The organism is Methanomassiliicoccales archaeon (assembly GCA_026394375.1).
Lineage (GTDB): Archaea > Thermoplasmatota > Thermoplasmata > Methanomassiliicoccales > UBA472 > JAJRAL01.
On record JAPKYJ010000027.1, the window covers coordinates 56,265 to 113,935 of the forward strand.

43 protein-coding genes and 1 tRNA gene (2 of these 44 cut by a window edge) are annotated in these 57,671 nt (G+C 60.0%); 17 read left to right on the forward strand and 27 right to left on the reverse strand.

Translation table 11 applies throughout. From position 1 onward, the window contains the following. The 4 genes in view from NT137_08285 to NT137_08300 are tightly spaced (at most 10 nt apart) and all read left to right on the forward strand, a layout consistent with a single transcriptional unit that may run on beyond the window. Positions 1–1,382: the 3' portion of a type II/IV secretion system ATPase subunit gene (locus tag NT137_08285; protein MCX6653328.1), read on the forward strand. Its footprint begins 382 nt before the window's first position; the window shows 1,382 of its 1,764 coding nt (coding positions 383–1,764); its start codon lies beyond the left edge, outside the window; the stop codon is at positions 1,380–1,382. Further along, positions 1,372–2,412, forward strand: coding sequence for a type II secretion system F family protein (locus NT137_08290; GenBank protein ID MCX6653329.1), 1,041 nt, complete (start codon positions 1,372–1,374; stop codon positions 2,410–2,412). The genes NT137_08285 and NT137_08290 overlap by 11 nt, the downstream gene beginning before the upstream one ends. Positions 2,413–2,422: 10 nt before the next feature. Next, on the forward strand, positions 2,423–3,328 hold the full coding sequence (locus NT137_08295; protein ID MCX6653330.1) for a type II secretion system F family protein: 906 nt from the start codon (positions 2,423–2,425) through the stop codon (positions 3,326–3,328). A 4-nt stretch (positions 3,329–3,332) separates the two neighbouring features. Beyond that, complete coding sequence (locus NT137_08300; GenBank protein MCX6653331.1) at positions 3,333–5,009, forward strand: type II/IV secretion system ATPase subunit; 1,677 nt, start codon at positions 3,333–3,335, stop codon at positions 5,007–5,009. Positions 5,010–5,169: 160 nt separating this feature from the next. Here NT137_08300 and NT137_08305 read toward each other — a convergent pair whose 3' ends face one another. The 6 genes from NT137_08305 to gyrB all read right to left on the reverse strand — a co-directional run bounded on the left by NT137_08305 (position 5,170) and on the right by gyrB (position 22,619). Further along, positions 5,170–13,710, reverse strand: coding sequence for a hypothetical protein (locus tag NT137_08305; protein ID MCX6653332.1), 8,541 nt, complete (start codon positions 13,708–13,710; stop codon positions 5,170–5,172). Positions 13,711–13,909: 199 nt separating this feature from the next. Then, positions 13,910–14,995, reverse strand: a complete 1,086-nt coding sequence (locus NT137_08310) for a hypothetical protein (protein MCX6653333.1) — start codon at positions 14,993–14,995, stop codon at positions 13,910–13,912. A gap of 96 nt (positions 14,996–15,091) precedes the next feature. Beyond that, positions 15,092–15,793 carry a hypothetical protein gene (locus tag NT137_08315; protein ID MCX6653334.1) on the reverse strand — a complete coding sequence of 234 codons (702 nt, stop codon included), beginning with the start codon at positions 15,791–15,793 and terminating at the stop codon, positions 15,092–15,094. A gap of 93 nt (positions 15,794–15,886) precedes the next feature. Beyond that, on the reverse strand, positions 15,887–16,639 hold the full coding sequence (locus NT137_08320; protein MCX6653335.1) for a class I SAM-dependent methyltransferase: 753 nt from the start codon (positions 16,637–16,639) through the stop codon (positions 15,887–15,889). Between the two features lie 115 nt (positions 16,640–16,754). Next, positions 16,755–19,409 carry a DNA gyrase subunit A gene (gene gyrA / locus NT137_08325; GenBank protein MCX6653336.1) on the reverse strand — a complete coding sequence of 885 codons (2,655 nt, stop codon included), beginning with the start codon at positions 19,407–19,409 and terminating at the stop codon, positions 16,755–16,757. Between the two features lie 9 nt (positions 19,410–19,418). Then, positions 19,419–22,619 carry a DNA topoisomerase (ATP-hydrolyzing) subunit B gene (gene gyrB / locus NT137_08330; GenBank protein ID MCX6653337.1) on the reverse strand — a complete coding sequence of 1,067 codons (3,201 nt, stop codon included), beginning with the start codon at positions 22,617–22,619 and terminating at the stop codon, positions 19,419–19,421. 276 nt (positions 22,620–22,895) lie between these two features. Between gyrB and thiC the strand changes: the two genes are divergently transcribed. Further along, positions 22,896–24,173, forward strand: a complete 1,278-nt coding sequence (gene thiC / locus NT137_08335) for a phosphomethylpyrimidine synthase ThiC (protein MCX6653338.1) — start codon at positions 22,896–22,898, stop codon at positions 24,171–24,173. Positions 24,174–24,189: 16 nt separating this feature from the next. On the opposite strand, the gene NT137_08340 is transcribed toward thiC, so the two are convergent. Continuing rightward, positions 24,190–24,295 (reverse strand) — tRNA-Thr (locus tag NT137_08340). A gap of 134 nt (positions 24,296–24,429) precedes the next feature. On the opposite strand from NT137_08340, the gene NT137_08345 reads away from it, so the two are divergent. Next, positions 24,430–26,571: a DnaA/Hda family protein gene (locus tag NT137_08345; GenBank protein MCX6653339.1), complete on the forward strand. Its 2,142-nt coding sequence runs from the start codon at positions 24,430–24,432 to the stop codon at positions 26,569–26,571. An 18-nt stretch (positions 26,572–26,589) separates the two neighbouring features. On the opposite strand, the gene NT137_08350 is transcribed toward NT137_08345, so the two are convergent. Beyond that, complete coding sequence (locus NT137_08350) at positions 26,590–27,660, reverse strand: zinc ribbon domain-containing protein (GenBank protein MCX6653340.1); 1,071 nt, start codon at positions 27,658–27,660, stop codon at positions 26,590–26,592. A 56-nt stretch (positions 27,661–27,716) separates the two neighbouring features. Further along, entirely contained in the window at positions 27,717–28,547 is an 831-nt protein-coding gene (locus tag NT137_08355; protein ID MCX6653341.1) for a TIM barrel protein, read from the reverse strand. A gap of 96 nt (positions 28,548–28,643) precedes the next feature. On the opposite strand from NT137_08355, the gene NT137_08360 reads away from it, so the two are divergent. The 3 genes from NT137_08360 to NT137_08370 are packed head-to-tail and all read left to right on the forward strand — an operon-like array spanning position 28,644 to position 30,708. Then, positions 28,644–29,132, forward strand: a complete 489-nt coding sequence (locus NT137_08360; GenBank protein MCX6653342.1) for an adenosine-specific kinase — start codon at positions 28,644–28,646, stop codon at positions 29,130–29,132. Continuing rightward, positions 29,077–29,901, forward strand: coding sequence for a class I SAM-dependent methyltransferase (locus NT137_08365; protein MCX6653343.1), 825 nt, complete (start codon positions 29,077–29,079; stop codon positions 29,899–29,901). The genes NT137_08360 and NT137_08365 overlap by 56 nt, the downstream gene beginning before the upstream one ends. Beyond that, positions 29,902–30,708, forward strand: coding sequence for a hypothetical protein (locus NT137_08370; GenBank protein ID MCX6653344.1), 807 nt, complete (start codon positions 29,902–29,904; stop codon positions 30,706–30,708). Between the two features lie 7 nt (positions 30,709–30,715). Here the strand turns inward: NT137_08370 and NT137_08375 are convergent, their stop codons facing one another. Then, positions 30,716–31,093 (reverse strand): helix-turn-helix domain-containing protein, encoded by a 378-nt coding sequence (locus NT137_08375; protein MCX6653345.1) that lies wholly within the window; start codon positions 31,091–31,093, stop codon positions 30,716–30,718. Between the two features lie 147 nt (positions 31,094–31,240). On the opposite strand from NT137_08375, the gene NT137_08380 reads away from it, so the two are divergent. Then, positions 31,241–32,014, forward strand: coding sequence for a sulfide-dependent adenosine diphosphate thiazole synthase (locus tag NT137_08380; GenBank protein ID MCX6653346.1), 774 nt, complete (start codon positions 31,241–31,243; stop codon positions 32,012–32,014). On the opposite strand, the gene NT137_08385 is transcribed toward NT137_08380, so the two are convergent. Beyond that, positions 32,015–37,384 carry an ATP-dependent helicase gene (locus NT137_08385; GenBank protein ID MCX6653347.1) on the reverse strand — a complete coding sequence of 1,790 codons (5,370 nt, stop codon included), beginning with the start codon at positions 37,382–37,384 and terminating at the stop codon, positions 32,015–32,017. 251 nt (positions 37,385–37,635) lie between these two features. On the opposite strand from NT137_08385, the gene NT137_08390 reads away from it, so the two are divergent. Continuing rightward, entirely contained in the window at positions 37,636–38,703 is a 1,068-nt protein-coding gene (locus tag NT137_08390) for a carboxypeptidase-like regulatory domain-containing protein (protein ID MCX6653348.1), read from the forward strand. Here the strand turns inward: NT137_08390 and NT137_08395 are convergent. Together NT137_08395 and NT137_08400 are read right to left on the reverse strand one after the other, a co-directional pair. Beyond that, positions 38,692–39,270: a FumA C-terminus/TtdB family hydratase beta subunit gene (locus tag NT137_08395; GenBank protein MCX6653349.1), complete on the reverse strand. Its 579-nt coding sequence runs from the start codon at positions 39,268–39,270 to the stop codon at positions 38,692–38,694. The two genes, NT137_08390 and NT137_08395, sit on opposite strands and share 12 nt — an antisense overlap. A gap of 14 nt (positions 39,271–39,284) precedes the next feature. Beyond that, positions 39,285–40,154 (reverse strand): fumarate hydratase, encoded by an 870-nt coding sequence (locus tag NT137_08400; protein MCX6653350.1) that lies wholly within the window; start codon positions 40,152–40,154, stop codon positions 39,285–39,287. Between the two features lie 102 nt (positions 40,155–40,256). Between NT137_08400 and NT137_08405 the strand changes: the two genes are divergently transcribed. Beyond that, positions 40,257–41,006 (forward strand): molybdopterin-binding protein, encoded by a 750-nt coding sequence (locus NT137_08405; GenBank protein ID MCX6653351.1) that lies wholly within the window; start codon positions 40,257–40,259, stop codon positions 41,004–41,006. Here the strand turns inward: NT137_08405 and NT137_08410 are convergent, their stop codons facing one another. The 6 genes from NT137_08410 to NT137_08435 all read right to left on the reverse strand — a co-directional run bounded on the left by NT137_08410 (position 41,007) and on the right by NT137_08435 (position 46,941). After that, complete coding sequence (locus tag NT137_08410) at positions 41,007–42,032, reverse strand: NMD3-related protein (GenBank protein ID MCX6653352.1); 1,026 nt, start codon at positions 42,030–42,032, stop codon at positions 41,007–41,009. It lies immediately after the preceding gene. A gap of 1 nt (position 42,033) precedes the next feature. Then, positions 42,034–42,327 carry a DUF424 family protein gene (locus NT137_08415; GenBank protein MCX6653353.1) on the reverse strand — a complete coding sequence of 98 codons (294 nt, stop codon included), beginning with the start codon at positions 42,325–42,327 and terminating at the stop codon, positions 42,034–42,036. Further along, positions 42,324–45,437, reverse strand: a complete 3,114-nt coding sequence (locus NT137_08420; GenBank protein MCX6653354.1) for an ATP-binding protein — start codon at positions 45,435–45,437, stop codon at positions 42,324–42,326. The genes NT137_08415 and NT137_08420 overlap by 4 nt, the downstream gene beginning before the upstream one ends. Positions 45,438–45,578: 141 nt before the next feature. After that, complete coding sequence (locus NT137_08425; protein MCX6653355.1) at positions 45,579–46,115, reverse strand: DUF367 family protein; 537 nt, start codon at positions 46,113–46,115, stop codon at positions 45,579–45,581. After that, positions 46,112–46,666: an arsenate reductase ArsC gene (locus NT137_08430; protein MCX6653356.1), complete on the reverse strand. Its 555-nt coding sequence runs from the start codon at positions 46,664–46,666 to the stop codon at positions 46,112–46,114. Before NT137_08430 ends, NT137_08425 begins: the two co-directional genes overlap by 4 nt. After that, entirely contained in the window at positions 46,609–46,941 is a 333-nt protein-coding gene (locus tag NT137_08435) for a hypothetical protein (GenBank protein MCX6653357.1), read from the reverse strand. Before NT137_08435 ends, NT137_08430 begins: the two co-directional genes overlap by 58 nt. Positions 46,942–47,143: 202 nt before the next feature. Here NT137_08435 and NT137_08440 point away from each other — a divergent pair, with 202 nt between their 5' ends. Next, the gene (locus tag NT137_08440) at positions 47,144–47,641 is read left to right on the forward strand and encodes an RDD family protein (GenBank protein MCX6653358.1); all 498 of its coding nucleotides are present in this window, start codon (positions 47,144–47,146) and stop codon (positions 47,639–47,641) included. Between the two features lie 20 nt (positions 47,642–47,661). Here the strand turns inward: NT137_08440 and NT137_08445 are convergent, their stop codons facing one another. The 4 genes from NT137_08445 to NT137_08460 form a co-directional block, all read right to left on the reverse strand. Next, complete coding sequence (locus tag NT137_08445; protein ID MCX6653359.1) at positions 47,662–47,901, reverse strand: hypothetical protein; 240 nt, start codon at positions 47,899–47,901, stop codon at positions 47,662–47,664. Positions 47,902–48,041: 140 nt separating this feature from the next. Continuing rightward, positions 48,042–48,473 carry a type IV pilin N-terminal domain-containing protein gene (locus tag NT137_08450; GenBank protein ID MCX6653360.1) on the reverse strand — a complete coding sequence of 144 codons (432 nt, stop codon included), beginning with the start codon at positions 48,471–48,473 and terminating at the stop codon, positions 48,042–48,044. Positions 48,474–48,639: 166 nt separating this feature from the next. Beyond that, positions 48,640–49,206 (reverse strand): hypothetical protein, encoded by a 567-nt coding sequence (locus tag NT137_08455; GenBank protein MCX6653361.1) that lies wholly within the window; start codon positions 49,204–49,206, stop codon positions 48,640–48,642. After that, the gene (locus NT137_08460) at positions 49,206–49,925 is read right to left on the reverse strand and encodes a hypothetical protein (protein MCX6653362.1); all 720 of its coding nucleotides are present in this window, start codon (positions 49,923–49,925) and stop codon (positions 49,206–49,208) included. The genes NT137_08455 and NT137_08460 overlap by 1 nt, the downstream gene beginning before the upstream one ends. 87 nt (positions 49,926–50,012) lie before the next feature. On the opposite strand from NT137_08460, the gene NT137_08465 reads away from it, so the two are divergent. Together NT137_08465 and NT137_08470 are read left to right on the forward strand one after the other, a co-directional pair. After that, positions 50,013–51,305 (forward strand): orotidine 5'-phosphate decarboxylase, encoded by a 1,293-nt coding sequence (locus tag NT137_08465; protein ID MCX6653363.1) that lies wholly within the window; start codon positions 50,013–50,015, stop codon positions 51,303–51,305. Beyond that, on the forward strand, positions 51,287–51,982 hold the full coding sequence (locus NT137_08470) for a PHP domain-containing protein (GenBank protein MCX6653364.1): 696 nt from the start codon (positions 51,287–51,289) through the stop codon (positions 51,980–51,982). The genes NT137_08465 and NT137_08470 overlap by 19 nt, the downstream gene beginning before the upstream one ends. A gap of 44 nt (positions 51,983–52,026) precedes the next feature. On the opposite strand, the gene NT137_08475 is transcribed toward NT137_08470, so the two are convergent. The 3 genes from NT137_08475 to NT137_08485 form a co-directional block, all read right to left on the reverse strand. Then, positions 52,027–52,905, reverse strand: coding sequence for a zinc metalloprotease HtpX (locus tag NT137_08475; protein MCX6653365.1), 879 nt, complete (start codon positions 52,903–52,905; stop codon positions 52,027–52,029). A 110-nt stretch (positions 52,906–53,015) separates the two neighbouring features. After that, positions 53,016–53,627, reverse strand: coding sequence for a hypothetical protein (locus NT137_08480; protein MCX6653366.1), 612 nt, complete (start codon positions 53,625–53,627; stop codon positions 53,016–53,018). A gap of 66 nt (positions 53,628–53,693) precedes the next feature. Continuing rightward, positions 53,694–54,620, reverse strand: a complete 927-nt coding sequence (locus NT137_08485) for an IS5 family transposase (protein MCX6653367.1) — start codon at positions 54,618–54,620, stop codon at positions 53,694–53,696. 155 nt (positions 54,621–54,775) lie between these two features. On the opposite strand from NT137_08485, the gene NT137_08490 reads away from it, so the two are divergent. After that, positions 54,776–56,023, forward strand: a complete 1,248-nt coding sequence (locus NT137_08490; GenBank protein MCX6653368.1) for a DNA primase small subunit PriS — start codon at positions 54,776–54,778, stop codon at positions 56,021–56,023. A 53-nt stretch (positions 56,024–56,076) separates the two neighbouring features. Then, positions 56,077–56,922, forward strand: coding sequence for a hypothetical protein (locus NT137_08495; GenBank protein ID MCX6653369.1), 846 nt, complete (start codon positions 56,077–56,079; stop codon positions 56,920–56,922). Here the strand turns inward: NT137_08495 and NT137_08500 are convergent. Then, positions 56,913–57,671: the 3' portion of a radical SAM protein gene (locus NT137_08500; GenBank protein ID MCX6653370.1), read on the reverse strand. The gene runs 93 nt beyond the window's last position; only the last 759 of its 852 coding nucleotides appear in the window; its start codon lies beyond the right edge, outside the window — the gene reads right to left on this strand; the stop codon is at positions 56,913–56,915. The genes NT137_08495 and NT137_08500 overlap by 10 nt on opposite strands.

Consider the following 57,671-nt stretch of genomic DNA (forward strand, 5'->3'; position numbering starts at 1 on the left):
TGCTGGAGCTCGTCCGCGACACCATGCAACGCACCCTTGGCTATGAGTGGGAGAAGCTCACCGAGCTCGACAAGGAGGAATACTTGCGGGAAAGCGTGGAGTCCTTCATTCGCACCCGGGGCATTCGGGTAGACCCTGTGGCCAAGAAGAAGATCGGATACTACATCATCCGCGATTATATGGGCTATGGCCCCATCGATCCGCTCATCAGAGATGAGGGCATAGAGGACGTTTCCTGCGACGGGGTCAACGTCTTTCTCTTCACATTCCATCGCAAGTACGAGAGCATCAGGACGCAACTGAAGTTCGACTCGGAGGATAAACTGAACTCGTTCGTCGTCGCTTTGGCTCAGAGATGCGGCAAGCAGATCTCCGTATCCAATCCTATCCTGGACGGCACGACCCCGGAAGGCCACCGCGTGCAGGCGACCTATTCTCGCGAGGTGACCACCAGAGGAGGCACCTTCACCATCCGCCGGTTCAAGGAGAAGCCTTTCACGCCCGTGGACCTTATCAAGTACGGCACCGCCAGCCCGGAGATGATCGCCTACTTCTGGCTTGGTGTGGAGCATGGGGAATCGATGATCATCTGCGGGGGCACCGCTTCGGGCAAGACGGCCACCCTCAACTCCATCGCTCTCTTCATCCCTCCCGGGGCGAAGATCGTCACCATGGAGGACACGCGCGAGATCAACCTGCCGCACGAGAACTGGATCCCTGGCACGACCCGCTCGGGGGTGGGGGAGAAGGAGGCCTCGGGCAAGTCACCGGGTGAGATCGACATGTACGATCTTGTTCGCGCGGCGTTGCGACAGAGGCCCAACTACATCATCGTGGGCGAGGTGCGTGGCAAGGAGACATACATCATGTTCCAGGCCATGGCCACCGGCCACACCACCTATTCCACCATGCACGCCGATTCGGTCAAGAGCATGGTCAACCGCCTGGAGAACCCACCTATCAACTGCCCCAGGATATTGCTCACTGCGCTGAGGAACGTGATCATCCAGACCCACGCACGCGTGGGCACGGAGCTGGTCCGACGGATCAAGCAGGTCATCGAGATCGTCGGCTTCGAGCCGGAGACCAACGAGCTCATCACCAATACCGTGTATGAGTGGGACCAGGCCACTGACCGGTTCATGTACAAGGGCCATTCCTTCCTTTTCGATAAGATCATGGAGATGAAATCCATGACCCATGAGCAGATGCTGACGGAGTTCAATCGCCGAGTGGACATCGTGCGCTACATGGTGTACCGCGACATCACCGACCACCGTAAGATCTGGTCCCTGATCAACTCCTACTACAAGGAGGGGGATAAGACGATCGTACGCGTGCGCAAGGAGCTACAGGAAGGGGGTCTGGAAGTTGGCGCCTGAGGTTTCCGACATATTTGCCAGGATGGAATCGTCCAAGAAGGGCTACCTGAAGACGAAGACCTCTGAGGATGTGGCCGAACATTGGGGACCGCATATGGTTCGACTACCGCAGGGTGCAGTCCCGGAATATGTCAAGCTCACCAAGTATCAGGAGTTCTCCTGGCGCACCGTGGGCAAGATGGTCAAGGTGCGCGCGAAGCCCAACCCCAAGCTCGAGCTGAGCCTGCTGCAAGCGCATATGCGAATGCGACAGGAGGAGTTCGTGGCCTATGTCTGGATGAGCGTCATCCTGGTATTGGTTGTGGCTGCGGTCATCGCGCTGACCCTGGGTGGGGTGTTCATCGCCTTCTTGAACATCCAGGCCGCCTATGTGTTGATGTTCTCTCTCCTCATCGTGATCATACCCCCGGTCATGGCCTACGTCTTGCTCATGTCCACTCCCGGAAGCAAGGCCAAGCGCAGATCCCGGGACATAGACAAGCGCATCGGACCGGCCATGAGCTTCATCTCAGCCATGGCCAGCGCGGACGTGAACGTGGATGTCATATTCAAAGAACTTTCCCGGCAGTCGATTTACGGGGAGATCAAGACCGAGGCGGAATGGATCACTCGAGATACGGAACTATTGGGCATAGATATCCTCACTGCCATCAACAAGGCGGCTCAGAGGACGCCCTCATCGAAGTTCCAGGAGTTCCTGCAAGGTGTCGTGACCACCTCCACCTCTGGTGGGCAGCTCAAGCCCTACTTCCTGCAGAAGGCGGAGCAGTTCGAGAAGGAATCGAAGCTGGACATGCGACAGCAGTTGGAGAGCTTGGGGCTCATGGCGGAGACCTTCGTCACCGTCGTGGTGGCCTTCCCCCTGTTCCTGGTGGTCATCATGGCCATCATGGCCATCGTGCCAGGCGGCGGAGGGAGTTCGAGTACTACGGTGATGCTGCTCTGGGCGGTGGTGGGACTGATGATACCATTCTCGCAGTTCGGGTTCATTTTCTTCATCTGGAACTCGACCAAGGAGTCGTCCATATAGGGTGGTTACCATGGCAGAGAAAGACCTATTGGACCTGAGTGAGCTGGAACGGAGCAAGAAGGACCTGAGCCGCACATTGCTCCTTGGCGGCCTGGTGATTGCGATAATCTTCTTCTTCATAGGGGCCTTGGAAGCCATCGGCGGCATCAACACCGGCCTGCTATCGATCGACTACATGGCCATCGGCTTGATGGCCCTCTGCGGACCATATGGATTCTACACCACCTATCGCTACAATAAGGTGAAGGCGATCGAGTCTCGCCTGCCGGATTTCCTGAGGGATGTGGCCGAGGCTGGCCGCTTCGGCATGACCCTGGCGGAGGCCATCAAGGTCGCCAGCCGAGGCCGCTATGGTGGATTGACGACCGAGATCAGGCGCATGGCGGCTCAGATCGACTGGGGAGTGCCCGCCGCCGAGGCGATAAGGTTGTTCTCTGAGCGCGTCGACACCCCTCTGGTTCGAAGGATGATGGCCATCATCATCAAGGCCAACGACGCGGGGGGAAACGTGGCGGACGTCCTTACCATGGTCGCCCACGATTCCCGTGAGGCGATGCTCGCCCAGGAGGAGCGCAGGATCGCCATGGCCACCTACACGGTCGTCATCTATGTCTCGTTCATGGTGTTCATCGCCACCATATTCATCCTCAACACCACCTTTCTGCCCAAGATGCTGGAAGCGGGCAGTCAAGTGTCGAAGGGGGCGGAGGCAGCGGGCATCACCAACATGCCGGCCACCATCAAGACCGACATCATCCCTACCGTCCAGTTCATATTCGTGGTCGCGGTGATAATCCATGCCTTCGGTGACGGCATCCTGGCAGGGGTTTTGCAGGATGGCAGGATACAGAACGGCATGAGACATAGTTTCATCATGCTGCTGGTGGGCTTGATTGGCACACGGTTGATAGGGTGATTGAATGGCAGTGAGCGAGAAGGAACGGGCCATGGCCGCGGACGCGGGTTTGGAGGAACGCAGGTCAGAGCTCAAGGCCGGCTATATGAAACTCCTCCTGCGGATGAAGAAGAAGCCCATGAAAGTGCGCGTCGCCAGCAAGGTGACGACCGAAACGGACGTGATCACCGATATCCCCCCGATCTCCGACCCCAACATCGACGAGGTGGAGATCAACGCCGTCCTCGACCCCTACAGCTTCGTCAGGATCAAATACGACAACATGGCCTCGGAGTACCTCTACGAGGTCATAGAACCCACGCTCTCTGAGGACGAACGCTCCTTGCTAGATGTGCTGAAGAGCGCCCTAATAATGACCCTGAACCTGACCCCGCTGAGCACGCCCAAGGAGAAAGAGGTCATCGTCAAGGAAGGCACGGAGGAGCTTATGCGCAAATTCGGCATAAGCCTCAACCCGATATCAAAGGAGCGCATCTTCTACTACCTGCGCCGAGATTTCATCGGGTATGGGGTCATCGACCCGATGATGGTCGATCCCAACGTGGAGGATTGCTCCTGTGATGGGGTGGACATTCCGTTCTTCATCTTCCATCGGAAATATGGCTCGATCCGCAGCAACATCAGGTTCGAGAAGGAGAACGAGCTTGATTCTTTCGTGATCTGGCTGGCGCAGAAGTGCGGCAAGCACATCTCCGTGGCCGATCCGCTGCTCGATGCCACCATACCTGACGGTTCGAGGCTGAACGCCACTCTAGGCAAGCACGTGACCAAGCGGGGTTCCTCTTTCACCATCAGGCGCTTCAAGGAGAACCCGTTCACTCCCATCGACCTGCTCAAGTTCAAGACCATGAGCACCGACATGATGGCCTACTTGTGGACCGCTACCGAGTACGGCAGCTCGATGCTGGTCTGCGGCGGCACCGCATCGGGCAAGACCACCACTTTGAACGCGGTATTGCTCTTCATCCCTCCGCAGATGAAGATCGTGAGCATCGAGGACACCCGTGAGCTGAACCTGCCGCACGAGAACTGGATCCCGGCGCTGACCAGGGAGGGCTTCGGCGGCAAGAAATCGTCTTCGACCGGAGGCATCGACATGTTCGACCTCCTCACCTCCGCCTTGAGGCAAAGGCCGCAGTACCTGATGGTCGGCGAGGTCCGAGGCAAGGAGGCCTATGTGGTGTTCCAGGCCATGGCCACGGGCAAGACCGCCTATTCCACTTTCCACGCAGAGGATGTGCAGGCGATGGTGCACCGCATGGAGAACGATCCTATAAATCTGCCCCGTGCTCTCTTGACCGCCCTGGACATCGTGCTGTTGCAGGCGCAGGTGAAGGTGGGCACCAAGATGACCCGGCGGGTGAAATCGCTCACGGAGATCGTGGGCATGGACCCGGAGACCGGCGAGCTGATCACCAACTCCGTCTATACTTGGAACCCGGCGGACGACACCTTCAACTTCTCCGGCCACTCCTACGTTTACGAGAAAGTGCGCACCATCCGCAACTGGTCGCCCAGGGAGATGGAGCGCGAGGTGAAACGCCGGGTGGACATCTTGGAATACATGAAGAAGTCCGGGTTCGACAACTATCGGCAGGTGGCCAAGATCATCTCCGCCTACTACAAGGACCCGGAGAAATTGGGCAAGGAGATACGAGAGAAACTGCAGCAGATGGGCTGAAAGCCCCCCTTTTCATTTCTTTTACTTCAGGCGACTTCACAGGCTCGGTCAGAGTAACAATAGACTTAGATCGCTCCTTCGACGGAGCGTCGACGGACGCTCAAGGTCAAAAAGAAATAGAGAATAAAGATGAAAGGAAAAGGGTTTGGGATCTCTGCGCTCAGCCCGACGGGGGCGCCTGGTCGCTCGGTCCTTCGGTCGAGGGTTGCTCGGGCAGCTCTTCCTCGGATTTGGGCTCCTCCGGCTTCGCCTCCTTCTTGGGGATGAGCTTCTTCTCCGCCGGCCGCCTGACGATGCGGCGCATCGGCTTCTGCTCCCCTTCCGTCGGCGACTCCACGCCCTCGACCTTCTGATCGAAGACCGTCCCGCACTTGTGGCACACCGTCGAGCCCTTGGGGTTCAAGGTGCCGCAGACCGGGCAGGGGAAGGCGGTGGCACCGGTGGCGGTCTTGCGCTTCTCCTCTTCCTGGGAGAGCCACTTCTCGAAGCTCACGTAGGTGGGCTGCTTCTTCCACCACTCCATGAACCGGGACTCGTTGTACTTCTTGCCCAGGGCCGCCTTGCCTTGCTCGCGGAACGTGTCCACGTGGGCTCCATACTGCTGGCGCATGCCGCGGATGAACTCGTCCTCTTCCTCCGCCAATGGTTCGGTGACGAACCGGGCCCCGCACTCCGGACACTCGGCTGCGGTGACGGGGATCCAGGCTCCGCACTGGCTGCACTTCGCCGTTCCGGTCTCGAACTCGGTGCCGCACTTGGGGCACTTCTTCGAGCTCTCAGGTATCAGCGCGCCGCACTCACCGCACTCCACCATCTTGCCCAGTCCGTACCGGTACAGATAGATGGAGAAGGCGATGATGATCGCCAGGACGAACAGGATGATGAGGATCCAGACCCAGAATGGCATGCTGGTCTCGCCCGCCTGCGCTGTGACTTTGATGTCCTGATGGTTCTCGTACGGCTGGCCGCCCAGAGTCACCTGGATGTAGACGCGGTAATCGCCTTGCAGGTTCGCTAGCACGTGCACCGTCACCGAGTAGTAGCCGTTCGCTGCGGTGGTCTGGGTCACACCGATGACCAGGGTCTGACCGGCCATGTCCCTCAGTATGGCGGTGACCTGAGCGCCTTGCAACGGCTGCGGGTCGGCGGTTGACTTCTTGACGTACCCATAGATCGATATGTCCACGTCCGGTTTGTACTCAGAGCCAGAAGGCAGATTTATCTCGATGACCGGGGTGGCTTGCTTGACCTGGAACAACCTATCTACCTGGTTGTTCAGCTCCGATACTTCCAGTATCTGGTTCAACGGGTCGATGGCCGCCCTGAGGGTGTAGTTGCCCTTGGTAACGGTGACGCGCCAGGTCAACTGGAGTACCTTCGATTCGTTAGGCAGGAACGTGCTCGTCACATTGCCGAGGCTCCACAGTACGCCATCGGTACCGTTGATCCTGAACTGCACGCGCACGTTAGGAGCGCCCGAATAGCCGTCATTCTTGACGGTCACCCAGAGCACCAGCGTCTGGCCTTCGGTGGTGTTGTTCACGCTTTGACCGCCGGAGGTGACGTCGATGCCGCCCACGAATTGCAGGTCCGGCCGCATGTCGATGACCCGGACCGAGGCGCTGAACGTTCCGCTGGCATGCCCGATCTTCCGCACCTGGTTCAGCGGGTCCACCTGCACGGTTATGGTGCGGTCCTGGACCTTGCCGGCGGTGTTGGGGGTGACCTGCCACTGGCCGCGCTTGATGATCGTCTGTTGCGGATCTATCTGGCCTATGATCTCTTGGTCGATGAGCGTACCCGTGCCCGCCGCTCCGAGCCAGTAGTAGACCAGCACCTGGGTGGCCGTCGTTTCGCCAACGTTGGTCACGGTGGCGTCTATGTAGAGCAGATCGCCAACATGAGGTGTGTTGGGAGTGAACTGCAGGCCCGTGGCGGAGAAGTCAGCGTAGTTGCGCACCGTCACTGGGTAGGAAACATTGTTGTTCGAATGGATGTGCTCAGGGATTGGCGGGATGCCCACGTTCAGCTTGATTAGCATGGTGTGCGCACCCGGCACGGTCGGCGTCCAGCTCACCGCTGCGCTCGCAGTGCCTCCAGCGGCCACCTTGGTTATCATGAAGTAGCGAATCGCTGGCTGCGGTCCGATCGGCACGATGTCGGTCAGGCTCCAGTTCAGGCTGTTTGCGTCCTTATCCCCGATGTTGTGCACCACGATGCTGATGGATGAGCTGGTGTTCGTAGTAGGAGATAGCGGCACGACCGTCACATCGATCATAGATATGGACAGCTCGGCGATGCCCCATACGTTCACAGTGGTCCAGTTCTCATTGTTGTGCTTGTTCATCTCCGGGATGGCGCCCTCCGGGTCCAGTATCACGGATAGATTGTGCTTGCCCGGATTGACAGCGGTCCAAACGGTCTGCAACTGCACCGTCTGGTGCGGCACGATCTTGGGGATTATGATGTCTATGATCGTGGCCATGTTGTCACTGAAGTTGTCCCTGAAGCGCACCAGGACGTTGTTGGCCGGGACCACTCCTATGTTGGAGACATAGGTGGTCAGCGTGACCAGATCTCCCCGATTGGGATTGGTGCCGTTGGGGCTTGTCACGTAGAAAGGCGGGTCCAGGTCCGGCAGCGCTCCTGCGACGAGGAGCTGCACGAACTTGTCGTTCTGCAACAGTGGCTCGCTATAGGGCGCCAATGATGCGGGCGTGTACCTTACGCTGTCGAACCTCTGTCCTTCGAACCAGAAGGTGGCGTTGAGCTTGTAGTTGCCGTAGAATGTCGTCGTCACTGGTGGATAGATGATGTCACTGAGCGCCTCGAACAGAGCATAGCCCTGGGAGTTGCTCATCTTCGTCTGGTACAGCGTCTCATTGATGTTCCAGCGCAACTGCACCGTGGCATTGGGCAATGGGGCCCGGGTACCATCGAGCACGGTCACGTTGATCCAGCGGTAGTGGTAGGCCACCGCGCCGTCAACCAGCCGCACGCCAGGCATGACCACGCTGGTCAGCTTGGCCACGGCGTTGCCGCCGAAGTGGCTCCAGACCGTCTGGAAGGTGGTGTTGCGGGCGGTGAGCTGCGCGTTCGAACCGGTAGGTGCGACCATGTCGGAAGCGACCACCGAAGACTCGAAGCTCAGCTCGGCCAGGCCCGCAAGGCGGATGCTAATCTGCGCGTATACGGTCGTCTTGTCCATGCTCACCATGCCGTTGCCGAACACGTACATCCAGATCGCCCGGCTCGAACTCAGGATGGCCGAGCTCACATACACCGTGGCATTGTCGTAGACGAAGATGGCATAGGCATTGTCCGTTCCCTGGTTGATGCTCAATCCACCGTTGGTGATGTATAGGATGCCGTTGTCCCGCACCACCACCTTGCCATAGGTGAAGGTGGTGCCGTTGAGGACCACGACCATGCTGTTCTCCACCACAAGATCGGCGGAAGCGGTCTGCACATCCACCGTCACGGTGACGGATGCGATGTTGTTGGAAAGTCCGACCTCGGGCACGTCGCCCGTGGGATTCACCCACACGGTCAGAATGAAGCTGCCCGGCAGCGCCGGCGTCCACTGGAAGCGAGCCACGGCGGTGCCGCCCACCGGCACGTCGATGATGGCCGTGGCCACGCGATCAGCGCCCACGTAGAGCCAGACCTCGATGTCCTGGGCGTCCACCACTCCGACGTTGTGCACGGTGGCGTTGACGTAGACGATCCTTCCAGTGTATTTCGCGACCGGCTGCACCGTAATGTCACCTGCAGCGATGGCCAGATCAGGCAGGGCGCCTTCCACGGCCATATCCACGCTGACATCAGCCACGACTAGAGGCTCAACGTAGGGCTGCAGGGTCACGCCCTGCTCTTCTGCGAAGTAGTCATCGCCCCCGTAGGTGTAGCTGGCGTTGAGGATGTAGTTGCCCACGAAGTTGCTCGTGGAAGCGGTTATTATGTCGCAAAGGGCATGGAACTCCACCTCACCCAGCGAATCCGAGATCTCGGTGGCGAACACCGTTCCGTTCTGGTAGAAGCGCAGGGTCACATCCGCTCCCGGCAATGCATGTCCGGTGCCATCATTGACCGTTACGGTAACAGTGCGGTAGTGATAGACGATGGCGTTTTCCAGCGGTTGGATGGATGGTATGCTTATCGATACCAGATTTGCCACCGCATGCCCGCCGAAGTCTATCAGGGCCGCAGACATTACCGAGTTCGCGACGTACAAAGTGGCATACGAGCTGGAAGGCGCCACGATCTCCGAACCTATGACGCAGTCGTTGGCGGTCAGGCTCGAGGAACCATCCATGCTCAGCATCACTGATGTGCCGATGACGCTCGGGTCCGCGGTGATGGCCGCGTTCCCTGACATGTACACCCAGAACTCATGATTGGATAGCAGACTTGAATCCACCATGGTCAGCTGGGCGTTGTCCGTCATCAGCATCATGAACTCGTTGTCGTCGTTTTCCTCGATCTGCAAGATGGCGTTGTCAAGGATCAGCTGCCCGTTGTCTTGGATGAGGATGTTGCCTCTCTGGATGTAAGTGGTATCGGAGATGGTCACAACCATCGAGCCTTGTATCACAAGGTCGTAGGATGTGGTGCTCAGCTCCACCGTCACATCGATATGAGCCAGGTTGTTCGCGGCGTTGATCTCTGGCATCGCCGGATCGGGGTTGGCCCAAGCGTATAGCGCGAAGTCGCCCACCTCGGACGGCACCCAATAGAACGTCAGTAGGGCGCTCCCTCCAGCGGCAACGGTCACGGTCTGCGTGCCGATGAGCGTGCCTCCGGACAGGGGGTTGTCGAGATACAGTCTCACTTCCACGTCCGTCGCCGGGACGATGCCCGCGGTGTTGCTCACGGTCACATTGACCATGATCACGTGGCCGGTGTAGATGGCGGTCGGGTAGGTGGACATTCCAGTTGCGCTGACCGAGGGATCTGGGAGCGCCTGAGAGATCATCATGGTGGCGCTCACGTCCTGGACGGTCAAGGGTTCGGAGTATGGCTGCAGCGCCACTGGATACTCAGCAGCGTAGTAAGTGCTCGTGCCAAATGTGAAGGAAGCGTTCAGGATGTAGTTGCCCACGCAGTTATGGGCGCTGGCGGTGATGATAATGCTCAGCGGGTAGAAGAGTATCTTCCCGTCCGCCCCGCTTGTGCCTGAACTGAACAGTGTGCCGTTGAGATACCAGCGGATGCTGACCGCCGCTCCGGCCAATGGATTGCCGGTCCCGTCCACGACCGTCACGGTCACGGTGCGGTAGATGTAGGCGACCGCCCCCTCCTTGGGGTCGATGCTCGGGATCGAAACGCTGGTCAGCCTTGCTACCGCGTTCCCGCCAAAGCCTGACCAGGAGCGCAGGAACTGCGTGTTGCTGGCGACGATGACAGCGTTCGAGGTGGAAGGCGTGATGATGTCCGCCCCTATGGTCGAGCCGGCCGCGCTCAATGTGCTGGCGCCATCGAGCTTAATGTTGAGGGTGGCCCCGATGTTCGAGCCGGTCAGCTGAATTCCGGCAGTGTCTGAAGCGTAGATCCACAGGTCGAAGTTCGAGTTCAGGGTGCCCGTGTTCAGAATCAGCCTGCCGTTGTCCATTACGTATATCTGATACTGATTGGCGCGGGTCTGCTGCACCGTGAGAGTGGCGTGGTCGATGATCAATGTGCCAGAATCTCGGATGATGATCTTGCCGCAGTGATAGAAGGTGGCGCCGCTGAATGTGAATACATCAGTGTTCTCCACTACCAGGTCGAACGGCGTGATGGTCAGGTTGACGGTTATGGCCTTCGAGGCCTGGTTGTTGGCATAGGTGTATTCCTGAGGGCTGTGCAGCGGATTGACCACCACATAGATGCTATAGGTTCCGATCTGGGTCGATATCCAGGAGAAGGTGGTCAGGTTGGTGGTCCCCGCCGCCACGGTGACGGTCGAGGTGCCCAAGAGCTGCCCGCCGCTCGCGGGGTCTCCGATGTAGAAGGCGACCTGCACGTTCCTCGCATCCGCCCGGCCCAGAACATTGGAAACGTTCACGTAGGCCGTCACCAGTTGATCGGTCCAGGCCGGCTGGGGTGAGAAGGTGATGGAGGCCGCGGTGATGGCCAGTTCGGGCAGGTTCGGTAGCACGACCACCTGGATGGACATCTCGTTGTTGTTCTTGTGCGACTCTATGATTCTGCCCAGCGGGTCTACCTTCACGGTTATGGTGTGAGTGCCAGCGTTGCTCGCGATCCATGACACTGAGACCGTGTCATTGCTAGAGGGTCCAAGAGAACCGATGGTGGCATTGCCGATCGAGGTGGAGCCATCGAAGAAGGAGACGAGGACGTCCCGTGCTCCAGTCAAACCGAGGTTCTTGATCAGGGCGTAGATCGTCACGTTGTCATTGATGTAGATGGGGGTCGGGTCGGTGACGATGCTGCTGACCGTCAGATCTGGCTTATCCAGGTACAGGTCGGTGAGCACGACGTTCACGTCGCGCTGCTGGTCCGATAGGTCGAGGGCCGGATAGGGATTGAAGGACACCCCGGCCTCAGCGTAGAACCACGAGCCAGTGGCGTTCTGGTAGGATATGTTGAGCAAGTAGTCGCCCACGACCTGAGAGTTCGGCATGTTGGTCTGGTTGATGAATTCGCTCAGCAGCGGGATCCTGACATTGCCGTCCGGGCCGGTCAGGGTGTAGTCGATCGAAGTTCTCTGCAGATAGTCCAGAACATCCTGTGGCGGAACGCTCTGCACTCCGCTTGGAGTGTAGTACTCGGCCGCGGCCCCTCCGAGCTGGAGGTAGGCGTTGACGTCGGCCCCATTCACTGGCAGGTTCTGCGCGTCGTTGACCATCACGTTCGCCCAACGATAGATGTAGATCGTGGGGCGGAGGGTGACGGTGATCCAGATCCTATCCACATAGATAGAGACCGCTCTAGAGTTGGTGAAACTCACATTCAGATCAGCCAAGTCCTCTAGCGAATGAACACCAGCAGCATACAAGTCATAGGTGGCATTCACTCTGGTTGATGCGGGGGCAGGCCTAATCGAAGTGTTTTGGGGTGTTCCGCCTTCCTTGTTCCACATGAAATAGTTGCCCGCGGTGTAGGCCGGATCGGTGTTATATGAGACACTGAGGATGGCGGATGATATCTGCCCACTCAAATCGCTGACATTGAACTTGTCCACCGCTAGGATTCTTCCTGCACCTATTATTGTGTAATAGACGGCGTCATAGATGGTGAGATTTCTGATCAGCCCATTTGTGTTGTCACTCGCTGACTTGGACAGTGGGGTAAATTCGACCGACGTGTCCAGCGCTGAATATGCCCACTTCCTGTCCGCTGGGAGCGGGGGCGTGTCAACCATGTCCACGAAGACGCCATAGAGATAGCACTCAGAAGCGTCTAGTGCGCTCAGCATGTTGTGAGTGTAACCAGTGGTGTCGACGTTGACCCTGTCAGAGAAGTCCACACCCAGGTAGGTGTCGATGGCGGTGAACTCAGTCCCGGCTGCCATCGTTATGTTGTAGTACGTCGGCTCCGCGAATCGCACCGTGAACCACAAGTGGTCGACGGTGATGCTCTGGGGATCGGTGTTCGTGAGATTCACGTTCAAATGGCTAAGGTCCTCAGAGGACATCGAAGGCAGACTGGCCGTCTTCTCGACGTAGTTGTTGATAGTATCGTCGTACGGCGCGGCGGTGTCCGTTATGGTGATCGTTGAGGCTTGAAGGGGTGCGTTCTCGAAGCCATATCGCACCACGTCCCCCGCAGCGTAGTGGGGGTCGGTTCTATACTTAACGTGGAGCGTCACCTGCACCTGGGGCGAATCGGGGAAGACCAGACCGTAGAGATTGGTCTTGTCCACATCGAGCACTTGACCCGTTGACAGGCTGGCAGACCGCTGGTCGTCCATGCGGATATCTCCGATGCTGCCTGTGGCATTGTTGCCTGCGCCGAAGACGCTGGGAGCCCGGGATAAGGTGTAGAAGGCATCGGTGCGTGCGCTTGTATCTGTGGCGAAAGCATACTGATGATCGTATAACATGGTGATATTGGCGGACGACTCAAGAGCGAACAGATCGGTCACGGTCGAGTTCACGAAGAGCACGCTGCTCGAAGCGAAGAACATCACCGGCGAGTCGTCGAAATAGTCCGAGGGGAAGTAGTTGCTGTTGCAGTAGGTGGAGATGTCACCAGCAGAGTGTCCTTTGACCGTGGAATCCGTAAGAACGAAAGTGGAGTTGTCGACCACGAGATGCCCGGGGAACTCCAGTACGGAGTTCTTCGTGGCCTGGAAAATAGCACCGTTCTGCATGAGCATGCCCAAGCTAGGGAAGTCATAGATCTGATTCAACAGGGTCGTCAGCACCGAGTTCTCCATGATCAGCTGTCCACCGTCTTGGATAACGAGAGTGTAGATGTGGTTGGGCGTTGCCGGGTCGTTGTCGATCCCGAGATCTTGCGTGAAGCTGATGCCACCGTCGATGACGTGCACCACGCCCCCCGCCTTGATGGTCAGATTGCCATCCATGTAGTGAGTCGTTCCGTATATCGTCCAATCCGACTCCTCGTAGTCACTGCCGATGTAGACGTCGCCGTTAGGCAAGTAGGAAGGCAGCAAGGCCCTCCCCACGTTCGGAACGCCGACTATGATCAGACCGGCGAACAGCGAGAATACAAGGCACCATACGATAGCCATGCTAGCGAATTTACTCTTCGGGGCACCACAATTCATGATTCCACCTGACCGTTAGGGTCCCACCTGCGCAAATAAGCTATATCTGGATATAAATAGATATCTTTACAGGTGATGTTTTAGAAACGCCTGCTGGCTAGAGTCGGAAATCGATGAAAAATGGAGAGCGGCGAACGAATCTTCGCCCTGCCGACCTCCTTGTTCACTTGCGCCTGATGATCTTGCGGATGGAAACGGAGCGCCTGACCTCTTCCTTTCTCTCCCCTTCTGCGGGCTTCTGCTCCTCATGCTTGGGCTGCTCTTCCGGCCGGGGCTCGACCTTCTTCTCCTCTGCCTCGGGCGCCTTCACCTCTGGCTTCGGTTGCGGCGGCCTGGGGTTCTTTAGATCGGCGCCGCAGGCGTAGCAGGTGTCCGCGCTGGCGCTCACTATCGTGCGGCATTCGGGACAGAATGCTTCCGCGTAGCCGGACTCCTCGTTCTCCACCGTCTTCGGCTCTGGCGGAGGTTCGGGTTTGATCTCCTCCTGGAGCTCTGGCTCTTTGGGCCTCGGCTCCGGCCTGGTCTCCTCCTTGAGAGGCTCTGGGCTCGGCATTGGGACGGGCCTGGACAGGGTCGTCGGCGCAGGGATCGATTCCCTTCTTCCGAGGGAGCTCTCGCGCTCGCTCAAGACCGACTCGCGGTCGTTGAGGGTCCGCTCCCATTCCACGAAGCGCCGCTGCTCGTCCATCACCAGGCGCTTGCTCTCCGCCAGGAGCGCCTCCTGCTCTGACAGCACCTTGGCCTTGGCCAGGAGCTCCTCCCGGCGGGCGGACATCTCCTCCAGCACTTTCTTCAGCTCTCTCTCCTCCACCAGCACCTGCTCCTCCACGGCGCTGAGGCGCTGGGTGGCGCCCTTCATCGCTTCCTCGTACTTCGTCGAGCGCTCGGCGAGGCTCAGGACCTCCTTCTCCTTCTCCGTCTGCTCGCGGTCCCGTTTCTCCAGGATCGCCCGACCGGAGTTCAGTTCCGTCTCCAGCTGACGCAGGTTGATCTCCAGCTCGGCCTGTTCCTTGGCTTTCTTGGAGACCGATTCCTCGCGCGGCTCGAGCTCGTCCTGCCTGCGGTCCAGCTCCACCTGCTTGGCGTTGAGCTTCTCCTCTCTCTGGTCGATGAAGTCCGAGCGCTGCTTGAGCTGCGCCGCCACTTCGTCCAGCTCGTCGCGGCGCTTCTTCAGGTCCGCCTCTTGCGACTTGATCTTGTCCTTGAACTCCTCGATGACCTGCCAGATCGGAATGTTGTCTCCTGCCAAATGTATGCCTCCAAGGTGTAACAGCTAGCTTGCTTCCCGAGCGTTGCCTTCTGTAATCAACGATTGACTCTTTAATCCTTTTTCCGGCTGGCAAACCTAGGCCAGGGAAGGTCCGAGTACCGTGAGGCCGCCCGGGCCCACTTCGAAGGTGTGCCGCTCCATGGAGTGCTCGCAGGCGCGCATCTTCTCCACCCGCAGGTAGCGTGCCAGCTTCCCCCGGCTGCGGTCCAGCCCTAGCTCCACTATGCCATCCACCAGGAAGCCTTCGTTGCCCAGCATGTCCGAAGGAGAGTTGGGCGCGCGCTCCATCACGATGAAGGACATGAGGTTCAGGTCCCTCAGGGTCTTGAAGAAGTAGAAAATCTTCTTGCGCATGCCGCTCGAGTCCTCCATGAGCGAGTACAGCGCGCCCAACGAATCGAGGGTGAAGACCGTGAAGCGCTCCCCATGCTTCTTGCGGTAGTAGGTGAGCATCTGCTCGACGAACTGGACGTAGTCGGTGGGCTTGTCTCCCTCCACGATCTCGTCCAGCTCCCTCAGGTCCGTGATGTCGGATATCTCTAGGTTGTCGGAGACCTGGAGGCCCAAGGACCGCATGTTGCGCAGATGCGATTCTCCCGTCTCTTCCAGAGTGATGTAGAGCCCGAACTCCTTGACCCTCTCCAGGTAGGTGGACATGAGCGAATAGCAGAAGCTGGTCTTCATGGAGCCCGGGGAGCCGGTGATGAGCACGACCTTAGGCGGCTCGATGTCCGTACGAAAGACCTTGTCCAGTCCGGGGATGGAGTTCTTGAACATGTGACCGCACCGCGCTCTGCCGATTGAATGCGGCCCGCGATAGTAATACTTTTTGCCATGACCGCTCGCCCGGCGGACCACGGGACTACCCGCTCAGGCCGCCTTTGCAGGCCTCTGCGCCGAGGCGATGAGGAAGATGGAGGGCGATCCTCCATCATTATCGCCGATCTCCCAAGACTTCAACCTGATGTAATCGCGCAGGAGGCGGTATGGGATCACGTCGTTCATCGGCTGGTAGCCCTCGGTCATAATGATCTCCGCGAACAGATCGGCGGCATGCTCGCTGGTGAAGATGGAACGGACTCTCACGTCCCCGAACCCGGCCCCTTGCAGAGACGCCTTGAGATCATCGCGGTGGAAGTAATGAGCGACGTGATTGTGCTTCCGGTGCTTTTCGATCGTCCCTTGGTCTTTGATCGACGAGAGGCTGTCCACGGAGATGATCAGCCTTCCGCCCGGTCTCAGGCAGCGGTAGATGCGGCGCAGCGCCAGCTCCCAGTCGGGAATGTGTTCGAGCACGCAGTAGCTGAGCACCTTGTCGAATTGGGACTCGGGCAGCTCCAGCCTGGTGATGTCGCCGGCGACCAGCTCGATGTTATTCTTTCGAGATGCGAACCGCGCCAGGCATCGGGCGTATTCCAGCGATCCCTCCGAGAGGTCCACGCCCTGGATCTCGCCGCACCTCTGGCTCATCAGCACGGTCTGCAGCCCGGAACCACAACCGACGTCCAGGACCTTGTCGCGGACCTGGAGGTCGGCCAGGTTCATGAGCGCTTCGTATTCCACGATCTTGAACGGCTCTCTGATGAAGAAGCGGTTCGGATACAGCCGGATGGCCGCGAGCATCCTGAGCACCAGCATCCTTCTTTCATCGATCAGGTCGAACCACGCTCCCCAGAACGCTCGATCCGCATGCTCGCTCCTTTCCCCGGTGCTTCAGCGAGGGCGTCCAGACGACCCCTCACTCCTCGTTCCCTTCGTCCCCGTTGGCGTTCTCGTCTTTGTCCGTGATCGGAAGGAGGACCTCGTCCTCCTTTCCCTCGGTGGAAGCCACGATGCTCTTGTCCATCTCTCCCACCAATCTCTCCACGGCGATGACCTTCTCCCCTTCCTCCAGGCGCTTCGCCCTCACGCCCTGGGTCAAGCGTCCGGTCACCCGGAACTCGCTAACCGAGGTGCGCATGACGTCACCGGAGTCCGAAGCTATGAGGATGCCATCCTCATCGGACACCTCCAGCACCGACACCACTTTGCCGGTCTTGGGGCTGATGCGCATGGCCTTGATGCCCCTGCCGCCCCGGTGGGTCTTGCGATAGACGTCTCGCACCTCCTCGTCCTCTGGCTCGACGCCCTCCGGCTCCGCCTCCTTTTCGTCCGTCACCGTCTCCTCTTCCGCGGGAGCTTCCCACTTGCCCACTACCGAGACCTTTCCGTAGCCTCTTTCCGTTATGGTAAGAAGCTTGGAGTCCTTGGTGACCAGGGTCATGCTGACGACCTCGTCCCCCTCGAACAGGCGGATGCCGATGACGCCCGTCGCCGGCCTACCCATCGAACGCACGTCGTTCTCGTCGAAGCGGATGGCCCTGCCGTTACGAGTGCCAAGGATCACTTCCTTGGAGCCGTCCGAGATCCTGGTGTCGATGAGCTCGTCGCCTTCCCTCAGGCCCAGAGCGATGATGCCGTTGATGCGCACGTTCTTGTATGCGACCAAGGCGGTCTTCTTGATGATGCCCTTGCGCGTGGCGAAGACCAGGTAGTGCGTGGAATCGAACTCCTTCACCGGCAGCTTGTTGATGACCTTCTCCCCCTCCTCCAGGCGGGGAAGGAGGTTGACGATCGGCTTGCCTTTGGAATGCCTCCCGCCCACGGGTATCCTCCAGGTCTTGAGCAGGAACATCTTGCCCTGGCTGGTGAAGAACATGATGTTGTCGTGGGTGCTGGAGACGAAAAGATCGGTCACATGGTCCTCCTCCTTGGTCTCCATGCCTATGAGCCCCATGCCCCCGCGCCTCTGCTGCTTGTAGGTGTCCAGGGGCAAGCGTTTGATGTACCCGTCCTGGGTGACCATGATGACCATGTCCTCCACGGGGATCAGGTCCTCGATGTCCAGGTCCACGGCGTTCTGCACGATCTCCGTCTTGCGCTCGTCGCCGTAATCGCTCTTGAGCTGCAGCAGTTCGCCCTTGATGATGGAGAGGATGCGCTCTTCGCTAGCCAGTATCGCTTCCAGCTCGGAGATGAGCTTCTCGATGTCCGCGAACTCCTGTCGCAATGATTCGAGCTCCAGCCCGGTGAGCTTCTGCAGCCTCATGTCCAGGATGGCCTTGGCCTGCTCCTCGTCCAGCTCGAAGCGGGCCATGAGCCCGATCTTCGCCTCCTCGGGGCTCTGGGCAGCGCGGATGATCTGGATCGTCTCGTCCAGAGCGTCCACCGCCTTCATCAGCCCGATGAGGATGTGCTCCCGCCTGCGGGCCTCGCTCAGCTCGAACTGAGTGCGGCGGGTGACGATCTCCTTGCGGTAGGAGAGGTAGTGCTGCAGCGTCTCCTTGAGTGTGAGCACCTTCGGCTCGTTGTTCACCAGGGCCAGGTTGATGACTCCGAACGTCACCTCCATCTGAGTGTGCTGGAAGAGCTGATTGAGAACGATCTCGTCCATCACGTCCCGGCGCAGTTCGAGCACGATGCGCATGCCGTCGCGGTCGCTCTCGTCCCTCAGGTCCGTGATACCGTCGATCTTCTTGTCCTTGACCAGCTCGGCGATGTTCTCGATGAGGTTGGCCTTGTTGACCTGGAAGGGGATCTCGGTGACGATGATGCGCTTCTTGCCCTCGACCTCCTCGATGCTAGAGCGGGAGCGAACCTTCAGGCGGCCCCTGCCCGTGGAATAGGCCTCGATGATGCCAGAGATGCCGTAGATGATGCCGCCGGTGGGGAAGTCTGGACCTTTGATATAGTTCATCAGGTCCATGGTCTCCAGTTCGGGCTTGTCGATGAGCGCCGTCAGGGCGTCCACCACCTCGTTCAGGTTGTGCGGAGGGATGTTGGTGGCCATGCCCACGGCTATGCCCGAGGAGCCGTTCACAAGCAGGTTCGGGAGTTTGGACGGAAGCACGACGGGCTCTTTCAGGCTGCCATCAAAGTTGTTCGCCCAGTCGACCGTCTCCTTGTCTAGGTCGGCCAGCACCTCGCCAGCGATCTTCTCCAGTCTGCACTCGGTGTAACGCATGGCCGCTGGTTCGTCTCCATCAACCGAGCCGAAGTTGCCCTGGCCGTCGACAAGGGGGTAGCGCAGTGAGAATTCCTGGGCCATGCGGACGAGCGAATCGTAGACAGCTAAGTCGCCGTGCGGATGATATTTCCCCATGCAATCTCCCACCACTCTGGCGGACTTCATGTGCTTCTTGCCAGCGGTTAGGCCCATGTCGTGCATCGCGTACAGGATGCGCCTATGCACCGGCTTCAGACCATCTCGGACGTCGGGCAGAGCGCGGGAGACGATCACGCTCATGGCGTAGTCGATGTAGCATTTCTCCATCTCCCGCTCGATGGGCCGGTCGACGACCTTGTGCCATTGCTTCTCCTTTTCCTTGCCGTTCTGCTGTGAATCGCCTTCCATGTTCCCACCTCACACGTCCAGGTTCTCCACTTCCTTCGCATGGGTGATGATGAACTCCCTCCTCGGGCCCACGTCATCACCCATCAGTATCGCGAACAGCTCGTCCGCTCGCACCGCGTCCTCGATCGAGACCTGCTTCATGATACGCCTGGCAGGGTCCATGGTCGTCTCCCAGAGCTGCTTGGGGTTCATCTCGCCCAGACCCTTGTAGCGATTCACCGATGCCCCTTTTCCCAGCTCGGCGATCGCCTCGTCTCGCTCCTTCTCGGTGTAGACGTAGATCTCCCTGCTCCCCTTCGCCACGCGGTAGAGCGGTGGTTGCGCTATGTACACGTATCCGCTGTCGATCAGAGGCTTCATATGGCGGAAGAAAAGCGTGAGGAGCAGGGTGCGGATGTGTGCCCCGTCGACGTCGGCATCGGTCATCAGCACGACACGGTGATAGCGCGCGTTCGCGATGTTGAAATCCTCATCGATGCCGGTGCCCATCGCCGTGATAAGATTCCTGATCTCCTGGTTCTTCAGTATCTTGTCCATGCGCGCTCTTTCCACATTGAGGATCTTGCCTCGTAGGGGAAGGATCGCCTGGAACTCCCGATTGCGACCCATTTTGGCGCTATTGTGCACGAACACGCCAGCAGCCAACGCGAAGTTGTGACTGCCAGGCACTTCGATATCATACACGTCCGCTTTTTCTTTGAGCGGCTCAACGGAAACCACTGCGTGGTTGTGTCTGATGGCGGCTTCGGTGGCGCGCCTCATGTCGTTGTCGAAGTATCTCTCACAGAACGTGTCGAATCTGAGTACCGATTTGTCCCTTTTTGCGAGGCGGTGTGAGGAGAAGAGCTCGACGTCGATCTCGCCGTCATCCTTAACGCACTCCTTCAGCGCAAGAATCGTCTTCCGGTAGTACGTGCGGGCCAACGCAAGCTTTCTCTTGGCGCGAAATTCGGGGGTCCATTGCTCATGGGTCTTATGCGCCCTCCACACTCTGAGTTGCCGATCTTTCCATTGGTCGTTCGCAGCGGCGGCCAGCAATCGGCTGGCCTCCACGTTTGACCGATAGTAGGCCTTTTTTGCGGCGGACTGCGAGTCGCGGTTCTCTTTCCTGGACCAATACTCCCTGGCGGCCCGGCTCAGCCTCTCCATATTAACACGCCTGTATTCCTCGTTCGATTCGTAGTAAGAACGCCACCTTGCCATCATGTGCGCCTTGTACTCTGGGTCCGCCCATTGCCTTTTGGAGTTCTCTGAGACGCGCTTTCTCGTGTCTTCCCTCAGCATCCGCAGGCTTAGTGCCCTCCGATAGTCTTCCCTTTGGTGCGCCTGCCTAGCCTTCTCAATCGACTGGGGGCTGTGAAGCGTCCTTGACAGCATGCTCCTGTGGAGCCTAAGGTGATCCTCCCTAGGCATTCTGACGAGGTTGGCTGGGCTATTGTTCCTCTTGTTGAAATCAATGTGATGGCAATGATTACCGTCGCTCCGCGCATAGGCTCCGAGCCAGCGGTTGTACCAGTCGGACAGAACGTGGGTGAAGAGCCACGAGTTCGAGCGTGGATCCCATGTCATTTCATAACCTTCGATGGTTATTCCAGGGTCCTTCACCCTTGAGTCCTTCCGATACAAGGGCATGAGCGAATCCCCCTTCATGAGCCTCTCGGCGATCATGTAGCTCCCATCCCTCAGCATGAAAGGGTGATCTGGAGTGCAGACGACGCCCTCTCCATTGTCCAGACTGATACGAACGACGTCGGCCTGTCTTCGAGTGATTCTCGCATTAATCGCCAGTTCTACTCCTATCTTCCCATCCCTACGAATCGTGTAGCAGAAGTGTTCCCTTCCTTGCTCCTGCTCCGCCACTAGCTGCTCGAGAGAGAGAGTCCTCCCATCCACGAGCGCGATCTCGGTGTCTCCTGAGAGACACCCGCCTGCTGAGTTCCCCTCGACCAGGTAGAGTTCGCTCTTCGCCGGGTCCTTCTCCGAGCAGTCTGCCAGCTTGCCAGGAAGCGAGGTCGATTCCAGATATCCTTTTCGGCGGGTCAACTCGCGCGCCTTCCGCGCCGCTTCCCGCGCCTGAGAGGCCAAGATGCAGCGCTTGATGCAAGCCTCTGCCACCTTTGGATTCTCCTCTAGGAACTCGAAGAGCTTCTCGTTCAGCGTGCTCTCCACTATTCCCTTGACCTCGGAGTTGCCCAGCCGGGTCTTGGTCTGCCCTTCGAACTGCGGTTCGGGCACCTTGATGCTGAGTATGGCCGTCAGACCTTCCCTCACGTCATCTCCGCTCAACGCCTCCTCGCTCGGCTTGAGGAAGCCGTTCTTGCGAGCGTAGTCGTTCATGGTGCGGGTGAGTGCGGAGCGCAGCCCGATCAGATGCGTGCCGCCTTCGATGGTGTTGATGTTGTTGACAAAGGTGAAGATGGACTCGTTGTAAGCGTCGGTGTACTGCATGGAGAGCTCGATGACCATGCCCTCCCTCTCGGCATAGATGTAGATTGGTCTCTCGTGCAGGGGGATCTTGCTTTTATTGAGCGTGGTGACGAACTCGTTGATCCCGCCTTCATAGTGGAAATGTTCCTCGCGGCCGGTGCGCATGTCCTTGAAATTGATGACCAAGTTGCGGTTGAGGAAGGCCAGGTCGCGAAGTCGGTAGGCGAGCGTGTCATCGTCAAAATTGATGTCCGGGAAGATCTCCCGGTCAGGCATGAATGTGAGGGTCGTGCCGGTCTCTTCGGTCGGACCGACCTCGGTCAGCATGGAGCAGACCACCCCGCGCTCGCAGCGCATCATCCACTCCTTGCCTTCTCGTCTAACGTGCACCTCGAGCCGTTCCGAGAGCGAGTTCACCACGCTCAGGCCGACGCCGTGAAGGCCGCCGGAGACCTTGTAGGACTTGCGGTCGAACTTGCCTCCGGCATGGAGATGCGTCATGACCACCTCCACCGCCGGCTTGCCGTACTTCTCGATGATGCCCGTGGGTATGCCTCGACCGTCGTCGGCCACGGTCACGCTGCCATCGACGTTGACCGTGACGTCGATGCGGTCGCAGAAACCGCCCATGGCCTCGTCGATGCTGTTATCCACGACCTCGTAGACCAGATGGTGCAGGCCCCGGGCATCGGTCGAGCCGATATACATGCTAGGGCGCTTGCGCACGGCCTGCAGACCCTCTAGGACCTGGATCCTATCCGCCGTGTAGCTGTTGTCCTCCATGATCCTCACCATGTTCTTGAGTCGAAAGCGATGCGCCTTTTTCGATCCCCAACGCCTGCTGAGAGAAAGCCCTGAACCCATCCCTCTGACGCTACGACCTAAAGGCTAGCTAATATATATAAAATTCGCTTACCATCTGGCTATATAAGTAGACTAGACCTCCCGGGAAGGGGTCCGGAACTGGCGTTTTTCTAGCCCTCGGGAACGCCTTCCTCCTCGCTCCCGCGAGAGGGCTCCGAGTCAAAGTTGAAATAGGGCGAATCGGTAGGGTTAGTGATGTCGCTCATGGCCGAGGCGCGCAAGGGCCTTACCCCAGAGATCGAGGCAGTCGCCGCCATGGAGGGCGTGGAGGCGGAAAGGCTACGGCGCTCCGTGGCCGGCGGTCGGGTGGTCATACCTCGCAACCCGCTCCATTCGCCGAAGAAATGCGGTATAGGGGAGGGATTACGGGTCAAGGTCAACGTCAACATCGGCACCTCGCGCGACCACGTGGACGTGGAGGAGGAGCTGGAGAAGGCCAGAATAGCTCTGCGTTACGGCGCGGACGCGCTCATGGACCTTTCCACGGGCGGGGACATCGACGACATTCGCCACCGCATTCTCAGGGAGGTGAACGTTCCCGTGGGCACCGTGCCCATCTACCAGACGGGACTGCGCATGGCCCGGCAGAGCGCGGTGGTGGACATGGACGAGGACGACATCTTCAACGGCATCGAACGACACGCGAAGGATGGCGTGGACTTCATGACCGTGCACTGCGGCATCACCAAGGAAACGGTCTCCTGGCTCAAGCGCTCGTCCCGCATCACCGACGTGGTCTCCCGCGGCGGGGCGTTCCTGGTGGCTTGGATCCTGCACAACGAGAAGGAGAACCCGTTGTACGAGCAGTTCGACTACTTGCTGGAACTGGCCGCGAAGTACGAGTTCACCCTGAGCTTGGGCGACGGCCTGAGGCCCGGATGCATCCATGACGCCACTGACGCACCCCAGCTGCAGGAGCTCTTCACCCTCGGATCGCTGGTGAAGCGCGCCCGGGAGAAAGATGTGCAGTCGATGGTGGAGGGACCCGGCCACGTGCCAATGGATCAGATCGAGGCCAATGTGCGAGTAGAGAAGTCGGTCTGCGACGGAGCGCCTTTCTATGTGCTCGGGCCTCTGGTCACGGATATCGCCCCAGGCTACGACCATATCACCGCGGCCATCGGAGGGGCGATAGCCGCCTACCATGGCGCGGACTTCCTTTGCTATGTCACTCCATCCGAGCATCTCTCCCTGCCCACGCCCGAGGATGTGAAGGAGGGGCTGATCGCCTCCAAGATCGCCGCCCATGCCGCTGATCTGGCCAGAGGACGTGGAAGGGAGCGGGACGATGCCATGGCAGTGGCGCGGAAGAACCTGGACTGGGAAGGGATGTTCGCCCAGGCCATCGATGAGGAGAAGGCCCGCCGCTACCGGGGCAGGGGGCACAATCAGGACACCGAAGGCTGCTCCATGTGCGGGGACGTGTGCGCCATCAAGATCGTCAAGGAATACCTGAAGAAGGACCGGACCTAGGAAGCGAAGGAAGAAGTGGAGCCACTGGAGGGGATCGAACCCCCGGCCTACGGTTTACGAAACCGTCGCTCTCTAGCGACCCTCGACCCCTCGGCCGAGAGTTGCCGCTGAGCTACAGTGGCAGGCAGGATGCCAACAAAACGTGCTCCCATTTAAAACTTTCTTGGTGCGCTCTCGAACGCGCATCGGCTTTGGGGCTCGAGGCCATCTGGGCACAAGCCATATATCGGACCTGGGCGATTTTGTCCTGATAGGCGTGCTGTTGGAGCTTGGAGTGCCAGAAGGGCAGGTCGTCGACAAGCATCGGGGTGGAGAGGGCGTGCTCAAGCGGGCGCTCGAGGACGTGCGTAAGTACGCCTTCTCCGGCTACCTAAAGCTCGATTTCTCTCTCAACGGCGATGTGGCCGAGGGCCTCATCACCTTCAATTCTGGAGAGCCTAGCATCGCCATCTATGCCTACCGCAAGGCTGGACCAGGGCGAGGGGAGAGAGCGTATCAGGGCGGCCGGGCGGCCGAGTTCATGTGGGAGGATTCCCTCTTCGTGGAGTCCTCGGTATCGTTGCACTCCCGCGTATCGCTTTCCGAGGTGGAGCGCCGGTTCCCTGATGCCCGTGTGGGGCGGGTGGAGCTCATGCCACCTCCGTCCCTGACGAACCCTCGCCTCAAGGGCGAGACCCACCGCCTGGCAGGGAAGGAGGACCCGACCGCCCAGCGCATACTGGAGTGGGTGAAAGAGGGCTACAGCGTAGGCAACCTGATCCGACTGTACACCAGCGACCCTCCGGCGGCGACGCGGGCCTTGCCCTATTTCGAGGCGAACATCCAGCGGCTCCAAGGCCTGGAGGAAGTGCTGCGGTTCCTGGACACTGAAGGCTACGAACGGGAAGCGGAATCGCTCATGCGCCGCATGCGCGATCCCGAGAGGGTCTTGGACGTGGAGAGCGAACTCGAGGCATTGAGGAGGAGCATCGAGGGCTTCGAGGAGAAGGAAGCAGAGGAGGAGATCAAGCAGGACCAGGAGCGCAAGAAGGTTGATGAGAAGATTGACTCCGTCTACGACCTCATCCTGCAGTACCACCGTCAGCTCACCTCAGGCGAAGCGCAGACCGCGAAGTGCGCGCGCTGCGGTGCCGCCCTGGACGGAGAGGGGAGATGCCCCACCTGCCCATCGGATGTCCCTCATTCCATTTTCGGGCGGGGCCTGAACTCTCGTTTCACTTTCGAATCCTTCGTCTCCGGTCCGGGGAACAAGTTCGCTGAGGCTGCGGCCAAGGCGGTGGCGGAGAGCCCGGGACGTTCCTACAACCCCCTGTTCATCTACAGCAAGAGCGGCTTGGGCAAGACGCACCTCATCCAGGCGATCGGCAACCATATCGCTGCACCTGGCTCCAAGAAGGTCATCTTCGCCCCCACGGAGACGTTCGAGAGCGACCTCATCGAGGCGGTGACCCGGAACAAGCTGGACGAGATGCGCCGCGCCTACCGCGGGACGGACGCGCTGCTCCTGGACGACGTGCAGTTCCTGGCCGGGAAGGAGCGCATCCAAGAGGAGCTGTTCCAGACGTTCAACGATATCCTGGAGCGGGGGGGACAGGTGGTCCTGGCCTGCGATCGTCCGCCCAAGGAGATTCCCTCGTTGGGGGAGCGCTTGATCACACGCTTCGAGTGCGGGCTGATAGCGGACATACAACCGCCTGACCTAGAAACCCGCCTGGCCATTCTAGAACGCCGATGCTCATCAGAGAGGCTCACCGTGCCGAAGGAGGTCCTGGCCTTCATCGCCGAGGTGTGCAAGGACAACGTGCGCCAGCTGGAGGGAGGGATGAACCGGGTGGTAGCCTTCTCCTCGCTCATGAATTCCCCCATCACCATCGAGCTTGCCCAGGATATCCTCAAGCAGGAAGAGCGCACCTCCAAGCGACCAACCCCGGTCCGGGTGGAGATGATCGCTGGCAAGAGCTACCTCCTGGAGGAGGAGAAGCCCGAGCTCGCCTACCGACTGATGGCGGGGAAGGTGAGGGAAGGATATCAAGGACTGGCCATCGTCCGAGGACATCCCAAGGCACTGAAGCAGAGACTGGGTGAGGCGGAGGCGACGGTGCTCTGGCTCACGGACAAGGAGAGCAAAGGAGAGAAGACAGTACCTCCGTCCCTAGAAAGGATCATGGTCACCATCGAGGAGTTCATCAAGGAGAGGAAGCGCTCCATCGTCCTATTGGACGATGTACAGTACCTCATCAGCAACACGACGTTCGAGGGCGTGATCCGTTTCGTGCGCACCCTGGTGGATGAGGTCGCGGAGCGGGAGGCAATCTTCATCCTTTCCCTGGATCCCGAAGGCCTGAAGCCGCAGGAGAGGTCCATACTGGAACGGGAAATGGAGGTCGTGCGCTCCTAGAGAACCGATAAAAGAAGATCAGACGTACTTGGCCTCGGACTTGAACTCGATGAGACGCTCTAGCGCCTCCTCCCACCTCTCCATCTTAGCGGCCATGCCCGCCTCCTTGAGCACCTTGATGAGCATGGATACGTCCTTTCCCTCCGCCTTGGCGTCGAGCAGTTGCGATCGGGCCTTCTTCAGCTCGCCGTTCAATATGTCCGGCAGGGTCTTGAGGATCTCCTCCCTTCCCTTTCTGGCCAGGATACCCATCATGCTCCAATCGCCGTGCTCACCAGCGTCCCTCGCCTCGGAGAGGAGCTTGCGGCCCTCGCGCACGTCCACGTAGAAGCGTTCGCAGCTCTGGATGAGCTTCTCCAACTGATCGGAGAGCTCGCTCGCCTCGATGTACTTGCCCGTGAGCCTCTCGGCGGCCTTCTTGCCTTCTTGGGACTCGCGCAGGGCGCCCTCCAGGTCCGCATCCTTTCTCCTTTCCTTGATGCGGCCGATGGCCTCGCTGATGCTGACCGGGTCCGACCCAAGGGACTTGGCCACGTCCACCAATTTCTCCAGATATTGGACCTCCCGGTCCAGACGGGAATCGATGGCTGCCCGGATGCTCTCCCGGCATTCCTTGACGTAGCGCACGGCGGAGACGATGTCCTTCTGCTTGCCGGACCGGACCGACTTGTCGATGAGGCGGCGTCCCTCCGAGGAGTCGATGCCATGCTCCTTGGCTAGGGTGAGGAGCGGTTTGACCTCCGCCACCATATCGGGGAACTGGCGACGAAGCGCCCCTTCGTCCACCACGTCCTTGGGCTCCGGCTTGATCTTTTCCGGCTCCGGCGGCTTCGGCCCCTCCGACGCCGGCTTCGCTCCGGCTTCCTCGAACTCCGAGCCGCAATGAGGGCATTTGGCGGAGTCGGCGGGTATCATCTTCCCGCACTTGGGACAGGCGACCTCCGTCACCTCTTCGATGACGAACCCCACCCCGCACTTGGGGCATTTGGAGACCTCGCCCTTGATATGGATGCCGCATTCTGGGCAATCGAACTCGAACGCCTCTTCGTTCGCGCCGCTTCCCGAGGATATCTCAGCCAAATGGACCACTCCAGTGTCGGGGGTGTCTATCGCCCAATGAGGTAAAATAACTGTCGTTGCGAACATCATCGACCGCCCTTTCCTCTTCTCTGAGCGGAGAGCTGAACGATCATCTCCCTCGCGCCGTTCTCCGGGGCGGGCGTCTCGCTGATGATGGTCAGCTCACCTTTCCAGCCCCCCAGTGCGCGCACGAGCAAAGAGAAATCCGGCTGCCTCTCGCCCAGGGTCAGGTGCCTTCGCTCTCCTGCCTCGGTGAACTCGATGCACGAGTAGTGGGAGTGCAGTCTTCTGTTGCACATCGAACCTGCCTCTTCGAGCACGGCCCGGAATCGCTCCACCGAATCTAGGCTACCTCCAGAGCGGGCGTGCAGATGGGCGAAGTCCACCACCGGCACCACCCCCTGCAGCTGGGAGGAGACGCCGGCGATCTCGGCCAGCGTGCCCCAGGACCCCCGCTTGCCCGTGGTCTCCAGGCCCAAGAGCACCTCCTCCATCCCCTCCTGCTCCATGGTCCGCCGGCATTCCCTCAATCCGGTCAGAACCGCCCTGGTCGCTTTGCTCGGTTCACCGCCAGAATAGGAGGCGGCGTGGATGACCACCACGTACGCTTTCATCAGATGCGCCAGGCGAACGCTCTTCAACACCCATTCCCTGCTCTTGCGCACGGTCTCCGGGTTGAGGGAATTGAAGTTGATGTAGTACGGTGCATGGACGCTCAGCAGTACGCCTAGCTCGTTCGCCCTATTCCCCAGGGCAATGGCCTTGTCCTCGGCCATGCGCGCCTGGCGCACGAACTGCACCTCCAGGGCGTTGAAGCCGAGCTTCGCGCAGCGCTCCACCGCATCCACCGGCCCCTTGCTGCCCTCAGGATAGCCGGCCGGTCCCACCCGGATCATATGGATAAAATCCCTAGGGGCGCTATTAATCTTCGCTCCAGATAGACCGGCGCAAGAGTTTAAATTGGACGAGGACATGTTTCGTGAAGGGTAGGCATGAAGCCGGAGATCGAGGCAGTGCGCATCGAGATGCCGCAGGACGCGAACGTCATCATCGGCCAGACGCATTTCATCAAGAGCGCGGAGGACCTCTACGAGGCGATGGTGAACTCCGTTCCGGGGATCAGATTCGGCATAGCCTTCAACGAAGCCTCCGGGCCACGGCTGATAAGAACAGAGGGCAATGATGAAGAGCTCGTGCAATGCGCCACCAAGAACGCCCGCGCCATCGGGGCGGGGCATCTGTTCGTGGTGGTCATCCGCAACGCCTATCCCGTGAACGTGCTCGACCGTATCAAGCACGTGCCGGAGGTGTGCACCGTCTTCTGCGCCACCGCTAATGACCTGGAGGTGCTGGTGGCCAGGACCGAGCTGGGTCGGGGAGTGATCGGCGTGGTGGACGGGCAATCGCCCCTGGGAGTGGAGAACGATGAGAACGCCAAAGAAAGAAAAGAGTTCCTTCGCAAGATCGGCTACAAGCGCTGAGGAACGCGAGCCTCTGGACGAGTACGAGCAATCGGCGAAGTACTACGACGTGTGGTATGAGGACTTCACCGAAGATGTAGGCTTCTACCAGGGCCTGGCCGAGCGCACTGGCGGCCCAGTATTGGAGTGCATGTGCGGGACCGGACGGATCATGATACCCCTGGCAGACGCGGGATTCGAGCTCACCGGTGTCGATCGCAGCTCGGCCATGCTGGACATCCTGACGGCCAAGCTCGATCTGATCGGAGGAAGGGTGGAGCGCAACATCGACATCATCCAAGGGGATGTACGCACGTTCAAGACCTCTCGGAGGTTCCGCCTGGCCGTCGTCCCGTTCAATTCCTTCTTGCACCTGCTGACGCGCAAGGAGCAAGAAGAGACGCTCAAGAACATCTGGGGGCATTTAGAGAAGGGAGGCTTGCTTTCCATCAGTGTCTTCAATCCTCGCCTGGATAGGCCCGAGGGCCTGATGAGGCACCGGGGCACCAAGATCACGTCCAAGGGGGAGGTCATCTCCAAGTTCGAGGCCCAGTCCTTCGACACCACCAATCAGACGACGACGGTACATTACTTCTACGACATCTCCCGCCAGGACAAGGAGTTCCGTCGCGTGACCACCAGCATGAGGTTGCGTTTGCTCTTCTATCAAGAGGCGGTGGAGATGCTGCAGAATGCCGGCTTCGACGTCATCGAGACCTACGGCGACTACGCCCTCTCGCCCTTCCGCAAGAACAGCGAGCTGATGGCTTTCGTGGCAAGGAAGCTCTAGATGGACCTGGGACCGATCGACCTGGACCTTACCCTGGACTGTGGACAGGCGTTCCGTTGGAGACGGGACGGGGACACGTGGGTGGGAGCAATTCGAGGGAACGTCGTCCGCCTGCAGCAGCGTAGATCGAAGGTCGACGTGGAAGCTGAGATCTCATCCAGAGAGCTGGCGGCGTACTTCCGCCTCGACGACGAACTCGAGGAGATGGAGAACGAACTGGCCCAAGATGCCTACGTGCGGAAGCTGATGGAGCGTTTTCCAGGACTACGACTGCTGCGGCAGGAGCCCTGGGAGTGCGCCGCTTCTTTCGTCCTGGCCACCAACGCCAACGTCCCTCGCATCAAGAAGATGATCGAGAGCGTTTGCCGGACGTACGGCACGGAGATCGAACCGGACCTTTTCTCCTTCCCCACGCCCGAACAGATCGTCCAAAGTGAGAGGGAGGCGCAATCATGCGGGCTTGGCTACCGCTGCCAGAGATTCGTGCAGTTCGCCGTTTCTGGCGTTCGCGGCGAGCTGAGGTTCGAGCGGTGGAAAAAGGTTCCATACGAGCAGTGCGTCGCAGAGCTGAAGCGCTTCCACGGCATCGGGGACAAGGTGGCCGATTGCATAGCCCTCTTCTGCTTGGACCACCTGGAGGCGTTCCCGGTGGACGTGCGCATCAAGCGGGTCATGAGCTCGAAGTATGCGGTCGAGGGCTCATACGAGAAGGTGAACGGTTGGGCCAGATCGCACTTCGGAAGATACGCTGGCTACGCCCAGGAATACCTGTTCTTAACAGAGGATGCCAGACGGTCGAGACGATAGAAGTGGATCAGGTGTCGATTTGGCAGCTGACGCATTGGGGCGCCCTGACACCAGTGTGGGTCTCGTAGACCTTGACCAGCATGCCGCTCTTCTTTACCATCTCGCAGATGCGACAGGTCTCGGTGACGATGTCCGAGCCGTTGATCATGCGCGCGGCGGAGGCCTCGACCTCCTTCTTGAAGTCCTCGTATTTCCCGCTGTTCTCGATCTCCTTGCTGGTACCCCTCTTGGCCTTGAGGTACTGAGAGATGGCCGCGTCCGTAACGCCAAAGCGTCTGGCCACCTCCGCCTGGCTCAGGTGGTGCTTGTCGACAAGCTCCCGGGCCAGCTCCCTCCTGATCGAGGGCAGGACATACCAAACGATCAGTTCGCACGGGATCTTCATGAAAGCGCAAATGGGGTTAACGATATTTAAGAGATTTGACGCGAAACTGAAACGCACGGGAGTGGCTGCGAGGATTCAAATATTCACAATCGTTTACAGAGGGCCTAAATCCTCTTCCTCGATATAGGACGGAGGACGTGAGCTTCCATGCCGATTGACGAGATAATGGTCACGCGCAAGATCGTCGAACGCTATTCCCGAGAGTTCCTTGAGAATTTGGATGTGGATGTGGTCATCGCTGGCGCTGGACCGGCCTCGCTCACCGCGGCCCGCTATCTGGCCACGGGCGGCAAGAAGGTCGTCATCTTCGAGCGCAAGCTCACTCCGGGCGGCGGCATGTGGGGGGGCGGCATGACCTTCCCCGTAATCGTGGTGCAGGAGGAGTCCAAGTCATTGCTGGAAGAGATCGGCGTGCGCCTTGAGGATGCGGGGGATGGATACCACACCGCCGATTCCGTAGAAGCTTCCGCCAAGCTGATCGCCTCCGCCCTGGATGCGGGAGCGAAGCTCTACAACAACATCACGGTGGAGGACGTGATGATCCGCCAGGACCGGATCTGCGGCGTGGTCATCAACTTCAGCGCCGTAGAGGTCGCCAGGCTGCACGTGGACCCACTGGCCATCCGTTCCAAGTACGTAATCGATGGCACCGGCCACCCGGCAGAAGTGGTGAACGTGGTCGTGCGCAAGGTGGGCCGTCTGAACACGCCAACTGGCCGCATCGAGGGCGAGAAGAGCATGTGGGCGGAGGTGGGTGAGTTCATGACCGTGGAGAACACCGTCGAGGTGTATCCGAACCTCTACGTCACGGGCATGGCCTGCAACGCGGTCATGGGCGCCCCGCGCATGGGGCCCATCTTCGGCGGCATGCTGCTGTCCGGGCGCAAGGTGGCACAGTTGATACTGGACCGAAAAGAGTGATCAGTCCTCGCCCGGGTGGGTGAGCTCGTAGAACTCCTCCACCTCCCATTCTGGCGTCTCGTTCGCCTCTGCCTCCTTGAGGACCAGGCCTATCTCGCGAAGATGCTTCCGCACCGATTCCTTCAGGTCTTGTTCACCCTGCATCTCGAACATGATGAGGTCGCTGCCCTTCTTGCGCGCCCGGAACATGCCCACCATCTCCGGACCTCGGAAGAGGACGTAGCACCAGGTTCCGAACCGCTCTTTCACCTGCGGTTGGATATAGTACCATAGGTTGTCCATGGGAGTGAGCACGAACTCCTCCTTCGACAACGGTCCGATCTTCTCGATCTCGCTGGCGAGCGCCCAATGCATGGTCTGATCATCCTGCATCAGGAACCCTTTGACCAGGAGACCTTCGTCCTCCAGCTCGGCCAGTATCGAGCGCAGGTCGCGCATGCGCAGCTCGAACTTCATGAAGCGGGAGAGGTTCTCGGCGCTGAAGAGCCCGAAGTTGCGGAAGAGCAGGTGGACCACCTCCTTCTGTGCCTCGCGCTGCGTGAGCTTGCTTTCGGTTGAGGCGCGGATGCGGTTCGCCCCGTCCAGGTAGATCCGCGAACCTTGGTGCAGTCGGCGCATCGCCTCCTTCGTCCTCCTCTCGCCCACGGGTGAGAGGTCGAAGAGCCTGCGTTTGGAGATCGTCCCCGACTCGATGATGATCTGCAGCAGGGAGCGCATGTCCTGGTCCAGGGGAACGGATTTCGCCTTGGAGTAGAGGGACATGTGCTCCGAGGTGGTGTAGAGGGTGAACTCCGGAATGCCGACGCCGCGGACCAGGAACCCCTGTTCAGCCAGTTTCTTCAACGGTACCTTCACCTTGGAGCGAAGGAAGGCATCCGCCTCGGAGCGTAGTCCTCCCGTGGACTTGACCGCTTCCAGGATGTTCCTGAACCGGCGCGAGCGCAGCACGCGCTGCTTCCGGAACACGTAGCTGAAGACCTGGTCATGGGTGAACACCTTGGCCGTGAAGCGACCCTTTACGTAGAGGCCGTTAGTGGCCACGTACCCTCCTTGCCGCAGGACCTCGTCCACCTCTGGAGGCACTTCGGCCGCATCCTTGCCCAATACCTCCCGCAGCCGGACGACGTCGTAGCCCAGGAGCTTGTAGAAGGTCATCATCCGGTCGATGGCTACCAGCGCCGGAGCGAGCAGCTTGTCGTCATCCAGGTCCAAGGAGCGGACCTCCACGCATCCGCTCATGTTCCATTTCTCCGCCGCTCCGACCAGGCGCCCTTTGTGCAGGATGGGGAAGACCCAGCCGTCTCCGTAACGGGAGGCGATCTCCGCCCACATCGGCTGCACGGATGGATCGTAGAGCGAGACTATTTTCGTGCCTTCCTCGGAAGGAACGAAGGATTCCAAGCGCTCCGCCTCCTCCGCCAGCAGGTACATCTCGGTGTGCAGTTCGCTCACCGTGATGGTACTCACTTCCAGCTGGGAGAGCGCCCGTTTGACCTGATCGGGAGAGAAGCCAGTGTAGCCGGTCATGGCGAAGAGCGGCACTGGACCGTAGGCCAGTAGGAAGCGGCGCACCAGCTCTATGAGCGCGTCACCATCGAACTCCTTGGCCTCGAACGGCAGATAGACGTTCTCCCGAGCCCACTCCTCCCCTTCGTCGTACTTCCGCACCACATACGTGTTCCGGTCCAGACGGTCGAGGCTCTCCTTCAGCTCCTCCTTTTCCAGGCCGAGCTCGGACATCAGTTGGCGCATGCTCATGCCCTGGTAGGAGGCGATCACGTTCAGAATGCGCTGGTCCTGCTCGCCGAGGCCGGCCATGCGATAGGCCGCCACATAGAGAGCTGCATCCTCATCCAGCACGTAGCGGACCCGGGCGCGCCGGAAGCGACCCAGGAGCAACCGGCCGCTGGTGCGCAGCCGCTCCCAATCTCCCACATCGAAGGAAGGCACCCGACGGTGTATGTCCACCGGCATGCCCATCTCCCCGAAGAAGCGCACGCACTCCTCGATGCTCTGGAACGGCCCCTCCCCTTTTCTCCTGCGATAGGAGTCGATGGTCCGGGAATCGTAGACGCGTTGGCCCCCGGCCCTCAGGCGCAGGTGGTCCAGTTTGAGCATGTATTGCGTCCGCTCGGAGATGACGAACCTTCCTTCGTCCATGATCTCCTCCGCCGTCAGGGCGGAGAGGGCGCTGGCGACCTCCGCCTCCTCTTGTCCGATGACGAAAGCAACCTCATCTGCCGATGCCGGTCCGAACGCCCCCAGGAAGGTGATGATGGCCTTGTCCAGCGCCTCTTGCTTGGAGGTAAGCGCTATGTCCCTTCTTCGATAGCGCCACTTGCCTTCCTTGCGCGATGCCCGCCCGACCACTTGCATCGTTTCCAGCACGTGGAGGGCGCGCAGTGCCTTGTCGATGTCCACCCCCAACGTCTCAGCCACTTCCGCGGCCGAATGCGAGTCGGCAAGAAGCTCGAGCGCCTTCTTCTCTGTCTCACCCAGCTCTCGGTCCTTTGCCAGCAAAGGGGCGTAGGTGGAGAGGTCCTCGGAGGCGACGTAGTTGAGGTCGTCGATATGGACCGAGGCGATCTTTCCTTCCTCCAGCAGCTCCGAGGCCCATGCGTCCACGGTGGCCTTGTCCGGATCGGAGTAGGAGTATACGCTGCGCCCGCGCTCCTTGAAGATGTGCAGTGGGCCGGTGCGCTTGAGCAACGTCACCAGCTCATCCTTGGTCGAAATGCGCCCGCGCTTCCTGGCGAAGTACGAGACAACCGCCTCCTGCTCGAACTCGAAGCGGTCCAGATCGCCCTCCATCACCCTTTCCAACACTTTGCGATGCAATTCCTTCAACAGTGCAGACCGGTCCTCCATGAGCACTATGTCCGATATGCCCGCCAGCACGATGCTGTGCGCGAACGGCGAAGGAGTGGAGGAGAAATCGATGCACGCCACGTCCATCTGCCCTTTTTCGATGCCTTCCAACACTGCCCGAGCGTTGGCGAGGTCCATCACGTCCTCCAGGATTTCGCGGTATGTCTCGTCGATAACCGGAACGTGCTCCAGGTTGCTCAGGTAGTCAAGCAGATATCCCGAGCGGACCTGCTGCCGGTTGACGGACACCTGCCTGCCTTTGTAGTTGCGCAGTATCATGAAAGAGCGGGAGGCGGTGTGCCGGAACCTCTGCTTGAATATCTCCGAGTCCTTGATGGCCTTGCGCAATACTCCCTCGAGCTCGTCGCTCTTGACCAGGGAGCGCATGTCGGCCAGGGACACTTGACGCGGCACGCTGATCATGAAGGCGTCGTCCAGCACCGACACGGAAACATTCGAACCGAGCTGCTGGGTGAGCTTGAAGGCGTACGCCCGGGAGAGAGCGTCGTTCACCCTTCTTCCGAAAGGGAAATGGAAGATGACGTTGTGATTGCCCCTCCGGTCCAGATAGCCTTCCACCGCCAACGTCCGATCGTTGGGAATGAGGTTCACGGCCGAGCGCTGCTCTTTGAAATAGGATACTATGGAACGCGCAGAACCCAGGTCGATGTCGAAATCGCGGCCCAGCCAATCGATGACTTCGTCCTCGGGCTCATCGAGACGCTCCGCCAGTTCCCTCCGGAAACGGGCGATCTCCACGCTGAGATCGAAGGAACGGGGCAGCATCTCGCCGGTCCAGGACGGCACAGTGGGCTTGCGGCCGGAGGCGGAGCGGGCGAAGGCCTTCATGCCCTTGGTCTTCAGATACTCGTAGGAGCGACCGCCGAGCACGAAGACGTCGCGAGGCGCCAGGCGCTCCACGAATTTCTCCGAGAGGTCGCCAACGAAGGCCCCACGCTCGTTCACCACTTTGTAATTGGCCTCTTCCGGAATGGTGCCTAGGTTGAGGAAATAGATCATGCGCCCGCCCTTCTTCTTGCCGAAGCGCCCTTCATCCTCGTCCAGCCATATCTTCGAGTAGACGCCCTCGAAGCCCTCCCGACTGCCTAGGTAGCGGAGCACTTCCAGGAAGCTCTGCTTGCTCAGGTTGCGATAGCAATGCGAGCGTCGCACCACGTCGAAGGCCTCGTCCACCTCCCATCTTTTCTCGATGCTCATGCCCACGATGCTCTGCGCCAGCACGTCCAGGCAGTTCTCCGGTATGGTGACGCGATCTATGTTGCTGCGATGAGCTGCGCGGCAAAGCACAGCGCACTCGACCAGGTCGTCCATGTCGAAAACGATCATGCGACCTTTGGCGGTCTTCCCATGCGAGTGCCCGCTCCGGCCGACGCGCTGCATGCCCTTGGCCACGGACTTGGGCGAGCCTATCTGGCACACCAGGTCCACAAAGCCTATGTCGATGCCCAGCTCCAATGAGGTCGAGGAGACGACGCACCGGAGCTGCCCGGTCTTCAGCCGCTCCTCCACGTCCAGCCTCGTTTCTTTGGCCAGAGAGCCATGATGCGCCTCGATGCTCTCTATGCCCCGTTCCTTCAGTTTGTAGACCACGCTCTCTGTCCCGCTGCGGGTGTTGGTGAAGACGATGGTGGAGGTGTGCGAATCGATGAGCTCCTTCAGCAGGTCGTACATGCGGGAGTTCATGACCTCGTAGGAAAGGGTGGTCATGTCCTCCACGGGGCAGAGCACCTTCAGGTCCAGGTTCTTGCGCGTCTTGACCTCGACGATGTTCACGTCCCGCCCTTTGCCCTTGTCGTAACCGACCAGGAACTGGGCTATTTCTTCAATGGGAGCGAGAGTGGCCGAGAGACCGATGCGGGTGATCTGCTTCTTCACCTGATCCTGCAACCTCTCCAGAGTAAGGGAAAGGAAGACCCCGCGCTTGGAATCGCAGATCTCGTGGATCTCGTCTACGATGAGATACTCGACCGAGGCGAACCTCTCCCGGAACTTGGGAGCGGCCAGGGCCAGCGCCAAGGACTCCGGGGTAGTGATGAGGATGTGCGGAGGCCGCTTGAGCATCCGCTGCCTCTCGGCCTGGGGGGTGTCGCCCGTGCGCAGCCCCACCCTGATGCTTGGCATGTCGACGTGCTCTCTGCGCGCCAGCTCGGATATTTCGCGCAACGGCTCCTCCAGGTTGCGGTTGATATCGTTCGCCAGTGCCTTCAGGGGGGAAACGTAGACGGCGTAGATCTTTTCCTCCAGCTTCCCGGCCTTGGCACACTTGAACAGCTCGTTGATGATGCTCAGGAACGCGGTCATGGTCTTGCCTGAGCCAGTGGGCGAGGAGACGAGCACGTGCTCCCGCCGGTGGATTATCGGTATGGCGTATGACTGCGGTTCCGTGAGATCGCTGAACTTGGAGCTGAACCACTCCGCGATGAGCGGCTCCATGAGGCCCATGACCTCTTGCTTCGTGCTCCTCTTCGCTACTCTCTCCATCTCATCCTCGATGCCTTGAAAGCGCGATTCATTGGCCGTGCCCCTATTACTACCTTTCGGGGAGGTCGGCGGAGCCGGGCGAGGGACCTCTGGCATTCATTCTTTGAGAGGGTGCGTTCGAATACTCGTGAACTCCTTTCGTCAAGAACGATCCGCTTATTTTAGCCGAGGGACACGGTCGACCGAGGACGATCGTCCTGGAGGTGGCGAGAAAGGTTCTTATCCCCTTCCAGCCTAATGCGGTGCTTGACTTGAAGCGACCCGCTATCGTGATCATCGCGCTCCTGCTGATGCTGCTGAGCGTTCTTCCTGCATCGCCAGCCGAGGCTGCAGGGCCGCTCGATCCATTCTTCATCGGTGGGTCAGCGGTCAACGAGACCGGCGTGCCCCTGGCCAGCGTCAACATTACCGCCACCGACGTCACCACCCACTTCAACTACTATGCGTTGACCAATGCCACCGGGAACTACAATATCTCCCTGCCCGCGGGGACCTACAATCTCTCGGCAGCCATGGTCAACCGCACTGCCAATGTGACATACCACAACGTGCTCGTCGGGCCAGGGAACGTGACCGGCCTGGAATTCACCCTGAGCGAAGTACTCGGCCAGGTCTTGGGGCATGTCACATCCGGGGAGGTCGCCCTAGGAGGCGTGACCATCACCCTGAGCGGCGCCAAGGACTATGTTGCCACAAGCACGAACCCATTCGGCGCCTTCATCATCAACGGCGTACAGCCAGGTGCCTATGTGGCCAAGGCGTCAAAGACCGGCTATAACGACAGCTACTACTCCAAACCGGTGGATGTCGCTCGCGGCTCGTCCGTCGAGATCGCGTTCACCCTCCAACCGCAGTTCAGCCTGGTCTTCGGCCGGGTGTCGCTCGGCGGGAACCCCGAGGAGGGCGTGAAGGTCGTCCTCCTGTCCGGCTCGCAAACTGTGAAGGAAGCCCAGACCGATGCCAATGGCAACTATTCGCTCAACAATGTCATCACTGGCGATTACGTGCTGCAGTTCAGCAAGGCAGGATTGCAGGAACGTATCGTACTTATCTCCGTGGCTCCGAACCGCGAACAACGTCTGGACCTTTCCATGCAGCTGGCGCCGGTCGAGGGGCTGAGGGGTTTCATAGGCGACCTGGACCTGACGCACTCGTTGATGGTGGTCGGCCTGGTCTTCGCCATCCTCATGACGATCGTGGCGCTCTTCATTCGGAGCAAGGGGGCCAAGAACCCGAAACTGCTGGCCTTCGAAGAGGATGAGGCTTCAAAACCAGAAAAGAAGGAGCCGAAAGGGAAGGACGATGGGTCAACAAAGTAGGCCCAGCTTCTTCTTCGCCACGGCAACGTTCTTCGTCACCTGGGCATCGACCTCCTTGTAGAGGCTGTTGCCATGGGCATCGATGGCCACGGTCATGGGACCGAACCCCTTCACGGCTAGCTCCCACATGGCCTCGGGCATCCCCAGGTCCAGCCACTCCACGCCTTTGACCTCGGCGATGCCTTCCGCGCCCAAGACCGCCGCCCCTCCAGTGAACGCCAGGTAGACGCAACCGAACTTGACCATGGCGTCCACCGTGGCCTGGGACATCCCTCCCTTCCCGATGATGGCCCGGATGCCGAACCTCTCGATGAACTCTGGCTCCATGGTGTTCATGCGCGAGCTTGTGGTCGGGCCGGCCGCCACCACGTTCCAGTGGCCGTTGACCTTTTTCATGATGGGGCCGCAATGGAAGATGACTCCCCCATGCAGATCGTACGGCAGCTTCCGCCCTTCCCGGGCGTATTCCAAGGCTCGGATGTGCACCTCATCCCGGCCGGAGAAGATCAATCCGTCCAGAGTGACGGTATCCCTCAATTTCAGCTGCCTAACGTCCTTCTCGGACAAAGGCGACCTGAGCTTCAGCGGAATCCCTCCTTGGAATATTCTACGTGGCCATCTTTGAAGATGCGGGCCGAAGCTCGCCGGGAGGCCCAGCACTGCAGGCATATCGCCACGGGCAGGCTGGCAGTGTGCGTGAACGCGTCCTCGATTAGTACCCCTAGGACCGTGGTCTGTCCTCCCAGCCCCATCGGCCCGATGCCCGTGGAGTTGAGCGCGTCCTTCAGCTCTTCCTCGAGGCGGCGCAGATCTGGGTCTGGGTTAGGCACATCAAGCCGTCTCAGCAGCGATCTCTTCGCCAACAACATGGCCTCGTCCGCGGTCCCGCCGATCCCCACCCCGACGATGGTCGGAGGACAAGGCTTCCCTCCCGCGGCCACCACCGTGTCCAGGACGAAGGCCTTGATGCCCTTCGCTCCCTGGGAGGGGTTGAGCATGGAGAGCGCGCTCATGTTCTCCGAACCGGCCCCTTTGGGCATGACGGTTATCTCCGTGAAGTCCTCGTCCGAGGGATGGAAATGGATGTGAGGCATTCCTTTGCCGAGATTATCGCCCGGGTTCGCCCTGGTCAGGGGTTGCACCGCGTTCGGTCTCAGAGGGATCTCGGACGTGGCCCGAGCGACCCCCCGGCGGACGGCTTCCTCCAGATGAGGTATGCACCGACCGGAGACGAAGAACACTGGCAACCCGGTGTCTTGGCACATGGGCAGGGTGCGTCGATCGGCCATCTCCACGTTCGCCAGGATCGTCCGGAGCTGGATCCGTGCGATCTCGCTCGTCTCCTCTTTCTCCGCCAGGCGCAGCGCCGTGAGCACGTCCTCGGGCAAGGAGGTCACCGCCATCCGCAGAAGGTTGACGGTCACGTCCTCCACCAGCTTGGTGGTCCTCATGTTCCCGGGACCAATATTGCCGTGGGTTCATAAGTAGAACGCTCTGCCGGACGACGACGATGGTGTTATTCCGGCGTAGGGCGCTTCTGAAGAGGGAGAGGCATGCGCATCGAGCTGATGCTTATCGGCGACGAATTGCTGACCGGTGAGGTCGATCCCTATCCGGTGGAAATGATCAAGACCGTCCGTGCCAGGGGAGCCTACCTCTCCCAGATAACGGTGGTCGCGGACGACCTGGATGCCATCGTCGCTGAGATCGAATCCGCGGGTGCTCGGGGAACGGAGCTACTGGTCGTGACGGGCGGACTCGGCCCGACGTTGGATGACGTGACCAGGCACGCCCTGGCAAAGTACCTGGGGACGGACCTGGAGATCGATCCGGAAGCCCAGACCTGGTTGGAGGGGTCGCTGCGAAGGATGCATGGACGCCGCCCCAAAGCCAGTGAACAAGCGTTGCTCATGGCCAAAGTGCCCAAAGGGTCGAAGGCCCTCCAAAATCCGGTCGGGGCGGCCTGCGGCATCGATGCGCTGGCGGGGGAAATGCGCATCCTCTGCCTGCCTGGGTTCCCGAAGGAGATGATGGTGATGTTCGAGCTGCACGTCCTCGCTTGCATCGTCTCCGAAGGCCTGGTGGAGCGCGAGCTCTGCATCAAGCTGCGGGAAACGACCATGGAGCCGCTGTTCCAGCAGCTGGTGAGGGCGTTCCAGGTGCGGATCGCTTCCCTGCCCAAGGAGGATTGGAGGGAAAAGGGGAATGTGGTGGTCATCAAAGGAAGAAGGGAAGAGGTGGAGAGAGCAGCGGAACTCTTCCTCGAACTGGTGCAAGAGAAGGAAGATGAGTTCCTGGACTGATCACGGCACTAGGTAGACGTCCTCCTCGTGAACGAAAACCCGCACCGTCTCCCCGCTCACCTCGAAGTGCTGCGGCTTGCGCACCTCCACGGTGGCGAAGGTCCGGGGATGCATTATCTGCACCTCGCGCTTGGAGTCTACCAATACCACCGCCTCGTGTATGTCCTCGATCTTGCCGATGACCTTCACTTCGTGCAATTCCATGTTGCCCACGTTCACCGGCTCGTGCGTCTTCAGGTCCAACAACTTGGTGCTGGTGGAGGTAATGGCCATGACCAAGTGCGGCTTCGCCTTGTGAAGAACGACCTCGCCCCTCATGTAGGCCGGCAGCCTGACCAGGTAGGTGACGCGATAGACGTCCCTCCCCTCCTTCTGCGTTACCAGGGTCGAAGATTCCTTGACCTCCGCCCCGAGCTTCTCCGCCAGCGTCTTAGCGATGCTCTTCCCCAAGGAGATGGAGGAGAGGTAGGCGTCCAGACCACCGGGCACTTCCTGCAGCTTGCTGATGAACATCTCCCGGTTGTCGTTCTGGGCCTCCTCCACCCGGGAGGTGATCTCCCCCAGCAGGTGCTGCTTCTGCTTCTCCGTCAGCTTCCGCTCTCGGCCACGGACCTGGATGATGCTCTCGTAGTAGTTGCCGACCATCTTGCTGCAGCGCGGACAGACCGTGCCTTTCAGGCGGACGGTGGTCTGCGCCTCCTCCTCCAGCTTCAGGTCGCTGTACTCGATCGTGGAGAGCATGTGCACATGGAAGTTCTTGGCGTCCGCTTCCTCGATCTTCATTTTCACCTGGGTCAGGTCCGCTCCCCTCTTCGTTTCGATGGAGCGCTTGACCGCGTCCCGGATGGCCTCCGGCAGCGAGGCGAACTTGCGCCACTTGCCTTCGATGAGGTACTCCTCGCAGTAGGCGCACCGGAAGAGATCCACGTGATCTGGAACAGAAGTGAACCGATTGTTCTTCAGGAAGCACTCGACGCACAGGCTCTCATAGGTGGAGCCTTCACGCCCGCAGCGGACGCAGAACATCTTACATCCTCACCATCTGGACGTGGGGCACGCCTTGGATCGTGATCACACACTCTTCATCAATCAACCTATGCTTGGAAGCGATGCCTATGGTCCTCTGGCCGACCAGGTTGGCGATGGTGGCCATGCTCAGACGGTTGACCAATATCTCTTCGTCCGCATCCTCGCCCTCGTAGAAAGAGGAGCAAACGTCCAAACGCAGCTCGCCTTCCCTGAGACACCGTCCCACCAGGTCCTTGTCGCACGCCGCCACCACGACCTCTCCCCCGCGACGGTACATGCGCACGGTGATCATTCGCCCACCTCGGAGGCCAGCTTGTAGTACCCGCCCGAGGGCTGGAACACTTCTCCATTGTCCAGAAGGCGCTTGAGCAGGGTCCTTACCCTTTCCTCCGGAACGCCGTCGCCATCGGCCAGCTGGATGAGCATCTCGATGCTGATGCCCTTCTCTCGGTCCGCGTTGTGTTTGATCAGCTCCCGTATCACCACGATCTGCTCCCGCTGCGACCGGGAGATGCCAGTGGCGATGATGTCGTAGTCCAGCATGCCATCCTCGCCCGCGATCTTGCCCAGGTAGTATTCCACGATCTGCACCGCTCTCTGAGCATCGTCCAAGGTGACGGCCTTGCTCAGCCTTGCCCGGGCGCTGGCCTCTGCCAATCTGACGTACGCTTCAAGCTGTCTAGCCGTAATAGGAACGGATTTTCCTTCGCCCTCTCCCTGCTTGCGTATCCGCAGGTAGTTCTCGCTGATGAGCTTGATGGCGTCGTCGCTGAGGATGGGTATGATGCGTTTTGAGTAAGCGACATATTTGCGGAAGAACTCCTTGGAGAACCAGGGCTCCAGGGACTCCGTCTCCTTGAGCATCCTCTCCAGCTCCGAGGCCTCGACGTCCGAGAGGTCGTCTCTGCGGAGGATCTCGCCCCGGCGGTGCACGCCCAGGATGTGTTTGGTGATCCTGGCGTCCTTGTCGGCCTGGGGCTTGTCTGTCATTGCGAAGATAAGATCGAAACGGGACATCAGCGCTGGAGGAAGATCTATCTGGTCGGCGACGAACTGCGATTCCTCGAATCGCCCGTACTTTGGATTGGCGGCACCGAGGATGGAGCAGCGGCATTGCAGCCGGGCGGTGATGCCGGCCTTGGCCACTGAGACGGACTGGCTCTCCATCGCCTCGTGCATGGCGCTCCGGTCCTGATCGGTCATCTTATCGAGCTCGTCGATACTGGCAAGGCCCTGGTCAGCCAGCACGAGCGCGCCCGCTTCCAACGTCCACCGGCCCTCGCCGAACTCGTCCTTGACCGCCGCGGCGGTGTTGTGCACTATGAAATCGTTGGCGACGAAGGTATGCGACCCCTCGACCGTCAGGTCGTAGACGTAGCTCGGCAGGTTCTCCCGCATCTCATGCTTCTCCTGCAGCCTCATCCATTCTAGTCCGCCCTCGCTTCGCAGCAGCACCTCGTCCCCCGGCATCAGGTCCGAGGAACGGGAGAATGCATCCGCCATGCCGAAGCGGCGCGCCTTGACCCTTGTCTCCGGTGTCAGGGTGATCCTTTGCCCACTGGCCGCCACGAGTTCCACAAGAAATGAAGGGGTGTTTATTCGCCATATGGACTTGAGCGTTCGAGGCTCGGTCGCACCCCCCCAAACCGAATCCACCACGTGCCCGTTGCACGCCTCCGACCACATGCCCGGCTTGATCTCCTTCGGCTTACGAAGCTTCGTTTCCACGAACCTGCCTATCTCGATCGGCTTGCCGTCGACGATGATCTTGGTCTCGGGATGCACGCACAGGCCCGCAGCGGATGAGGATTTGCCGGAGGCGTATATTCCCCGCGGCGCCATCTCCGCCATGTAGCGAAGGATCTGGGAATTGTGAGAGATGATCTCGTTGGTGACGAGGTTGTGCACTCCCTCGACCTCAAGATCGTATACATATGGCTCGGGGGCGTCGACCTCCTCCTTCTTCGCCATCTGGTCCCAGTCGAGGCCGCGCTTCAGGCCATGGGTCTCGTCCGGACCGCACTCCCCTCCACCGGTGGCAATGGCGATATGCTGCCCTTCGTAGATGAGTGAGGCAGGCCGGAACTGAATACGAGGTCCGTTCTGCACGAACAGGGGGTGCGTGGGCGTGACGCATAGCTTCCTTCCGCCTGTCGTGGTGATCTGGAGCATCTTCTTCGGAGCGGTGCGCTTCCAAACTCGAACCGCCTTCGCAGGCTCGATGGCGCCCCGGCTGGAGAAGGCCATGACCTTCAGTTCGATAGGCGCGTGCACTCCATCGTCCACCTTCTCCACCGGGCCTTGGGCCAGGCCTTCTTCGACAATGTCCCTTATCGGCCGGGATGAGCAGTCGGCCAACATTACCTGGGCTTCCCCGGTCACGCACTTGGCCACGCCTGGATCGCCGACCAGCAGGACGTGGATGTCCCCCCTGATCTTCGTGCCATCGTCCAGGGATTTGTGCACTCCACCGAAAAGCTGCAAGGCGAGGGCCTCTTTCTCCTTGTCATAGCCGTAGATGGTCGGCGATATGGAGGCGATGAAGCGCTTGAAGAGCTCGGGGTCGCGCGAGACCCGCAGTATCTCCAGCTCGTCCTCCTCGCCGATCGCCACCTCTTCGTACTCCTGGGTCTTGAACTCCACGGAGAGAATGTCCAGGTTGATATCGAAGAGGGTGGACTTCTGCACGGCGCCTTTCTGCACCGAGCGCACGACGCCGTTGAGGATGACCCTGTCCCCGGGCGAGATAGCACCGGCCAGATCGTCCTCGATGTAGCCGGTGAGCCTCTCGGGCTGCGCCCCTCCCCTCAGTCCCTCCGGATTCTCCTGGATCTCGATCTTCTGCGTATCTACGTATTTGGAGTCCTCGGAGAGCAGCTTGAACTTGGTCGAGGAGGTCGTCTTTCCACAGCCGCCTTGATCTCGATAGCACTCCAGCGGCTCCTTGAAGTACATGCCCTCCTGCGGCTCTCGGATAACGAAGCCGCATCGAGCGCACTGGAAGAAGGCGTCCGTGATCTTTGGCCGTACCTCGGTGGCCTTCCTTGCCAGCCCTTCGACCGCGATCAGCTTGCCCAGGTGGTCCGCTCTGATATTTCGGATCTCGACCTTGCTGTCCTTGGGCAGGCCGGTCAGGCGCAGGTTCACTTCCACCTTCTCCCGGCCAGGAGGCACGATCTTGCGTACCGCCTGCTTTCCGAGCAGGAGGGCTTTGAGGGGATGATGCAATAGGTAATCGGCCATGTCCGGGTCGAACATGTCCAGTTCCGCGTAGGGGATGAAGACGCTCCGCTGCTCTGGGTAGAGGTCGGCGACCTCGATCACCTTGACCCTCTGCCCGCTGGTCTCGAAGAACTCTTCCCACTTGGCGATAAGGTCCTCATCGGTGTAGTCGGACGGCAAAAGCGGTCACCTCGGCCCGCAGCTAGCGGCGGGGCTTCCAATATGCGCTTCCCTCATAAAAAAGGGATAGGTGGGCGTTGGCGAAGTGTTACCTGGTCGCATCATCTGGCATACCCTCGGTCGTTTACCCTGGTCCGCCACCTACTGGCGTTCGCGCCCTGATTCCTCTTGGGGCTGAACGTAGTCTAATTGGATCTTGACCACCTCCGCGCTCGTCTCAACTTCGCTGTAACGCTCCAGTGGCTCGGCGTTCAAACGCAGGAACTGCTCCCCCCAGGAGAACTTGCCCATGACCAGCCGCGCCTGCTCCTTCTCCCCCATGATATACAAGGCGGCGGCCACGGCTTCCGCGCTGGTGAGCCTCAGCGGCCTGCCCCAATTGACCGGATTGGCGGCCAGCAGAAAGGGGAGCGCCCTGGAGAATGCGCCTTCGCGGATGGGAGGGAAACCTTCGATCCGGTTCCAGGAGAGGTCCATGACCACCAGGCCGAAATGTCTCGCCTTGGAGGTGTCCTCCCGGGAAAGGGCTTTCTCCGCCATGGGGTTGAGGACCACGCTCCCTCGGGGAATGCTCTTGAACGATGAGAGGGGCTGGGCCAGCTTGAAGCGCAGCATCTTCTTGGCGGTGCACTTCTTGGGATCGCACTCGTTCTGGTCGTACACGAAGATGGGGATCATTTGGCTCGCTCTCCGAAACGTTGCATTATCCAGGCACGTATCTCGTCCCGGACTCGGCGGAACCCCTCGACCCTTTCTTCTAATGGGCCATCATGGCTGGCCGGATCTTCGAAGTCGTGGTGGATGAGCTCCGTTCCACCGGGGTAGAGGGGGCAATTTTCACGTGCGGAGTCGCAGACTGTGACCACCATATCGAAGTAATGGTCGAGCATCTCTTCGATGTTCTTGGAGCGCTGCCGGGAGATGTCCACGCCAACCTCCGCCATGACATCGATCACCAAAGGATGGACCTTGTCTGGCCTCGTTCCGGCGCTGAAGGCTTCGTATCGATCGCTGTAGAGGTGGTTCAAGAAGCCTTCCGCCATTTGCGAGCGGATGGAGTTGTGGGTGCAGATGAATAGCACTTTCTTCCTTTCGCCATCGGTCTTAGGCGGCTTCCACATCAGCCTCGTTCTGTCCTTGGAGTGGATCGGCCGGAGCGGTTCCCTCTTCGTCACTTGCTCCCCCTTCTGGTGACCTTGGTCCAGGACGTGCTGCCGCACTTCGGGCATTTGGTCTTGGTGGTGCCGCTATAGAGATCGGCGGCGGGCCGAAGCGACGAGCCGCGTCTGGCAATGAACTCCTTCCCGCAGTTGGAGCATAGGTAGGTCGTTCGCGGCATGTACCACGAAGCGATGCGAAACAGTCCGATGAGAGTGATGATGAGCCACAGATACCAGTAGGTGGGAAGCAGCAGGAACGCCGCCACTGCTATGATTACGATATAGGCGATGAGGAATGTCGTCTTAAGCCTCGTCCGCCTCTTCGACCCCTGCTCGCCTTCCATGTTCTCTTTCTTGGTAAGGCACGCTCCATGATAAACCCGTTCCCGGACCCGCTAGGTTTATCGGTCCATTGCTCGCTAACGTGCCATGCCACCATGATGACAAACCCAGCTCTGATGGGTGATGACAGACGGGCGAGCTGAGTGGCGTCCTTCGGGACAAGGTTTATTTTGCCAATGCCCCATATACGGCCCGGTGGATGGGATGCCTACTGGATATGATCTATTGCAGCAGAGCGGAGACTTTCGAAGGCACTGGCTCAGACGGATCGTCGCCGGAATGATCGATGCGACGATCGTGGCGGTGCCAATCTCCTTGGCGTTGGTGAACGTGAGCTCGGCGACGAGCGTGTTGCTGGCCGGCATCTTCTCGGGCGTGGGCTGGTTCCTGTACTCGGCGATCCTGGAAGGCTGGTTCGGGCAGACCATCGGGAAAAAGCTGCTTCATCTACGGGTGGTATCCATGGGCGATAAGGGACGGTTCCATCAGGCGGTGGTGAGGAGCGTGCCCAAGGTCTTCTGGTATGCCTTCCTTCCCTTCGATATCTTCGCGGGCCTCGGCATGGAAGGCGATCCGAGGCAGCGCTGGTCGGACCACGTGGCGAATACGACCGTGGTCTGCTACCAGCCGTCCACTGTGAAATTCAAGAGGAAGAAGTTGCAGGAAGCACAGACCTCGGACGCCAACCCTGCGCACGAATGAACCTCGGGCGAGGACCGCTCTCAGTCTTTCTTCTCCGCCCACCATACCCAGCCGCCTTTCTCCTGCGAAACCTCGCCCTTGATCAGCCCTTGACGACGCATCCTGGCCAGCTCACGGGCGATCTCATCTGGGCACTGTCCGACCACTGGACCCAACGCCCGTTGTATCTCCTTGGTGGTCATTTCCCGGTCCTTGAGGGCTCGGATGATCTCTTCACGAACCTGGGAATCTGGCACCTTCGAACGGAGACTCTCGGTCATCAGCGACCTCTTCAGGGCACTGAGTTGATAATAAGATTGCCTTCCATCTGAGTCAGCGGTTGCTCAACAAGGTCAGAGAAAAATCAGATAGTGGGGGATCGCCCCCCAGAAAGGGTTTGCTCCAGGGAACCTGCCATCGCCTACGCGGCGGTGAAGGTCAGGGTACCCATCGAGTTGCTAGTGGGGATATACCTCAACATGATTGTGTAGCTGATGGATGGCGTCGTGCCAGTCACATTGAAGTAGTCGCCTGCTCCCAGGTTCGTGCCCGTTGATAAGACCCATGAGCCGATCGTGACGCCCGTGGAGGGGGTCATGATGATCGTGATGTCCGTGGGCTTGACCGTCGTGGATGTGATGGATACCAGGGATATCCTATATTGGTTCGCCGTGCTTGTCGCAGTCTTGCTCATGGCCACCGATGGCGTGTTGGCTCCGCCTCCCTGGCTGAAGCCCATGACCATGACGTAGAGCACCGCTGCCAACACCACGGTTATTGCGACCATGAGGATGGTGGCGATGACCGGGGACACTGCCTCGGCGTTCTTTCTCAGTTTCCAGGTTTTCTTCATTGTTCAGTCTCCTAACGTAGGGAGATACCCTACAGTAAGAAGGTCATTTGTCTGTTGCCTTTTATAAATATTGCTATCCCAGAATCATTCCGGCAACGGCTCGCGACGATATCTGGAGCCTTGAAATCGTCGCCGCTGGGACAAGCCAGGCCCTACGAACACCAGATCAAATCGTCAAAGTGTAGTCGCACACCAGTGCCAGCATCTCCTTGACCTCCGGCTTCAGGGAGTCGGGCAGAGAAAGCACCACCGGATATGCCTCCCTGACCTTGAGGGAGTTGAGGAGCACGGTGAAGAACTCCGAGAGCATCTTGATGTCGTTGTGGACGGCGAAGGAGTTCACGGAATCGATGATCACCAGTGCCTTCTTTCCCTCGTTCTGACGGGCGAAATACTCTACCTTCAGCACCACGTACTCCAGCATGCTCGGGCTCTCGACGTGCGCCACTCTCTCCCCTGGCTCTATCTTGCCCATGAGCGTGTGGGAGATGCAGTCCACGAAGCGAACGTCCTTGGTATCCACCTCCAGCGCCACGAGGGCATTGGATAGCGTGGATGATGGGACCGAGGCAGTGATGTAGAAGCAGCACAGACCTTTGCGGGCGCTGAAGTCGTCCACCAGCCCGCGTATCACATCGAAATAGTTGTCGACCTTCAGCTCCAGCGCCACCGCCACCGAGGGGCCGATCTCCTCCAGTTTCGCGGCCACTTGCGCATGCAGCTCTTCGGCCATCAGCTCCCTCCTTTCAACAACGGGGTCACGAGTACACCGTACGACGTAAGATCGATCACGTACCTGGCCCGAGAGTGACTGGTGCCTTTCATCTTCACCACTTGCATGGTGCGCAGCAGGTCCCCCTTCCGGTCCAGGTTGCCCAGTAGCACGATGCCGTCCGACACCGCTGCCAGCATGCCGGAGGTTCCTCGGCTGGAGACCAGCATGGCGGTGCAGCCTTCCTTGTACAGCACCTCGCTCAGACGGGTGAGGAGGATGGCATCCAGCGCCTCGTCCTTCACGTCCGTGAGGATCGTGTCCACGGTATCGATGACCAGGCGCGTGACCTTGGCGGTGGATACCACCTTTCCCAACGCCCCCACCAGCTTGTCCACCGCCGCCTCGTCCATCTGCGTGGGCGAGACTCCAGCTGACCTCAGGACCTCCGCCAGCTCCAGGATGGTGATCGTGCCCTTCTTGAACATCGCCTCTTTCAAGAAATCCAGCGGCGGGATGTTGGAGAGCAGCTTCTCCTGGCCTTCCTGCGTGGTCACCATGACCCCGGTCTCACCATGGACCGCTCCTCGGGCCAGGAACTCCATTGCCAGGGTGGTCTTGCCCGTGCCCGACGGGCCGGTCACCAGCACGATATTGGAGGTGGGGATGCCCCCGCCAAGGACGTTGTCCAATCCATCGATGCCGGTGACGCATCTACCTCGCTGCGCGCTAGTGGCCATCGCCGGAGTCATGCGACGGAAGGATTATTAGGGTTTGCAGTGCCCCCCGGAAAGGATTATTAGCCTCAAGCCTTCTAGCGCGGTCATATGCAACCAGTGCTCCAAGTGGCGTTGGACCTCATGCATCTGAAACGCGCGCTTGCCATCGCGAAGGAGGCGGTGGCAGGCGGGGCGGACTGGATCGAGGTCGGCACCCCTTTGCTGAAATCGGAGGGCTCGGAATCGCTCCGGGCGCTCAAGAAGGCGTTCCCCCAGAACACGTTGGTAGCGGACACCAAGACGTTGGACGTAGGCGGGTTCGAGGTGGAAATCGCCGCCAAGGCCGGGGCGGACATCGTCACCGTCATGGCCTTGGCCGACGAAGGCACGATCTCAGAAGCATGTCTAACGGCCAAGCATTACGGCGCCCGGGTGATGGTGGACCTGATGAACGTGCCCGCGCCGACCAAAGCGGCCAGGCGGGCCGAGGAGCTGGGTGCGGACCTCGTCTGCCTGCACGTGGGCATAGACGAGCAGATGAGGGGGCTGGTCTCCGCGGCCAAGCTGGTACGGGAAGTGGCCTCTGCCGTATCGGTGCCCGTGGCGGTCGCCGGAGGCATCAATGCCGGCAGCGCGGGGAAGATGGTCTCCTCGGGCGCGAGCGTGATTATAGTGGGCGGGGGAATAATCAAGGCCGAGGATGTGCGTTCCGCGGCCGAGGCCGTGAAGAAGTCGATGACCGGGGCGAAGGTCCCGCTCCAGCTCTCCCGGAAATATGCCCGGGAGGGGCTGTTCGAAGCGTTCTCAAGGGTCTCCACTCCCAACATCGCCGACGCACAGCACAAGCGAGGGGTGATGTCCGGGATCCATCCCCACATCGCGCACGGACAGAAAATGGTGGGACGGGCGCTGACGGTTCTCACGGCCAACGGGGATTGGGCGAAGCCCGTGGAGGCGATCGACCGGGCAAGGAAGGGAGATGTCATAGTCATCGATGTGGGAGGGAGCGATGTCGCGGTCTGGGGGGAGCTCGCCTCCTGGAGCGCCAAGTTGAGGGGAGTGAGCGGCGTGGTCATCGACGGGGCCGCCCGGGACATTGACTCCATTCTAGAGATGGGCTTTCCATGTTTCTCCAGGCACATCGTGCCGCATGCCGGCGAGCCCAAGGGATACGGGGGCATCGGCCACGAGATCGTGTGCGGCGGACAGACGGTGCACGTGGGAGATTGGATCATCGGGGACGAGAACGGGGTGGTGGTGGTCCCTCAGGAGCATGCGGTGGAGGTGGCGAATCGCTCCGTCGACGTATTGGAGCGCGAGAACCGCATCCGCGAGGAGATCAAGCGGGGCGGAACCCTGTCCAGCGTGCAGGAGCTGGAGAAATGGGAGCAGGTACGCTGATCAACCTCCACGCGCACTCGCATTTCTCCGATGGCTGGTTCTCCCCTCAGGATATCGCGGCCAGGGCGGCGGAGGGTGGATTGACGCACGTGGCCATCACCGATCACTTCCAGACCTCTAAAGTGCCCCGATGCCTGACCTCGGAACAGATGGACGAATACATATCAACCATACGCAACCTGGACCGGAAGCATGATGGCGGGCTGCGGGTCCTGGCAGGCGTGGAGATAGACACCTCTCCCGAGCGCTGCGACCTGCGCTCCTTGCCGGTGGACGCCCTGAACCAACTGGACCTGGTGCTCTTCGAGTACGTGAACGACGAGGAGATGGGCGGGACCATGCTGAGCGAGCTGGACTGGCTGCTCTGCCGCCTGAAGGTTCCTTGCGGCCTGGTGCACACAGATATCGCCCGAGTGTTCAGTGGCATCACGTCCGGCGAAGTGGCGGACCTGCTGCAATCCTACGGCCTCTTCGTGGAGGTGAACACCGCGTCCCTGTACAAAGAGGAGGGCGTTCCGTACTACGAGAGAGCGGAGGAGCACTACCGGGCCTTCAAGAACAAGGTCCAAGTCTCTGTGGGCACGGACGTGCACCGCCTCATCGACGAGGTGGTGAACGTGTCCAAAGGCTACCAGTTCCTCGAACGCTGCGATCTGATGGATATGCTGTTGCTCTGAGATGCTGACGACAACAGAAGAAGGGGAAAGGCGTTTCGCGGGGCTCAGAACTGGCCCATGTCGTTGGCCATTTTGCGCAGCCTGGCCACCCTCTCGCCGGTCGGCGGATGGGTAGAGAAGATGCGCACCAGACGACCGGCGGAGAACGGGTTCACGATCCACAGCCCCGCGGACGCTGGATTGCCGAATTTCAGTGGTTTGCGACGGTTCTCCTTCTCCAGCTTCTCCAGTGCCCTGGCCAGGTACAAGGGCTTGCCGGTGAGCATGGCCCCTTCGGCATCGGCCTTGTACTCCCGGCTGCGGGAAATGGCCAGCTGCACCAGCAACGCAGCGATGGGCGCGGTGATGGCCACCACGATCATCAGTACTCCGGCCCCGTTGTCCCGGCGGTTGCCGAACATCGAGCCCCAGAGCGCCCAGCGCGCAGCGAAGGAGATCGCTCCGGCGAGCGTGGCGGCGATGCTCATGACCAGGATGTCCCGGTCCTTGACGTGGGCCATCTCGTGCGCCAGCACGCCCTCCAGCTCCTGGTCGTCGAGCAATCTCAAGATGCCCTCCGTCGCCGCCACGACCGCGTTCTTGGGGTTGCGGCCGGTGGCGAATGCGTTCGGGGTCTCGGAGGGCACGAGGGCGATCCTCGGTGTGGGAAGGCCCGACTGGTCGGCTATCTTCTTCACGGTCCGATAGAGCCTCGGGGACTCGCTCTCGCTGACTATCTTCGCCCTGTACGACCAGAGCACTATCTTGGATGAATAGAAGTAGGATATCGTGTTCATGAGCGCCGCGAAGGCCAGGAAGACCACCGAGCCGACGATCCAGCCGCCCATGAGGTAGCTCCCCACTAGCCAGCCAACGACGGCGAACAGCGCGAACATGAAGACGAAAAGACCCAACATCCTCAGGGTCGATCCAAATGCTCCCATATGTTCACCTCTTTTCCCACTCATGAAAGCGCTGCTATTTAACCCTAATTGACCTTCTACAAAAGCGTTGCCATGAGCGATCTGAGGCTGGGTCTGCGCGACCTGAGGCCTCAGACCCCCACGAAGGCGACCCGCCTCCCGCTCTGCCGGGCGACGATCTTGCCCTTCTTGACCAGCTCGTCCAGCATCTGAGTGAGGATGTCCTCGTCCACGCCGGTGATGACCATGAGCTGCTGGATGGTCTGCCCTCCTTCCGATTGGACCGCGGACATGATCTTCTCCCGCCCCCGCTCGATCTTCTCCCGCGCCTCCGCCTCGCGTATCTCGCGCTCCCGTTCCACGGCCACCCGATCAAGTTGAGACCGCATCATCTCCAGACCGCGGCTCTTGAAGCGCTCCACATCGAACTGCAGCAGGTCCTGCAGCTCCTCTATGTCCAGGCCAGCGTCCCTCCAGCGGGCCATGCGCTCCTTGTATCCCAGCTGCTGTCCAGGCAGCGATTCCAGCGGCCTGCCAACGGACGGCTCGTAGATGAACCCCTGACCTTTGAGGCCGGCATGCAGCGCCTCCAGCCTCTCGATGCCTGTCGCTTCATCGGGGACCTCGGTCTCAAAGGTGTTCGTTCCCCTGGCCCGGACGAAACCGAACCCCCGCAACAGCTCCTCGGCCTCCTTGGGCGATCTTCCCTCACTGGAGTATACGATCTTGACATACGTCTTCATCTGTGCCCCTCCGTGGTTCCAATCTCGATAATTTGTATGCGATAATTAACTTTTGGCTCAACTTGCTCAGTAGAAATCATTACCCATCATAGCCGCCCTCCTCGAATCGTACGCGATCGCCCGCAATGTCAACTCCTTGTGCTGGCAGGAGGTGCTGGTCGCCAGCACGTCCTGCCTCATCACGCGCTTCTCCACCGAGTGCACCGTCTCGATGAGCGCTCGTCGGTGGTACTTGCGCTCATCGAAGACGTCCTTCTGCTTCCGACGCAGGATGTTCATATCCTCCTGGCCATGCTTGCTTGTCCTCCGCAGGGGGATGTGAGATTCCGCCTTCATCGCATACCAGATGTAACGGCGGATATGCTTGGAGTCGTAACCCTTGTCCGCCACCACGACCGCCACCTTCCCGATGCTGGCGACGGCCTCCAGCACCGGGATGGCGTCGGGCGCGTCGTTGTAGGGACCATAGCGGTAGCGGACGGCCAGGATCATCTGGTTGGAGGTGTCGATGGCCATGCTCTGCTTCAGGTGCCTCCGGAGCGACCTCTGACCCTTGGCCAGGGTTCGCTCCTCGTTCCTCTGCACCACCGTGCAGAAGTACCGGCTGGCAGAGGTGCAGCTGAAGCCAGTGGAGTCGATGGCCAGGTGCAACGGGCCATCGACCAGGTCTGCAAAGGAGCCCAGGAGCCGGTCCAGCAGGGCCTGCTGGACGCGCTGGGCGAACTTCTGCAGGGTGGTGAAGTGCGGCAGGCGTCGCAGGCCCAACTCCTCTAGCAGCGCCGTGCACACCTCCACGAGCACGCAGAACTCGCGGTAGGACTTCCCGGACCACTGGCGCAGCACCAGCAGCACCAGGAGCTGGTGCTGCGTGAAGATGTGGTTCGATCTCTGGCATCGGTGCAGCGGTACAGCCAGGCGCCCAAGCCTGGACTTGAGGCCGCGCACCACCTTAAACAACTTATTCTGGTCTATCCTATCCCTCACCCTCGGCACGAGGTCATCCCATCCCGGGGGCCAGCAGTCCGCTAAGACCGTTGGCTGGCCCCCAATGGGACTATATCGTGCTGAGACAATAAAAATATCGAGACCATCAAGCGTTCAAGGATGATTTCTACTGAGCAGCTCAACTTACAAAAGCCAAGAGGTGCATGCCTCGAGCTGGACTTCTAGGTGTGAGCGTGGCCGGCGAGACCGAGTTCATGATGTCGCGATTCCGCACGTACTACGTGGAGCGCCCGCCCCCGCCTCCCGACCGCTTCGGTCGCCGGGAGTTCGGGTTCATGTTCTTCGACAAGAGCTTCGTGCAGAGGCATCTGGCGTTCCCGAAGAAATCGGAGCTGCATGCCTTCCTGAAGGAGCGCGTGCCGGCTCACGTGTACTACTCCTCCGCCTATTACGAAATACCGGACGCAGAGCGGATGGAGGACAAGAAGTGGCTCGGCGCCGATCTCATCTTCGACCTGGATGCGGACCATATCCCCGGGGCGGACCAGCTGACCTACACCGAGATGCTGGCCCGGGTGAAAGCGGAGATGATCCGTCTATTGGACGAATACATCCTGGGCGACCTCGGGTTCGATGAGAAGAAAGTGAAGGTGACGTTCTCAGGTGGACGGGGATACCACGCGCACGTCTTCGACCCCCGGGTTCTTTCATTGCGCTCCCATGAGAGGAGAGAGATCGTGGACTACGTCACCGGCACCGATCTGAGCGTTGATTGGCTCATGCCCGAGGAGGCCCGGGTGGGCATCCGGCTCAAGGCGGGCAGCCGGTCGCTCAAGACGCGCGTTTTGCTGGGAGAGGACCGGGGCGGCTGGCGGGGGAAGGTTCGACCCGGGCTCATTTCCCTTTTGGATGAGATGGAGGACCTGGGACCGAAGGACGCGACGGCCCGATACAAAGCATTCCAAGGCGAAAGGGAGGAGGTCGTCACCGGGTTATTTGAGGATCTGTTCCAAGGAGCTCGTGGGAGAAGGGGCCGGGACCTCATACTGACGAAGGGCAATCTGGCCAACGTCCGGGACAAGCACCAGGCGGCCTTCCTGCGGCTGGTGGATATGGACCTCAAGCCTCGGCTGGCAGGTGAGGTGGACGAACCGGTCACCAGCGATATCAAGCGATTAATCCGCATGCCCTATTCCCTGCACGGGAAGACAGGATTGAGGGTCGTCCCTATGCGAAGAGCTGACCTAGATGAGTTCGAACCTCTGCGGGACGCGGTGCCGGACACCCTCACGGATGAGCCGGTCAGACTGCACATGAACCGGGACGTGGACGTCGCCCTTAGGGGCGAGAGGTTCATCCTCCGGGGGGATGTGGATGTGCCGGAGTTCGCCGCCCTCTTCCTCGTCTGCCGGAGGGAAGCGACGCTCTCCGGGACCGATTCTCTGGAGTAGACCGTGGGCGGCAAAAGTATTTATCTGGAGGCGAGCATTTTTCGCTGGGATTCATGCTCAGTGGAAAGGATGAGTTAGCAGGCGGCATACGCATGGCGCAGGTGCGCCGAATAAAGAAGTACCTATATCTTGTCCAGATCGCCCTGACCCTCATCATACCGATCTTCGTAATACTGGCCGAGGGCCGCGCCAGCCTGATACCTTTCTACTTGCCGGTCAATTCCTTCATCTACTTCGTCATCCTGATGGTGCTGATAATCGCGGTGGAGTCGTTCTTCTTCAAGATCTTGGAGATGCGGCTCATCCGCTCCGACAGCACCAGATACTACATCGCCAAGCGAGCGATCCGACGGGGGCTGGTGGTGGTCATCATCTCCGCTGTGGTGGTCTTCCTGCTCTGGGCTCCATTCGTTTCCAAGGCCATTGAGGATTCCTTCGCCGCCAAAGGAAGGATCAACAACACCGGCGGTCAGGCTGCGACCGCCTATGCAACGTTCTATGATCGCGACCCGCTCGGGCTATCCTCTGTTAACCACATCACTGTGAACGCCAATTCCGGAGTGGCACGCGTCTACGTCGTTTCGGAGAAGAATTTCGATCAAACCAAGGACAACATCTCACTCCTTATCCAATACCGCATCAACATCTATGATTACGAGGCCAATCCAGCTCTTAGTATCGAAATAAAGAACCTGCCCTACGGAAAATACTACGTCGTCCTGGATACGGTGGAGTCAACGGCCACCAGCATCGACTATTCCGTGCATCCGGCGTTGTCGCCGGTCTTCCTCAGCTACGTGCCGTTCTTCGCGCTCATGTTCATCGTTGCCTTCGGGGCCTGGATGGCCTATTTGGTCCCGATGAAACGTAAGTACTCCTCCGGCGCGATCTACACGTGAAGGGCGCAGCAGCGCTCTGCGCGCAGGACTTCGAACCCCTGCGCGATCGCCCACTCCACTGTGGCCGGGGAGGGCATGGCCATGTGCCTGACCCCCAGAAGTATCGCTTCTCTTTCCAGTCGCAGGCGACCGCGGAGACGCATGCACCCCAGGATGACCGGACAGCGGGCCAGCATCATCGCCTCCTTGATCACCCGGAGCACTTCCTCGTCCGCCGGTGGCTGGCGATCTTGCAGAGGCGTTCCTGGCGTCGGAAGGAAGACCAGGAGCACCAGCGACCGAATGGGATACCGGGCGGAGAGGCGGATGCTCTCCATCGCGTCCTCGTTCCCGTCCTCCAGGCCCACGGTCACGTGTGGCACCACCCCTTCCGCGCCGGTGTCGAAGAGCGAGACGAGGGTGTCCTCGTAATCCTTCGGGCCCATCGGCGAATGGAGAACCCCCTGGATGACCGCCCTCGTCTGGTGAACGTCCACGGAATAGCAGTCGGCTCGCGAGCGTACCAGCGCCCTCGCTTCCTTGATATCGAGCATGCCGGTGTGGATGTTCACCTCCAGTCCGTGCCGTTCCTTCACTTGGCGCACCGCCTCCACGAAAGGCAGAAGAGGCACCCGGCCGCGTTGGTCGCAGCCGCCGCTGAGCAGGAATCCTCTGCCCCCTCGAGATGACAGTTCCTGGACGGCACGAATGAGTGCCTCGGGCGTGCTCACCTCCTTCATTCCGTGCAGATAGTGCCCATGGCAGTGATC

Excerpts from the sequence above, each read along its gene's own strand:
- NT137_08295 (MCX6653330.1), top strand. The coding sequence starts at position 2,423 with ATGGCAGAGAAAGACCTATTGGACCTGAGTGAGCTGGAACGGAGCAAG.
- NT137_08300 (MCX6653331.1), top strand. The coding sequence starts at position 3,333 with ATGGCAGTGAGCGAGAAGGAACGGGCCATGGCCGCGGACGCGGGTTTG.
- NT137_08305 (MCX6653332.1), bottom strand. The coding sequence starts at position 13,710 with ATGGCTATCGTATGGTGCCTTGTATTCTCGCTGTTCGCCGGTCTGATC.
- NT137_08315 (MCX6653334.1), bottom strand. The coding sequence starts at position 15,793 with ATGTTCAAGAACTCCATCCCCGGACTGGACAAGGTCTTTCGTACGGAC.
- NT137_08320 (MCX6653335.1), bottom strand. The coding sequence starts at position 16,639 with ATGCTCGCGGCCATCCGGCTGTATCCGAACCGCTTCTTCATCAGAGAG.
- gyrA (MCX6653336.1), bottom strand. The coding sequence starts at position 19,409 with ATGGAAGGCGATTCACAGCAGAACGGCAAGGAAAAGGAGAAGCAATGG.
- gyrB (MCX6653337.1), bottom strand. The coding sequence starts at position 22,619 with ATGGAGGACAACAGCTACACGGCGGATAGGATCCAGGTCCTAGAGGGT.
- thiC (MCX6653338.1), top strand. The coding sequence starts at position 22,896 with ATGTCGCTCATGGCCGAGGCGCGCAAGGGCCTTACCCCAGAGATCGAG.
- NT137_08355 (MCX6653341.1), bottom strand. The coding sequence starts at position 28,547 with ATGATCCGGGTGGGACCGGCCGGCTATCCTGAGGGCAGCAAGGGGCCG.
- NT137_08360 (MCX6653342.1), top strand. The coding sequence starts at position 28,644 with ATGAAGCCGGAGATCGAGGCAGTGCGCATCGAGATGCCGCAGGACGCG.
- NT137_08365 (MCX6653343.1), top strand. The coding sequence starts at position 29,077 with ATGAGAACGCCAAAGAAAGAAAAGAGTTCCTTCGCAAGATCGGCTACA.
- NT137_08370 (MCX6653344.1), top strand. The coding sequence starts at position 29,902 with ATGGACCTGGGACCGATCGACCTGGACCTTACCCTGGACTGTGGACAG.
- NT137_08375 (MCX6653345.1), bottom strand. The coding sequence starts at position 31,093 with ATGAAGATCCCGTGCGAACTGATCGTTTGGTATGTCCTGCCCTCGATC.
- NT137_08380 (MCX6653346.1), top strand. The coding sequence starts at position 31,241 with ATGCCGATTGACGAGATAATGGTCACGCGCAAGATCGTCGAACGCTAT.
- NT137_08385 (MCX6653347.1), bottom strand. The coding sequence starts at position 37,384 with ATGGAGAGAGTAGCGAAGAGGAGCACGAAGCAAGAGGTCATGGGCCTC.
- NT137_08400 (MCX6653350.1), bottom strand. The coding sequence starts at position 40,154 with ATGAGGACCACCAAGCTGGTGGAGGACGTGACCGTCAACCTTCTGCGG.
- NT137_08405 (MCX6653351.1), top strand. The coding sequence starts at position 40,257 with ATGCGCATCGAGCTGATGCTTATCGGCGACGAATTGCTGACCGGTGAG.
- NT137_08410 (MCX6653352.1), bottom strand. The coding sequence starts at position 42,032 with ATGTTCTGCGTCCGCTGCGGGCGTGAAGGCTCCACCTATGAGAGCCTG.
- NT137_08415 (MCX6653353.1), bottom strand. The coding sequence starts at position 42,327 with ATGATCACCGTGCGCATGTACCGTCGCGGGGGAGAGGTCGTGGTGGCG.
- NT137_08425 (MCX6653355.1), bottom strand. The coding sequence starts at position 46,115 with ATGATCCCCATCTTCGTGTACGACCAGAACGAGTGCGATCCCAAGAAG.
- NT137_08430 (MCX6653356.1), bottom strand. The coding sequence starts at position 46,666 with ATGCCCGAAGTGCGGCAGCACGTCCTGGACCAAGGTCACCAGAAGGGG.
- NT137_08435 (MCX6653357.1), bottom strand. The coding sequence starts at position 46,941 with ATGGAAGGCGAGCAGGGGTCGAAGAGGCGGACGAGGCTTAAGACGACA.
- NT137_08440 (MCX6653358.1), top strand. The coding sequence starts at position 47,144 with ATGCCTACTGGATATGATCTATTGCAGCAGAGCGGAGACTTTCGAAGG.
- NT137_08445 (MCX6653359.1), bottom strand. The coding sequence starts at position 47,901 with ATGACCGAGAGTCTCCGTTCGAAGGTGCCAGATTCCCAGGTTCGTGAA.
- NT137_08450 (MCX6653360.1), bottom strand. The coding sequence starts at position 48,473 with ATGAAGAAAACCTGGAAACTGAGAAAGAACGCCGAGGCAGTGTCCCCG.
- NT137_08455 (MCX6653361.1), bottom strand. The coding sequence starts at position 49,206 with ATGGCCGAAGAGCTGCATGCGCAAGTGGCCGCGAAACTGGAGGAGATC.
- NT137_08460 (MCX6653362.1), bottom strand. The coding sequence starts at position 49,925 with ATGGCCACTAGCGCGCAGCGAGGTAGATGCGTCACCGGCATCGATGGA.
- NT137_08465 (MCX6653363.1), top strand. The coding sequence starts at position 50,013 with ATGCAACCAGTGCTCCAAGTGGCGTTGGACCTCATGCATCTGAAACGC.
- NT137_08470 (MCX6653364.1), top strand. The coding sequence starts at position 51,287 with ATGGGAGCAGGTACGCTGATCAACCTCCACGCGCACTCGCATTTCTCC.
- NT137_08475 (MCX6653365.1), bottom strand. The coding sequence starts at position 52,905 with ATGGGAGCATTTGGATCGACCCTGAGGATGTTGGGTCTTTTCGTCTTC.
- NT137_08480 (MCX6653366.1), bottom strand. The coding sequence starts at position 53,627 with ATGAAGACGTATGTCAAGATCGTATACTCCAGTGAGGGAAGATCGCCC.
- NT137_08490 (MCX6653368.1), top strand. The coding sequence starts at position 54,776 with ATGCCTCGAGCTGGACTTCTAGGTGTGAGCGTGGCCGGCGAGACCGAG.
- NT137_08495 (MCX6653369.1), top strand. The coding sequence starts at position 56,077 with ATGCTCAGTGGAAAGGATGAGTTAGCAGGCGGCATACGCATGGCGCAG.